Origin of the sequence: Streptomyces sp. NPDC059455 (assembly GCF_042750115.1) — a bacterium.
Classification (GTDB): Bacteria; Actinomycetota; Actinomycetes; order Streptomycetales; family Streptomycetaceae; genus Streptomyces; species Streptomyces endocoffeicus.
In genome coordinates this window covers 77,994-121,302 of record NZ_JBHYVB010000005.1, presented here as the reverse complement: position 1 = coordinate 121,302, position 43,309 = coordinate 77,994, and the positions used below count along the sequence as shown (strand labels likewise).

The following is a 43,309-nucleotide window of genomic DNA, read 5'->3' as shown; positions in this document are numbered from 1 at the left end:
GTCAAAACCCCCAAAAATATGGGCGCCAGCGTCAGTTGTTAAAAACACACACCCGCAAGCCCGCGCCCCGGCGTCGTACGACGGCCCCGAAGGCAGCGTCCCGCCGTCGACCGGCGGCAGGACGGCGGAGGGTGGTGAGCGGGCAGGCGGCGGTGAGCCGTCCGCCGATCCGTACGCCATCGGCCCCGACCAGCACGCCCGCCCGGACGACGAGGCGGCGCGCACCGACAAGGGGCTTCCCAAGCGACGACCGCGGAACGTGGCCCTCCGGGAGCCCGATCCACGGGAGCGGACGGGCTCGGTGAGCGCGGAGGAACTGCGGCGCCGGCTCGGTGGCTTCCAGCGCGGCGCCCGCGAGGGACACCGCGACGCCGCCGCCGAGCTCGCCGCGCGCGGCGAGCCCACGCGCGGCGAGCCCGCGCGAGGGCGCGGGGGACCAGCAGGACAAACGGGGGCGCAGAACGAGGGTGGCACGGTTGAGGAGGCACGCGGGTGAATGCGCCCAGTAGTACCTACGGGTTGAGTCGCGAGGCCCGTAATCTGCACTGGTTGCTGGCGAACCTGGTCGAGGAGGTGCCGGGCGTCCGTTCGGTCGTGGTCGTCTCGACCGACGGGCTGATGCTGCTCTCCTCCGACACACGGCATCACGCCGCGGCCGCGGCGGCCGATCCGTCGGTGCAGGACGGCCCCAAGGGCTCCAGCGCGGATCTGGCGACGATCGTCTCGGGGCTCGGCAGCCTCACGCTCGGCGCGGCGAAGCTGATGGACGCCGGTGGTGTCAAGCAGACGATGGTGGCGATGGACGAGGGCAGTCTGTTCGTCATGTCGATCAGCGACGGTTCGCTGCTGGGGGTGCACGCCACCCCCGACTGCGACATGACCGTCGTCGCCTATCACATGGCGCTGTTCGTGGGCCGGGCCGGACATGTGCTCACCCCCGAGCTCCGCAATGAACTACGCAGGTCGCTGGAGCACGCACAGTGACGACCGCCGGGTCCGACCGGCCCGCCCGTAAACCCGCTCGCGTACGTCCGTACTCACTCACCGGTGGCCGCACCCGCTCCGGCCATGTGCTGCTGGTGGAGACCTTCGTCGCGGCGCTGGAGTCTCCGGACGGACGGCTGGACCTGGCCCCCAGCGGGTTGAACTCCCGGATGCTGCCGGAGATCCGGGCGATCATCGAACTGTGCGCCAGGATGCGCTCCGTCGCGGAGGTCTCCGCGATGCTCAAGATCCCACTCGGTGTGGTGCGCGTCCTGCTCAGTGACCTGGCCGACCAGGGAAAGATCCGCGTCTACGGCACCGGGCGGGGCCCCGGCCAGCCGGACCGCGCGTTGCTCGAAAGGGTGCTCAGTGGACTTCGCAGGCTCTGAGACGATCACGGCGACCCCGCCGGCGACGTCGGAGATACCCGGGGCCGGGATACCCGGGGCCGAGGAGGTGCTCCAGAGGTGGCAGACGGACCGCTCCCGCGCGCCGATCGCCACCAAGATCGTGATAGCGGGAGGCTTCGGCGTCGGCAAGACGACCTTCGTCGGCGCGGTTTCGGAGATCACTCCGCTGCAGACCGAAGCGCTGATGACGCAGGCCAGCGAGAGTGTGGATGACCTCGAGGCGACGCCCGAGAAGCTGACCACCACCGTCGCGATGGACTTCGGCCGGATCACGCTGGAGAACGATCTGGTCCTGTATCTCTTCGGCACCCCCGGCCAGCAGCGCTTCTGGTTCATGTGGGACGACCTGATGCGCGGGGCCATCGGCGCGGTGGTGATGGTCGACACCCGGCGCCTGGACGAGAGCTTCCCTGCGCTGGACTACTTCGAGAGCCTCGGACTGCCGTATGTGGTGGCGGTCAACCACTTCGAGGGGACCCCGCTCTACCAGGCCGAGGACGTACGGGACGCGCTCTCCGTGGCGTCCTCCGTCCCCGTGGTGATGATGGACGCCCGGCGCCGGATCGCGGTCGTGGACGCGCTGCTGGAGCTGGTGAGGCACGCCGTTGACGTGTCACCCGAGTGACGTAACCTCTGCTCCGCCCGTGGGATGGAATGCTCCGTTCCTCTTTCCGGCCCGAGCGTGAGGGAGAGTCGACAGCCATGCGGACGATACTCATCGTGGGTGCCGGTCAGTCCGGCCTCCAACTCGCTCTCGGCCTCCAGTCCCAGGGCTACGAACTCACGCTGATGTCCAACCGGACGGCCGATGAGATCCGCGGCGGGCGGGTGATGTCCACCCAGTGCATGTTCCACACCGCGCTGGGACACGAGCGCGATCTGGGGCTCAACTTCTGGGAGGAGCGGGCGCCGCGGGTCGAGGGCCTCGGGGTCTCGGTCGCCGGGCCGTCGGCTCCCGGGGGCCATCCGCGGGTCGTCGACTGGGTCGGCCGGCTCGACGGCTATGCCCAGTCCGTCGACCAGCGGATCAAGATGGCCGGCTGGATGGAGACGTTCGAGCAGCGCGGCGGCCAGGTGGTCATCCACGGCGCCGCCGTCTCCGACCTGGACGTCCTCGTCAGGAAGTACGACCTGGTGCTGGTGGCCGCGGGCAAGGGCGAACTGGTCTCGCTCTTCGGCCGGGACGCCGCCCGCTCCCCGTACGACACCCCGCGGCGCGCCCTCGCGGTCGCCTATGTGCACGGTCTCGGCCCGCGCCCCGAACACCCCGACGTCGACGCGGTGCGCTGCAACCTCGTCCCCGGCGTCGGCGAGCTCTTCGTGATGCCCGCGCTCACCACCAGCGGCCGCGCCGACATCCTCTTCTGGGAGACCGTCCCGGGCGGTCCGGCCGACGCGTTCCAGGGCATCACCGACCCCTCGGAGCACCTGGAGCGCGTCCTGGAGCTGATGGAACACTTCACGCCCTGGGAGTACGCGCGCGCCACCAAGGTCGAGCTGACGGACGCGGGCGCCACGCTGTCCGGGCGGTACGCGCCGACCGTACGCCACCCGATCGGGCGGCTGCCGGGCGGCGGGCTGGTCCTGGGCGTGGCCGATGTCGTGGTGGCCAACGACCCGATCACCGGCCAGGGCTCCAACTCCGCGGCCAAATGCGCGGCGGCCTATCTGGAGAGCATCCTCGAGCGCGGCGACCGGCCGTTCGACGAGGAGTGGATGCGGACGACGTTCGACCGCTACTGGGAGAGCGCGCGGCACGTCACCAAGTGGACCAACGCGATGCTGGCCCCGCCGCCGGAGCACGTCGTGAACCTCCTCGGCGCGGGGTCCGCCTTCCCCGCCGTCGCCCACCGCATCGCCAACGGCTTCGACGACCCCTCCGACTTCGAGAACTTCTTCTACGAGCCGGAGAAGACGGCCGCCTATCTGGACGAGGTCAGGGAAGAGGCCGAGGCCGCTGAGGCCGCGGCCGCCGAAGCCGAAGCCGAAGCCGAGGCCGACGATGTGGCTGGGGCCGACGACGAGGCCGAGGTGGACGACCACGCGCCCGAGGCCGTCCGGTCCTTCCGCTGACACCGGCCGTAGCCGGAGCCGTCACCGCTTCTTGGCCACCGCGACCGGACCCGGGCGCACCACGCCCTGCAGCGGATTGGAGGCGAGCGGGGAGAGCTTCACCCGCTGGCCGGGGCGCGGCGCCTGGACCACCTGGCCGTTGCCCGCGTACATCGCCACATGGCTCGCCCCCTTGTAGTAGATCACCAGATCGCCGGGGCGCAGCTGGCTGAGCGGCACCCGGGGCAGCCGGCGCCACTGCTCCTGGCTGGTGCGCGGGATGGTCCGCCCGGCATACGCCCAGGCGGAGGAGGTCAGCCCCGAGCAGTCGAAGGAGTTCGGCCCCTCGGCGCCCCAGACGTACGGCTTGCCGATCTGGCTCAGCGCGTAGGCGAGCGCCCGCCGCCCGGCCTCCGCGGACGCCATTCCGGGGCGGCGGCCGGGGGACTGCTGGGGGCGGGGGTTGGGGCGGGGCGCGGTGACGGTGGCCACCGGGGAGGGGGCGCCCGCCCCCGGGGTGTCCCGGCCGCTTCCGGGGGCCGGGGCGGCGCCGGTGCCCGTGCCGCCGTCCGTGCCGCCGTTCGTGGTGGCGGGCGGGCCCGCGGCGCCGTTCGAGGTGCCGTTCGCGGGGCCGAGCGCGCCGGAGGCGAGCAGTTTGCGCTGGGCCTTCGCGGTCTCCTGGCGCTCGCGCTGCGCCACCTGGGCGATCTGCCGGGTGCTGAGCGTGGCCAGCAGCTTCTCGATGGAGCGGAGCTGCTTCTTCACCTTGTCTCGCTGTTTCTTCCGCTTCGCCGCCAGGGACAGCTGTTTGTCCAGCGCGGTCCGCGCCCGGGTGGCGATGGTGTCGGCGCGCCGCTCGCCCTTGGTCAGCCGCTGGATCAGGGCGGCCTCGCGGCCGGCCGCCCGGTCCAGCTCGCGCGCCTCGTCGGCGGCGTTCTCCGGATGCGGGGTGAGCAGGGTCAGCAGGAAACTGTAGGAGGAGAGCGCGCTGTGGCCCTGGTACTGCCGGCGGGCCAGCCGTCCGGCGTCGTCGTGGCTGACGGCGAGCTCCGTACGGGCGTGGACGAGCTGGGTCGTGAGCTCCCGGGTCCTGGTGCGCTGCTTGTGCAGCTTCTCCTCGGTCGCGTTGTACGCCTCCGTCGCCACCTCGGCCTTCCGGTACAGCGTCTTGAGCTGCGTCAGCAGCTCGGACACGGACCGGTCGGCGGGGCGGGCGGGGGCGGCCGACGCCTTGGCCGCCGGAACGGCGGGCACCAGCGCGGCGGCCGCGGTGATCGCCGCCGCGCAGACCGAGCCCACGATCCGTCCTGACACGTGATCACCTCCGGCTCCGAGACGCCTCTGTTCGGCGTCCAGCTCAGCAGGGATCGTGGCATGACGTTCGTATCTTCAGGAGAATTGTGGGCGAGTCGGACGAATACGGTCACCCGTCCGGCGGGCGGTCCGCCCGGCCCGACGGTCAGTTCGGCTTGGACCACGGCCACTTCGGCCCGCCACCCGGCTTCCCCTCCGGGTCGTACTCATAGGCCCAGCCCCGGACCAGGCCCAGCCGCTTGGAGGTGGCGGCGGGAACCCTGCGGTAGACATACACCGTCGGCGGCCCGCCCGCTTCGTCCTCCACCGGCACCTCGTAGGTCTTCGGCGGCTGGCCCGTGAGGCCGACCAGCACCGACAGCACCCGGCCGTCCAGCGGCCCGCCCACGAAGGGCGTCTCCTCGCTTCTCACGGCACGACCGTACGTCTCACGACGGCCGTTCGTCTCACGACGGCCGTTCGTCTCACGACGGCCGTTCGTCTCACGACGGCCGTTCGTCCTCACCGCGACCGTTCGTCTCACCGCGACCGTCTGTCTTGCCGCGACCGTACGTCCCACCGGCCGCGCTCGTCACAGGAGATGCGACGCCTCGCCCAGCGAGGGCACCACGCGGCGCGCCAGCCGTCCGACCGGCCCCTCGGCGGGCTCCATCCTGACCGCGGCCTTCATCACCCGGGCCGTCTGCGGATCGGTGGCCGCGGTGGCGGTCAGCATCGCCACGAACTGGTCCACCAGCCAGTCGCGCAGTTCCTCGAGCGACGGCCGCTTCTCCTCGTCCAGCCAGATCAACGAGGCCGCCTCGACGGCCGTGATCCAGGTGCGCACCATCATCCGCAGCCGCGCACCGGGCTCCTTGACCGCCAGATGGAGCAGGATCTCCTCGGCCGCGGCCCGCCGCACCTCGTCCACGATCGCGTTCGTGCGCGAGGTCTCGGCCACGCTGCCGCTCTGCAACAGCGCGCTGAACCCCGCGTCGTGCTCGTCCACAAAGCCCAGATAGCGGTCCAGCACCCGGCTCAGCCGGGCGCTGAGCGGACCGCTCCTGGGCTCCTCGAAGCACCGTTCCAGCTCATCGGCGGCGCTGCGCAGCGCCGCCTCGTACAACTGCTGCTTGCCGCCCGGGAAGTAGCGGTAGACCAGCGGACGGGAGGCCCCGGCGGCCGAGGCCACATCGTCCAGCGACACGTCCTCGGGCGCGCGGTGGGCGAAGAGGACGAGCGCGGCGGTGAGGAGTTCGGCGCGCCGCGCCTCGACGCTCAGCCTGCGATAGCTGCCCCGGCGCGCGGCCGGTGGGCTCGCGGTGTCCGGGGGCCGCGCGATGGCCGGTGGGCTCGCGGTGGCCGGGGGTTCCGCCGCCGGGCGCGCGGCGGCACTCGCCTCCGCCGGGGGTGTCGCCTCCGGGGGTGCCGGTGCGGTGCCGCTGCCTGTCGTCATGCCTGGCAGCGTAACCGCCCACCGTTAAGAAGCGGATGCCCCCTTCGGTCCGGCCCGAATGGGCCCTTGGGCCCGGCCGCCCAATGCCCCCTGGCCCCAGCCCCACGGGGTGTCCGCCGTGTGGCAGGGACTTCGCCCCTGGACCCGGGGGTCTGGGGCGGAGCCCCAGTTGAGGGAAGGGGCGGGGAGGGGAACAGCCCGCCGCGGGCGCCGCGATCCATCGGGCACCCCCTAGGCCAGCAGCCCCGAGCTCTTCCACAGTCGGCGGCCCACGCCCCGCATCACCCCGACGTCATCGAGGAATTCGGTGAGCTTGCGGGCGCCGTTGCGCATCACCTCGCGCCGATGGGCGCTGGCCCGCACTTGAGCGACGGCCGCGCGGCGGTCGAGTCCCACGTCCGTGTAGACCTTGGGGTTGATGAACGCCTGCGAGAAGATCCGGGAGAACTCCCCCGAACCGATCCGGGTCAGCTCCGCCTCCCAGCGCGGCGCCCGCAGCATCTGGCGGCGCAGTTCCTCGCGCGCGTACCGCACATGGCGGGCCTCCTCGACCACATGGATCCGGGTCACCCCGCGAATCAGCGGCTGAACGCGCTCGTCGGGGAAGGTCAGCCGCTGCATCCAGTCCAGGATCTCCTCGCCGAGGAGGGTCGCGGTGAACGAACCGGGCGTGGTGGAGAACGTCTTGAAGAACCGGCCCAGGTTGTGGTGGAGCGGGGCGACCGGATACGCCGGGGTGCCGCCCTTGGTGATCAGCCGCGCGAACATCTTGGAGTGGCGGCACTCATCGGCGATCTCGGTGAGCGCGTACCGCACATGAGCGCTGGTCGCGGGCTTGTCGTAGATGTGCCGGGTGAGCAGCTGGATCAGGATGATCTCGAACCATATGCCCAGGGAGGCGAGGGCCGCCGCCTCGTGCTGGGACAGCAGCAGCCGCTGCTCCTCCGACATCCGGCGCCACATGGGCGTGTCGTAGAGCGACACCAGCTCCGGTGGCCAGAACCACTTGCCGGGCTCGAACGGCGCGTCCCAGTCCAGTTCGGTGTCGGGGTCGAAGGAGTGCTTGGCGGAGGACTGGAGCAGCCGCTCCGCGACCCGTTCGCGGTCCTTGATCAGCCCGAGCGCGTCCCTGAGCGCGGGTGGTTCGGTCATGGTGGACATCGTCGAGGGCACCTCACTGATGGCTCGGACAGACTCCGGTGGGAACGGTTACCGGCGGATACCTCTTATGAGACTCTGTGTCAGCAAGGCCGTCAATCCCTTGGGGAGGTCTTATTGACCGCCGAGTAACGGACGTGTGAGCCTGCCGAGTACGCATCCGTTCACGGGGGAGCGAGGCGAAGGAGGCGTCGGTGGCGACGCAAGAGCTCTACGCGATGGATCCCGGAGACCCCCTCTGGCAGGTGCCCGCCGGCGGTGCCGCCCGATTCAGCTGGGAGTACGACGACCACCGGGCCCGGCTGCTCGCCCTCTACCAGAAGGGCAAGGACAAGCAGTGGGACGCGGTCAAGCGGATCGACTGGGGCCTGGACGTGGACCCGTACGATCCGCTGGGCACCCCCGATGAGTCGCTCGCCCTCTACGGCACCCGCCACTGGGACCGGATGACCGACCGGGACAAGGGCGAGCTGCGCCATCACGTCGCGGCCTGGCAGTTCAGCCAGTTCCTCCACGGCGAACAGGGCGCGATGGTGTGCGCGGCCCGGATCGTGGAGGCCGCGCCCGACCTCGACGCCAAGTTCTACTCCGCGACCCAGACCATGGACGAGGCGCGCCACGCCGAGCTGTACGGCCGTTTCCTGCACGACAAGCTCGGCACGGTCTACCCCATCAACACCGATCTGCGGACCCTCCTCGGCGACACCCTCCGCGACTCCCGCTGGGACATGGCCTACCTGGGCATGCAGGTGCTCATCGAGGGCCTCGCGCTCGCCGCGTTCGGCCTCATCCGCGACACCACCGACAAGCCGCTGCCCCAGCAGATCCTCGCCTACGTCATGCAGGACGAGGCCCGCCATGTCGCCTTCGGCCGGATGGCGCTGCGCGACTACTACCGGCAGCTGAGCGACGCGGAGCTGCGCGAACGCGAGGAATTCGTCATCGAGGGCTGCTACTTGATGCGCGACCGGCTGCGCGGTGTGGAGGTCCTGGAGAACTTCGGCATCCCGAAGGCCGAGGCCGAGGAGTACTGCGAGCAGTCGCAGTTCCTGCACATGTTCCGCAAGCTGCTCTTCAGCCGGATCGTGCCGTGTGTGAAGGACATCGGGCTGTGGGGCGAGCGGCTCCAGCGGGCGTATGTCGACATGGGCGTGCTGGAGCTGGGCGACAGCAACCTCGACCTGCTGATGCACCAGGACGAGGAGCTGGCCGAGCGGCTGGACCAGCAGCGCTTCGCGGCGGAGGAGTCGGCGCGCACGGGCGAGGTGGACGAGGCGATCGCGGAGGGGGCGGCCGAGGCGCAGGCGTGAGGGCACCGGGTGCGCAGGGTGCGCAGGAGGCACAGAGGGCGTGGAGGACAGGGGGAAATCACAGGTGACACCCCCTCAACCTCGCCCCCGCGCCCCGTCCTTGGTAGATTCATGATCACCGCCAGCGAAGAAGGCCGAGGTCATTGGGGTGACCTCGGTCCGGTGGCGTTCATATGCGTTCATATGAAGGAACGGCCGAAGGGTGCTCTCCACGGCGGTGGGGGGCACGCCTTTGTTCCGGCGTTCCGGAGGATGATGGTGGGGTGCGGATTCGAACGAGCACCAGTGAAGAACTCCCCGTTCTCCAGGACATAGAGCGCGCCGCCGGACTCTGCTTCCGGGACATCGGAATGGACGAAGTCGCCGATGACGAGCCCCTGAGCCTGGAAGAGCTGAGCCGCTACCAGCGCACCGGACGGGCCTGGGTCGCGGTGGACGACGCCGACCGGGCGATGGCGTACCTGATCACCGACCCCGTCGACGGAAACATCCATATCGAGCAGATCTCGGTCCACCCCGACAGCGCCCGCCGTGGCGTGGGACGGGCCCTGATCGACCACATCGCGGCGCGGGCCGCGGGCGACGGCGTCCCCGCGCTCACCCTGACCACCTTCGTCGACGTGGCCTGGAACGCCCCGTACTACGCCGCGCGATGCGGCTTCCGGGCCCTGACCGAGGCCGAGCTGACCCCCGGCCTGCGCGAGATCCGGCTCAGCGAGGCCGGTCATGGGCTGGACCGCTGGCCACGGGTGTGCATGCGCAGGGATGTGGGCTGAGCGGCCTCGCTGAAGTCCGGTGCGGTTCGGGTGCGCCCCGAAGGGGCGCGGGGCTGTGTCGATGTGCGGCTCCGCCGCGGCTGTGTCGATATGCGGCTCCGCCACGTGGGCGACCGGCCACGAAGCAGCCGCGGATGAACGACCGCACCTCGCGGCACCTCGCGCGGAGCGCTTAGCCGATACGCGGACATGGCACGGGGAGGACCCCGGAGGACCATGGCGGCCGGCAGGGGGACGGCCGCGAGGTGGCTGAGGCCGCCGCCTAAGCGCACAGCTCCTCCACCGCCCGCCCGAACGCCCGTAGCCGCGCGGTCTCGTCCGCCCGCCGCCACACCAGGCCGAGCATCGAGTCCGGCACCCCCTCGACCGCTACGAAGGTGATGTCCCGGCGGCGGTGGTACTCCGCCGTCGGGGCGCACAGCAGCATCCCGCCCAGGCCCGCCGCGACCGCCGCCAGCCCCTCCTGGAGCGTGTGCACCAGCGGCCCGCGCGGGATGGGCCGCCCGCCGGGGGTGACGGCGGGTGCCATGGCGTCGTGCCAGTAGCGCGGCGCGGGGGCGGACGGGCCGATCAGTGGGCAGTCGGCCAGCGCCTCGGCGTCCACCCGGCCGCGGCCCGCGAACGGATGGCGGGCCGGGACCACCACGGTCTGCGGCTGCTTGGAGAAGACCGGGCCGAGGACCAGATCGGGCTCGGTCACCGGCAGACAGACGATCGCGGCGTCCACCTCACCGGCCCGCACCGCGCCGAACGGATCGGCCAGCGGGATCTCCACGGTCGTCGGTTCACAGGCGGGATGGCGCTCCCGGAAGGCCGCGATGGCCGCGGTCACCTGTTCATCGGCGGCTCCCTGGAACCCGATCCGCAGCACGCCGTCCACCCCGCGCGCCGCTCCGCGGGCGCTCTCGAAGGCCCCGTACAGCGCCTCGTAGGCGGGCCGGAGCTCGGCCAGGAACCGCTCACCGAGCGGGGTCAGCCGCGCCCGGCGGCTGGTGCGCTCCAGTAATCGGGCGCCGATCCGGCGCTCCAGGTTCCGCAGCAGCTGGCTCACCCGGCTCTGCGAGACGTATAACCGCTCCGCCGCGCGGCCGAAATGGAGCTCCTCGCTCAGCACGAGGAAGCACTCCAGCTCGCGGATCTCCAACTCGGCCATGGCCTCCCACTGACGCTGACACCGTCACCGATCACCGACACCGATCACCGTCACCGATCGATGAGCCTCCACCGATTGATGAGGCTCGCTCATGGAAGGCTGAAAACTACGGCGTTGTTCCCGCAGGGGCACAGCTGTTCGCTAAAGACATGTCCAATAGCACGGAACTCAGCGCTCCGGCAGGCACATCCGGGTCACCTCCGGTGGTGCGCTCGCCGCTCAGAGCCCGGCTCGGGGCTTGGCTCGGGGCCTGGCTCGCCGTCGTCGCCGTCGCGGTCGGCACCTTCGCGGTGGTCACCACCGAGATGCTGCCGGTCGGCCTGCTCACCTCGATCGGCTCCGCGCTCCGGGTCTCGGACGGTACGGCGGGGCTGGCCATGACCGTGCCCGGCCTGGTCGCCGCGCTCGCCGCCCCGCTGCTCACCGTCACCGTCGGCCGCTACGACCGGCGGCTGGTGCTGTGCGGTCTGATGGGGCTGCTGGCCGTCGCCAATCTGCTCTCCGCGCTCGCGCCCGGCTTCGCCGTCCTGCTGTTCGCCCGGGTGCTGGTCGGGGTGAGCATCGGCGGGGTGTGGTCGATCGCGGGCGGGCTCGCGGTGCGGCTGGTGCCCGAGCGCTCCGCGGGCCACGCCACCACGCTGATCTTCAGCGGTATCGCGGTGGCCTCGGTGCTCGGGGTGCCGATCGGGACGCTCATCGGCGATCTGGTCCACTGGCGGGTCGCGTTCGCCGTCTTCGCCGTCCTCTCGCTGGCCGTTGCCGCCGCCATGGCCGTCACCCTGCCCCCGCTGCCCGCCACCGGCACCGTCCGGCTGCGCGAGGTGCCGGGCCTGTTCCGCAACGTCCGGCTGCGGACCGGCCTCATCACCACCCTGCTGCTGGTCACCGGCCACTTCGGCGCGTACACATACGTCCGCCCGGTGCTCGAGCATGTCGCCGGGGTCGGGACGGGGCTGATCAGCACCCTGCTGCTGGCGTACGGCGTGGCGGGCATCGCCGGGAACTTCCTGGCCGGCGCCACCGCCCACCGCGATCCGCGCCGCACCCTCGTGGTCATCTTCATCCTGCTGGCGGCGGCCGAGCTGCTGGTCCCGGTCGCCGGCGCCACGACGGCGGGGGCGGCCGTACTGCTGCTGGTGTGGGGGCTGGCGTACGGCGGGGTGTCGGTGACCTGCCAGACCTGGGTGCTGCACGCGGCACCGGACGCGCGGGAGGCGGCGTCGGCGCTGTACGTCGGCGTCTTCAACGTGGCGATATCGCTGGGCGCGCTGCTCGGCGGCCGGGCGGCGGACGGGATCGCGGTCCCCAGCGTCATGTGGTTCGGGGGCGCGCTGGTGGTCCTCGCCTTGGCGAACGTGGTGCTGTTCGGCAGACGGAGGTGAGGGGGCCGTCGCGGCTTCCGACGGGCGGGGCCGGAGGGACTACGGGGCCATGAGGCGCCGGGCCATGAGGGCCACGTCAGGCCAGGAGGGCCACGTCAGGCCATGTGGACCCGGCGATCAGGTGAGACCCTGAAACCAGGGGACTCGTCTGCGGGAGTGGGTCCACATGGCAGTGAGCATGCACGTGGTCTGGAGCAAGTGCGAGCCGGGACGCGTCATCTACGAGACGCATTCCATCGAGACGGTCACCGACGGCTCGGGCGTCCACGCGACCGTCGACAGCCATACGTACGAGATCTCCCTCCGCAGCCGGGCCCAGGCGGAGTCCATCGCGGACGAGGAGGGCTTCGAGCTGTACCGGAAGGGCGAGGCGTGGGAGAGCCTCCCCGAGGAGGAGGGGCTCTCCGAGGAGGGTTTTCCCGAGGGCCTTCCCGAGGAGAACGCATGAGTAAGGAGCAGCGCCCAGGACGCTGCTCCTTACCTGCAGCTGCCTACCTGCTGCTCCTTACCTGCCGCTGCTCACCTGCTGCTCCTTACGTCATGCTCTGCCGGGGCCCTCTCGCCGAGGGCCCGGACTCACTCCTCGCCGTCGTCACCGTGCCCCAGCAGGAAGTCCACATCCCGCCGCTCGGTGCCCGCCGCGCCGCCGACCGTGATCTGGCGGGTCGCCGGGGCGTAGCCGCTGGCCACCACCGTGTAGTGGTCGCCGGTGAGCGCCTCGAAGCCGAAGGACCCGTCCGCACCCGTGATGGCCTGGCCGACCACGTCCCCGGAGGCGTCCAGCAGCGAGACCCGCGCATCCCCGAGCGGCCGGCCGCCCCGGGCCCGTACGGTGCCCCGGACCCGGGCCGCGGGCGGCAGCTCGGCGTCCACGCGCACCGGCTCACCGGCGGTGAGCTCCACCTGGGTGGCGTACGGCCGGTGCCCGGCGGCGGCCACGGTCAGGGTGTACGTCCCCGGAGCCAGCTCCGGCAGCGCGAACTCGCCCTTCTCGTCGGCGGTCACCGACCCCGCGACCTCGCCCTCGGGCCCGGTGGCCGTGGCGGTCGCACCGGCCAGCGGCTCCCCGTCGACGGCCCGTACGGACCCGGTCAGCCCGCCCCCGCCGGACAGCCTCAGATCGCAGACGACCGGCAGATCCGAGACCAGCAGCGTGGCGGCCTGCGGCTGATGCCCGGCGGCCGAGCCGATGAGGACGACGCTCGCGGCGTCGGGCGCGGGCAGGTGGTACCGGCCGTCGCGGGCGGTGACCGTACGGCCGAGCTGACGGCCGCCCGTGTCGATGAGGGTGATGGCGGCGTCGGCGAGCGGGGTGTCGCCGGGGCCGAGGACACGGCCGTGAATGACGCTGCCGGTGAGGACGGGGAGGTCGTCGACGACCGTGGCGATAGAGGCGGCAGCGGCAGCCGGGACGCCCGCGGGAACGGAGTCAGCGACCGGAGCTGAATCAATCACAGGGGCTGACACAGGGGCTGAATCAGCCACCGGAGCCGAAGTGGCCAGGGGACCCGAGCCCGACACCCGCCCCCCGCGCCGCCGTCCGGGCAGGCAGAGGGCGATCAGCAGACCGCCGACCGAGGCGGCGCACGCCACCAGGAACGAGACCTTGAAGCCATCCTTGCTCGGCAGCGCCACTCCACCGAAGTCGATGGTCTGGTGCGCCAGGATGACGCCCACCACCGCGCTGGAGGTGGACATGCCGATCGACCGCATGAGGGTGTTGAGCCCGTTCGCCGCACCCGTCTCAGCGGCGGGGACGGCACTGACGATCAGGGTGGGCATCGCCGAGTACGCGATGCCGATACCGACGCCGAGCGCGGTGGAGAGCACCACGATCTGCCAGATGTGGTCGATCATGACGAGCCCGGCACCGTACGTCGCGCCGATGACGATCAGCCCGAGGACCAGCGAGACCTTCGGCCCGCTCGAGGCGTTGATCCGCGCGGACAGCGGGGAGACCAGCATCATCGCGACGCCCATGGGGGCGAAGTAGAGCCCCGCCATGACCATGGACTGGCCCAGGCCGTACCCGGTGGCCTCCGGCAGCTGCAGCAGCTGCGGAAGGATCAGCGACATCGCGTAGAACGAGAAGCCGACCATGATCGAGGTGAGGTTGGTCAGCAGTACCTGGCGCCGCGCCGTGGTCCGCAGATCGACCAGCGGCTCGGTGGTACGGAGCTCGAAGACGCCCCAGAGCAGCAGGATCACGACGGACGCGCCGAACAGCCCGAGCGTGGTGCCGCTCGTCCAGCCCCAGTCACCGCCCTTGGTGATGGGCAGCAGCAGACAGACGAGACCGGCCGTCAGCCCGAGCGCGCCGATGGCGTCGAAGCGGCTGGGGGTGCGGACGGAGGACTCCGGGACGACGGCGAGCACGAGGGCGATGGATATCGCGCCCAGCCCCGCGGCCCCGTAGAAGAGCGCATGCCAGTTGGTGTGCTGCGCCACGAACGCGGCGGCCGGCAGCCCCAGCGCGCCGCCGATGCCGAGCGACGAGCTCATCAGGGCCATCGCCGAGCCGAGCTTGTGCGGCGGAAGCTCGTCCCGCATGACGCTGATGCCGAGCGGAATGGCCCCCATGGCCCCGCCCTGGATGGCCCGGCCGATCACCATCACCACCAGGTCGGAGGTGACGGCGCAGGTCAGCGAGCCGATGACCATCAGCGCCAGCGAGACCATCAGCATCCGGCGCTTGCCGAACATGTCGCCGAGCCGCCCCATGACGGGCGTGGAGACGGCACCGGCGAGCAGGGTGGCGGTGACCACCCAGGACGCGTTGGAGCTGGTGGTGTGCAGCAGCTGGGGCAGCTCGGTTACCAGCGGAACGACCAGCGTCTGCATGACGGACACGGCGATGCCGCAGAACGCGAGCACCGCCACGAAGCCGCCGCCGACCTCCCGCGGGAGCGGCGTGCCGGACGGCGCGGCGCTCAGATGTTCCGCGACGCGAGGTGGGGCTGACTGGGGCATGCGAATGCCGCCTCCAAAGAAAGGTCAGGAGATTGATGGAAGCATGAGAGATGTGCATCCTACACAGGGTGTGTATCGTGCACACTTCCATTGAGGGGTGCGGGGGAGGCGAGGAGGAATCGTGCTGGATCGTCGGCTGGAGCGGCTGGAGCGGCTGGAGCGGCTGGAGCGCGAGCTGATGCTGGTGGCCAGGTGCTCAGTCCTGACCCCCCGCGAACGAAAGGGCCAGGCGACGGACCCCCAGGACCCCACCGCGCAGCCGGACACGGGCACAACCCCCGGCGCCGAATCGTGCATTCCCACCCGCCTGGACCGCTCCGGCTATCTGCTCCTCTCCCGCCTGGACGCCGAGGGCGCGATGACCATCGGCCAGCTGGCCGACGCGTTCCAGCTGGACGTCTCGACCGTCAACCGCCAGACCGGCGCCCTGCTCCGGGCCGGCCTCGTCGAACGCATCCCGGACCCGGAGGGCGGCCTGGCCCGCAAGCTCCGCGTCACCTCACGGGGCGCCGACCGCATGGCGGCGGAACGGACCTGCCGGCAGACCGACCTGTCCCGGCTCCTGGAATCGTGGCCCCCGGAGGACGTGGCCCGCTTCGAGGACGTCCTGACCCGCTTCAACCGCGAGGTGGAACGCCAGGAGGGCCGGGTCTGGCCACGGGAGACGGACGAGGCGGGCAGCGCTCCGGAATGAGGGCGCGGCGAAGAGCGTTGTGACGGACAAAGGCATGACGCTCGTCACACCCACCAAGGAGGCCAGGAAGAAATGTCCACCCCCGCTTCCCACCCGAAGACCACTGGCACGAGCGGCGGACACCGCGTGGACGTGGAGCGCGGCACGCAGCACGTCACGGTCACGATCGACGGCCGCGTCGTAGCGGAGTCGACCCGCCCCCTGCTCGTCCACGAGACCGGTCTCCCGGTCCGCTACTACCTCCCCCCGGAGGACGTGGACCTGACCCTCTTCGAGCCCACCGACACCCACACCATCTGCCCGTTCAAGGGCGAGGCGGCGTACTGGACCTACCGCGGCCCGGCGGGCGAGGGCGCGGAGCCGCGGCCGGACGTGGTGTGGGCGTACCCGCAGCCGATCGAGAAGGTGTCGGAGATCAAGGACCACCTGTCGTTCTACGACGAGGTGGCAAAGATCGACGTAGCAAAGTAAGAGAACAGGAACCGCCCAAACAAGAGCCCCACGAACCCCACGAGCCCCACGAACCCCACGAACCCCACGAACCCCACGAGCCCGACCCTGGCATCACCCAGTCAGGGGCCTTCCGGGAACCCCCCGGAGGGAACCCCTGACGCGTGCACATCCACGCGTACTCGTGGCTGGGCGAGAAGGAGCTGTTCGACCGGGAGGCCCTCCGCCGCCCGCCCGACCGCCCCCACCCGCCCGTCACGGCGGAGGACGAGGAGCGCTACCGCACGCTCCTGGAAACGTTCCGCCACTCGGAGCTCCCCCCACTGGAAACGTCCCTCTGGCTCCTGAAGTCCCCCACCCTCATCCGCGCCACCTTCGAAGAACCGAAGGACGCGGCGGCGTGGCTGGGCCGCGAACTGACCGAACACGCCCCCGGCTTCCTCTCCCGCCAGGAAGCCGACACGGCCCGCCAGGCCCGCCTGGTCACCACGGCCACGGACCGCCTCACCCACGGCACGGACGTCTCCTTCGGCTTCTACCTGGGCCGCACGTCGTTCCTCTCCCTGGCCCTGGTCACCTGCACCCCCAACCACTGGGTCCCGGATCTCCCCTGCCCCCTCACCCGGTGACCGAGACGTCCGACGCGGTCAGGGGGTCAGGCGAAGACGTCCGATTGGTATCGGAGCCACTGTTTGGGGTGTGTTGTGTGTACTGGGCTGGTAGATACGGTGTTTGGGGGCCTCTCGGTTGTGGATCGTCCCCATGTGTGCGCTCTTGCTCCTGTGGAGGTACTGCCCGTATGACACCCCGGCCTGTGACCGGTGCCGCACGTCCCCGCATCAGCGACCCCGGTCTGGGCCGGTTGAAGACGGTCCTCGGTGGCTGGCGTGGTTCGCTGCTCGACATGGGCGGACGAAACAGACTGCTGAACTTCCGCCACACGAGGACCGCGACCCTGGAAATCACCTCGCCCGATGCCGCTGCCGTGCTCCATGGTCTGGCGCGGGGCTGGGACTTCGCACTCATCGAGGAACGCGAGGACGACGGCGACGACGGGCGCGATGAGGCAGCTCAGGAGGCGCTGTTCTTACGGGGAAGTCGCGGAGCGATACCAATCGGCGGACTCATCACCCAGAAGACCCGGCAGACGGCGCTGGACGGGGCTCTCCGCCTTCTACGCAACAAGTCCGCCCAGATGTACAACGACTACGGTTTGTGGGTGCTGTGGCTTGGCGTGGGCATGCTCGACTGGCGGGAAGTGGGTGCGCAGGAGACAAGCTCGGCCCCGCTGCTGCTCGTCCCGGTGGAGCTGCGCCGCGATGGGCGGACCGGTCAGGCCCGACTGTATCCGGCGGAGGGCCAGGAGCCGGTCCACAATCCGGCCCTGGAAGTGAAGTGCGACCGGCTGGGCATCGACTGGTCACCGGTGACGGGCAAGGACGTCACCGAACTCGGCCCGGTACTCACCGCGGCGCGACACATCGCCGACGGGCAGGACGGCTGGTCGGTCGACGAGCGGGTAGTACTCGGCCTCTTCTCCTCGTACAAGGAGGCGATGTACCAGGACCTCCAGCAGAACGAGGACCGCATCCTCGCCCATCCTCTGGTACGTGCGGTCGGGCTCGGCCCCGATTCGGAACTTCCGCCGGACGCGATCGAGTTCGAGCCCCCTGAGCTCGACCATATCGACGAGATCCAGCTTCCGGAGCGGACCCCTCTGGTCCTCAACGCCGACGCGTCCCAGCGTCAGTGCGTCGCCGCGGCCCTCGGCGGGCGTTCCTTTGTGATGAACGGCCCGCCCGGAACGGGCAAGAGTCAGACCATCACCAACATGATCGCAGCACTGATGTACGAGGGCCGCACGGTGCTCTTCGTCAGTGAGAAAGCCGCCGCCCTCGACGTCGTACGCAACCGGCTGCGCGAAGTCGGGCTCGGGGACTTCGCCCTCTCCCTGCACAGTGGTGACACCGCCAAGAAGGCCGTGGCGATGGAACTCGCCCGTGTGCTCACCACCGAGGCGCGGGTCACTGGAGCCGCCGAGCACGAACTGGAGCGGGCACGTCGGCTGCGCGAGGAGCTGTCCCGCTATGCGGCGGCGATGAACCAGGTGCGTGAGCCGCTGGGGCGCACCTTGCACGACGTTCTGGGACGTGTGGTTCTCCTCGAACAGGACGACACTCCTCGGCTTCCCCTGAGCGCCGCCCACCGAGAGGCCGTCGGCGTCTTGAGCGCCGGGGCTCTGCAAGATGCCACCGCGGCCGCCCAAGCCATCAGCCGCGCCTGGCGGCCGGCGGTCGAAGGGGAGGCGTTCATCTGGCGCGGGCTGGTGGGTTCCACGGCGATGACGGCGGCGTCGGAGGCTGCCGAGGCGCTGACCGCGCTGCGTATAGCCGGTGAACGCAGGCCTTTCGCGGTGGCGATCGACGAACCTCATACCGTGCATGACCTCGAACGGACTGTGGAATCACTCCGTGCTGGGCTGCCGGACCGCGATCCGGCCCCGCCCAGCGCACTTCCCGAAGACGTCTCGGGCACGCTCGCTCAGCTCGCGGATCGCCTCGGGGCCCGTGAGCCGGTCACGCCCGAGGATGCGTTCACGCTGTTCGCGCTGACGGATCTGGCCTCTGCCGCCGAGCGACCGCCGTGCGCATGGTTCGGCACGGAAACGCGTCGCGAGGCCCATACGGCCGCAGAGGAACTGCACCGCGCGCTCGCTGTACTTGCCGAGGCGCGCGGTGGTGCCGACGACGTCTTCGGGGAGCAGATCCTCACGGCGGCAGAGCTTCCGGAACTCGTACGGCGTTTCGCGGAGCAGCATCGCGGCATCACGGGCCGGTTCTCCGCGCAGTACAAGGTCGACCGGGCGGCTGTCGCGGCGCTCACCCGGGATGGTGTCTGGCACAAGAGGCTCATCGGGCGCCTCGACCACGCTCTGGCCTGGCAGCGGGCCGCCGTCGAGGTGGCTCGCCTCGCCGACCGGCACGGCGGGCTCCTCGGCCGCTACACGCCCCGTACCGAAGCGGACCTCCCCGCCCTCGACCGGGCACTGGCCACCGCGGATCGAATCGCGGGTCTCTCCGGAGGTATCGAGCACCAGGACAAGATCGCCTCGTATCTCGCCGACGGCGGCTCCACCCCTGACCCGCTGCCGGGACTACTGGCCGGGAGCGCACGGGACTCCTTGACCGAATGGTGCGACGCCGTGGCGCACCGCGTCGCTCGCTGGTCGGACGCGGTCACCACACTTCTCGGTCTCTTTGATGACGCCCGGCGCGCGCACCTTTCCCCCGCGCTATTGGGCACCTTCGAGCAGGCCCAGCAGGTCGTGGACGCCCTCCTGGCGGACCCACAGGGCCCGGAGGAGTGGCAGGCGTACCGCGACGGACTGGCCGTGCTGGCCCGCCACCATGTCGATGAACTGGTGCCCCGTGCGGCGGAGCGCGGTATCCCCGCGGAACGGCTGTCCGACGTCGTAGAACATGCCCTGCTCAAGGCATGGGTGGACCGGCTCCTCGACACCGACGAGAGGCTCCGCACGACGCGCTCCGCTGACCTGGACGCGCGGGTCGCCGACTTTCAAGAAGCCGACCGCCGCCTTGTCGAGGCGGCCGGCGGCGCGGTCATCGAGGCATGCAATCGGCGCAGGCCCCGCAATTTCGGCAGCGGAGCGGGCCGGGTGATCATCCGGCAGGCGGAGCTGCAGCGTCGCCATATGCCCGTGCGGGAACTGCTCGGCCGCACCAGGGAGGTGGTCCGGACGATCAAGCCGTGCTTCATGATGAGCCCACTGACCGTCAGCCAGTTCCTGCCGCCCGACTACCACTTCGACGTCGTCATCTTCGACGAGGCGTCCCAGGTGCGCCCCGGCGACGCGGTCAACTGCATCTACCGGGGTGGTTCTCTCGTCGTCGCCGGCGATGAGAAGCAGCTTCCCCCGACGTCGTTCTTCGACGCGGCCGTCGAAGACGACAGTGATGAGTACGACGAGGACGTGCCCGACTCCTTCGAATCCCTGCTCGATGCCTGCAAGGCCGGAGCCCTGAACGTCCTTCCCCTGCGTTGGCACTACCGAAGCCGCCATGAGGATCTGATCACCTTCAGTAACCGGGAGTTCTACCAGAACTCGATGGTGACCTTCCCCGGCGCCACGGACGAGGGGAACGACGTGGGCGTCGGCTTTTTCCCGGCGGGCGGTACGTACGACCGGGGCGGACGACGGGACAACCGGATCGAAGCGGAAGCCGTGGCAGAGCGTGTCATCCACCACTTCGACACCCGCCCCGGCCGCACCCTCGGCGTCGTCGCCCTGTCCCAGGCCCAGGCATCCGCGATCGAAATGGCGGTCCAGCAGGCACTTCTGGCACGACCCGACCTCGACCACTGCTTTACCGAGGACCGTCTGCACGGCTTCTTCGTCAAGAACCTTGAATCGGTACAGGGCGACGAACGTGACGTCATGATCATGTCCATCGGATACGGCCCCGACGAGAACGGCAAACTCGCCCTCAACTTCGGCCCCATCAACAAGGACGGCGGCTGGCGCCGGCTCAACGTGGCCGTCACCCGCGCTCGCCACCGCATGGAGGTCGTCGCGTCCTTCCACGGCGGCAGCCTCGGCGACAGCCAGAACAAGAGTGTCCAGCACCTCAAGCGCTACCTCCAGTACGCCGAGAACGGCCCCGACGTCCTCGCCCAGGACGTGGTGCAAGCCGCCGACGCCGAGCCCGAGAGCCCCTTCGAGGAATCGGTGTTGAGGGTGCTGCGTGGCTGGGGGTACGAGGTCCAGCCGCAGGTCGGCGTCGCCGGATTCCGAATCGACATGGGCCTGCGCCACCCCGCCGCACCCGGCACGTACGCCCTGGGCATCGAGTGCGACGGGGCGATGTACCACTCCTCCAAGGTGGCCCGCGACCGCGACCGGCTGCGCGAAGAGGTCCTCCGAGGACTGGGCTGGAAACTCCACCGCATCTGGGGCACGGACTGGTATCGAGGGAGGGCCGCCGCCGAGGAGCGGCTGCGGAAGGCCGTCGAGCGGGCCGTGGCGATGGACCCGCTGACTGCCTCGGCCGACGAGCCGCCACCTCCCGCGCAGACCCACCCCGCTGTCCCGGCCCAGCAGAAGCCGAGCCCGGGCCCCGGTCCCACCGCCGTGGACCACGAGCGGGTCCCCGTCGACACAGAGCCCGACCGCCCCTGGAGCGCCCCGTACGCGGTGCGCGAGGTATATGTGACGCCGTCGGCCGAACTCCACAGCCCAGAGGCCCGGCCCGCGCTGCGCCGGATCCTGACCCAGGTCATCGAGGCGGAAGGCCCCATCCACGAAGAACTGCTGGTGCAGCGCGCCCGTGAAGCGTGGGGGGTGGCCCGAGCGGGCTCCAGGATCCGCGAGAACATCAGGCAGGTGGCGCGTGGCCTGGGCCGGGCGGGCAACGTCAGCGTGGAGGGCGACTTCCTTGACACGGCGGACCGACAGAGCCTCAAGGCCCGCCACCCGGCGCCCGGCACCGCCCCACGCCAGGTGGCCCACATCGCCCCGGCCGAACGACGGCTCGCCCTCCAAGGGCTGGCGGCCGAATGCCCCGGGATGTCGCGTGAGGAGCTGCTGCGCCAGGCCTGCGATTTCTTCGGCTGGCGACGCCTTGGCCAGGACATCCGTGCCGCACTGGAAGCGGACGTCGCCGAGCTGTACGCACAGGGCGTGCTCGTGGAAGCGGAGGGACGGATCACGGTGACGCAATGAGGCCGATCCGCAGCCCGGCGGGCTCCGGAAGCAGGTAAGACCATCTCAGCCCACCGGCTCCGTGGTCCTGGCCTCGGCCTGGACGAGTTCGCGCAATTTGGCACGTGTCTCGGCGTCCGTAGAGTAGATCACGGTACCCACCATTCCCCGGGTGAGCAGCACCTTGTAGGTGTTGCGGATCAGTCCCGCCACCACGTCGTCTGGGGTGGATTTCTTGAATACCGGGTCCTTGGATGCCGTACGGTCGACAACCCAGCGGCCATCGCGCCACACGAGGTCCGGTCCCAGGATGACGCCGCTCCAGTCGTACTCGAAGCCCTGCGCCGTATAGACACAGCCGACCTGGCCGAACCCGGCCGGGTCCGTCGCCCACAGCGCGGACGGAGGCGCTCCCGCCACCGCTCGCTCCCCGTAGACATTCCATGGCCGGGCCCAGGTCCCGATGGCGACATCCGCAGGGAGCGGCTGACCGGGTGCGATCTTCGTGGTCCACCTCCAGCAGTACCCGGCGGACATGCGGGCGCTGTACCCCTCGGCACGCCGGTCCTCGAGGAACTCCTCCATCTGTTCGGGCGTTTCCGCGACCGTGAGCTGCATTTTCGCGTCCGGCTCCCATGGAACCGGTCCGCCCTGCTTCAGGTCCAGCAACCGCAGCACCCACCGCAGGTAGGCGTCACTGCCCCCGCAGCGGAACTGGCTGTCGAGTGATACCACGGTGCATCGCAGGCCCTTTCGGGCCGCAGCCGCTTTGATCTCTCGCTCAGAGCCCATCTCACCAGGACGAACGATTTGGTGGTCGTCGAGCAGGAACACCGGCACGCGTGCGGCGTCGATCAGTTCGTCCACTTGCGGCTTGTCGGTGCGGTTCTCCGCCGGCGTATAGCGGTTGGCCGAGGTCAGGCGCATTCGATGTGCCTCATCGCAGATGAGGACGTCGAAGTCATTGCGTTCGGCGGTCATGAAGCTGTTGAAGTACTTGAAGAGGTCCTGCACTTCGCGCTTCCGGGCACCCGCCACCTTGCGCATGGTCTTGGTGAACGACGCGGATCCGGTGGCGTGTAGAGCCGACCTGCCCTGCCGGTACAGCTCTCCTAGCAGGGACAGCGCGATGACGCTCTTTCCACTGCCGGGGCCGCCGGTTACGACGATGACTTCCTTGCTGTCGGAGCGCTGCGCGTTCCGGACCGCCTTGAGTACCAGTTCATACGCCAGCTTCTGCTCACTCAGCAATTGGAACTGTTCCCGATCGCGCACCTCGGCCGCGGCCACCCTGATGAGCTGGGTCGATGGCTTGACCGCCGCGTTCCGGAGCGCGTCGGCGGCGAGAGCGCCGGATGCCGCCGCTAGGTGATCCCGGAGAAACTCGATGAACTCGCCACGCCTGTCGCCGGTGAAGAACCGCCCGCGGGGGCTCTGCCCGGCGTCATCCAGCCCACTGACACCGAACTCCGTTGCGTTATGCAGATACGCGGCCCCGACGATCCGATGCTCGTGTCCGTCGAGCGTCCCGTTGAACTGCGCAAGATAGTCGCAGTATCCCCGAACCTGCTCGATCGGGTTGAGCGCTGGCCTGGTGTGCATTCCGGCGACATGGCAGAGGTTGGGGGAGTCCTCGTCGGGATAGGCCTCGGTCCACTGCTTCAGTTCGACGACGACGTAGGAGGGTTCACCGGTTTTCGGGTGCACCCCGGCGAGTATCGCGTCAGCCCGCTTGCTGGTGAGCGGCAGCGTGTACTCGATCATCATCTCCACGTCATCCAGCCCAGCCTCCAGCAGCGCGCTCACCAGGGCGGGGATGGAGTGCTTCCACGAGCGGACCTCAGCCTCGGAGGGCTTGTGGCTGTGTGTGTGGACGAAGCGGTCGTTCAGGCGGAAGTACAGCGTCCCGGAGTGCATCTCGGCAGCAACCGAGGCAACGGATTCGCGGATCAGCAAGGAAGGCCCCCAGGCAGCACGCAGTGGCTGAAGCGGGTGGGGGCATGTCCTCTGATTCCCGCCCGGGCGGTGCCCGGGAGGAGCGGAAGCCCGGCGGGCCGCATGAATTTCGGTCTCAACTCTAGCTCTGCCATGCAGTGTTCTCAGTGCCACCGAATCCTGAGCGGCTCGTTCGATGGCGCGCCCGGTGGGGTCAGGAGAACGAGGGCATTAAATTGATCAGCGTTCTCCGTCGCTGGGGTCTGGGAGGATGCTTCGGAGGAACGCCTGGGTCGCAGGATGAGTGGAGTAGAGGCGTGTGCCTCGTGTTCCGCGTGTTGCGAGGACGCGGTACGTGTTCAGTGCGTAGCGCAGGTATTCGTCGGGACTCAGTCCCTTGAGCTCTGAGTCGTGGCTCTTTTCGGGCTGTGCCTGCCACCCATGGTCAGTCCAGATGATGTCCTCACCCAGAATGACTGCGCCGTAGTCGTATTCCATGCCCTGAGCGGTGTAGACGCATCCGACCTGTTGGTGTCCTCCGTCGTCCGTAGCCCAGAAGGCGCGTCCAGGGACCCCTTCCCCCGCGAGGACGCCGTCCGCCCGGGCGTTCCATGGCCGCTCCCATACGTGGTCTCCAGTGGCGTCTCGCCATGGAATTGAGACCTCTGGTAGCAGCGGAGGCACGGGACGGGACTGCCAGGACCAGCAGTAGCCTGCTGTGAGCCGGGCACTGTGTCCGTGGCGGAGGTGACCGCGGACCCACTGTTCGAGTTGGGCGGGATTTTCAGCCAAACCCACGTCGTAGTCGTTGCCGTACCAACGTGGCGGGTGTGCCCGAGGTGCGAGAAGGGCATCGATCCAGTCCAGATAGGTCCGGGAGCCACCACATCGGAACTGGGCGTCGAGCCCGACTTTAGTGAAACCGTAGCCGTAGTCGCTGGCCATTCGCCGCAGCTCGTCCACGGTGGTGCCCTCGCCAGGACGGACGATCTGGCCTTCATCGAGGAAGAGGACGAAGGCGGCGCAGCGTTCCATCAGCTGGGTGAACGGCTGCGGGTAGGGAAAGCGGGCGCTGCGTCGTCCGAGGTCCGTGCGAGCGCGGTGTGCCTCGTCGAGGAGGACGATGCTTGTGTCCTTTTTCAGTCCGCTGGGCTGGCCCCTGGTCCAGGTGGCGATCAGGCCCTTCGCAGAGTCTCCGACCGCGCGGTTGAGTTGCTGCGTGAGCGTCCCGGAGGGAGACAACAGGCGTGGGTTGGCGTCGGACGCGTGGCACAGATCGGCGAGGACCCGTGTCGCGATGGCCGTCTTTCCGGTGCCGGGGCCGCCCGTGACGACGACGACGTGTCCGCGACGGCCTGATTGGACGGTCTCGACGGCGTGAAGGATCTCTTGACGCGCCTTGTCCTGCTCCCCGAGGAGGCGGAACGTTTCACTGCCATGGATGACGTTGGCGAACCTGGTGAGTAGCTGCGGGGAAGGGCGGTGGCGAGCCTTCAGAAATTCATCGATCCGCTCCGGGGGCGCAGGGAGCAGATCTGTGCACCGGAGGCGTTCGGCCAGCACATCTGCATCAGCGTCCAAGGGGAGGTCATGGGCGCCCAGTACGGGATAGGCGGCGCTGGGGCCCGAGCCTCCGTGTTCACGCAGACCGCTTATCAGATCCGGGCTCGCTGCGTGGAGATAGGCGATGCCGCCGACATCCAGTTTTAGTTCGGTGGGCACCCAGTCGATGAGGTAGCGCACGTAACCGCCGACTTGGCGGGCCGGGTGCAGAACATCCCTGCCGCCGACCTTGAGCATCCCTCGACCCGCTTCGTGCGGCGAGGCGTATGTCCACTGCTTGAGCTCGACGACCATCGCGACCAGCTCCTCACTCTCGGAGCGGCGGCCGAGAAGCAGGGCGTCAATTCGCTGGCTGGTGCCCGGGAGCTCATACTCCAGCAAAAGGTGGAGGTCCCCCAACCCCGCTGTGGACAAGACCTGGAGCAGCGCAGGCCAGCTCTTCTCCCAGCTGCGTAGTTCGGCTTCGCCTGGGGAGCGTCCATGAGCGGTGGAGTAGCGGTGGGCGCACTCTCTGATGAAGTCAGGGTTGGCCACCCTTGCTGCGGCCTGTGCCACCGTTCCTCCGAAAATATGCATACCCATGATCTATACCAGCGCCCGTCGGAGCTGGACACTCAGCCCCTTTGATACCTCCGAGCCATGGGCGTACCGAGGATATGAGCCACTGGCTGGTTCGGCCTCTACCTGAGCGTGCATGGGCGAGTCACGCTGTCGGAAGTGGCCGAAATGTCGACTGGCTTGGTGCGCTGAGCGGCGCTTGGGGGTGGCCGGTGGCTTACGTACCGATACTCAAGGGCAAAGCAGGTGAGTTCATGGCCCTTGAGCACGCGACGCCTGAGGTCCGAGCTTGCATCCGCCCAGTGATGGAGATCGTCCCCGACCTGGACCTCAGGGACATCTTGGAGACGTTTTGCGACCACGCCATGGACGCTGTGCCGAATGGCGCGGTGCTCACTGTCGACTGTGGTGCCCTACCAGAGGTCCGGGTTCTCCAAGGTGACGTCGGCGGTCCGATGGCCCGAGTGAGCGAGTCGCTTGGTCTCAGGGGCGTGACCATGTGCCCGGTCGTCCGGTGCACCGACACCGACGACGTGATGGCCGAGGCGGCGAGCGCGGTGGCCGGACACCAGAGCGGGGCGTGTCTTCGCGTCGCGGCGGCCGCGGACTCAGGCGAACCCTTCCCGGACAAAGAGCGAATTCGCGGGCTGCTCCGCGAGCTCAAAGTCGAGCCCGAGGAGACCGACCTTCTGATAGATGCCGGCCCCGTACGGTCCATCGCCGGTCGGGACGGCGCCGTGGAGCGCGTTCTGGAAGCGTTGAGGTTGCTTTCCCCGTGGCGATGGCGAGAGAGGTGTGTCGCCGCAGGCGCGTTCCCCGCCAATCTCACTGGCTTCCCCCGCGGCCAGGCGACACCTGTGCCACGGCTGGATGCACAGCTGTGGCAGCAGGTGATCAACCGGTGGGATGGCGAGCCGCCGGATTTCGGGGACTTCGGGGTCACGCACCCGCACATGCCGAAGAGATCCAAGGGAACGCCAGATCCCAACATGCGCTACACGGTCAGAGGCGACTGGCAGGTCTTCGTCTACCCGAGGATCCGCTCCGGCAACGATGACTTCTTCACCCTGAGTCAAGACCTCGTAGCTTCCCCTTACTGGCCGTCCACTGGTGCACAGACCTCGTGGGGGGACGCCCGGCTCCTCGACTGCGCTCATCGACGACGGCCGAAAGCCGGAGGTGGTGCAGAGTGGCGAGCATGGGCGACCTCGCACCATCTTGCGGTGGTTTCAGCCCACTTGGAGGCCCTTGGGTGCCCATGACCGCTCCGCTATGTGAGGATGTCGGCCTCTCTGCCCGGCCAGGCGAGTTCGATCCCCGCTCGGTGACATATCCCGAGCCAACGGGTGTCAGTGGGTTCGTGCTCCACCCAGAGGACCGCCCGAACATTCGAGGTTCGAATTCGCAGCAGATCGTGGTAATCGAGAAGCTGACCCACACCGAGACGCATCTGTCGCGCCTCATTGGTTCTCGTCAGAGACTTGACCTCACATACGACGAGGTCATCGTCACCCTTGCGCCAGGCGAGGTCGAAGTCCGGATCAGCCGCGCCAGGCGAGAGGACCGTCATGCCCCGCTCCCTGGCAGCCGCCGCCAGATCGTTCTGAAGTCTCCGATGTGCCCTGAGGTTCCGCGTGGCGAGGCCTGCGTTCACTGGACCTGGGGTGGCGGCGGCCGACTCGACAGTATCGTCCGCGACTCGGTACTCACAGCCCACGGGCACGCTAGCCGGTTGCGAGGTGATGCCCACGGGTACGAGGTGGAACTGGATGACCTGGCGCATCGAGCTGCCGCCGGGCTCCGAGACGTCTGCGTAGTCGTACGGAGCCGAGGGATCCACAGCGAATTCCCCGACGTAGCGGACATCATCGCCGTCTCGGTCGAAGAGACGCAGCGCCAGTCCCTCGCGTGCATGGTCACGGATTGCCGCGTCGTTCGTGCTTGAGAAGTCTTGGTCACCGGTCCAGCCTTCACCGACGTAGCGGAAGGTCCCATCCTCCGCCCATCCGTTACGACAACCTTGCCCGTGATGGGTGTAGGGGCTGGTGAAGAGCAGAACGTTCCTGGACTCCGGGCATGTGCTGATCTCTCCGACCCGGCTGCCTCCGTAGAGATCGTGGAGGTCCCCGCGCCGGATCGTGTCACCGGGCCGCATCCCCCACTCGCCCGATCCTTCGGTACGGCGCTGGTCGAACGCTTCGCTGAAAGCTTCCCACTGATCATCGCTCAGACGGTGGGGGTTTCCGGCGAAGAGCGTCCGGAAAGGCGAGGTACCCACGAACCGTGGGTCCTCGGTGAACTCACTCCGAGGGACCGGCTCGTCGAGCCATTCATCCATGACGAGTGGGGCGTACCAGCGTTGCCCTGGGTCCTCCTGCCAGTACTCGTCCGGATGGGATGCCTGCTGTGTCGGGGGCCCGGTGATTCGACCGCGGCCGATGAGACCTCCCTTGGGCCCCGTAATCCACATGACGAACTGGTCGCCGTCTGCTAACTCCCTTCTGTAACGCGCCACGCTCCAGGCCTGGAGCTCATGGCCGTCACGGCGGAATGAGTCCAGATCGAACACGTCTCGGTTGCAGGTGAGGAGCCAGGCGTTCATATGTCACCCTCTGAGTCGGCCGACCTGTTGAGCAGGACTTGGAGGCTACGGCACGCCCCTGACACACATCCCCAGCCATCAGCCGGCTCCACAGCGATCGGCGTCCCGTCATGCATTCCACGTCGTGAACCTGACCGGTTCGCGGAGCGCTGCGGACGCTCCGTCGAGATCGGCCAGGCGGGCGGCCAGCGTCGCCTCGGCGAGGCGCGGTGGAAGTGCGACGCTGAACTTCAAGCCGATCAGGGCACGCGGGTCCACCGAGGGTAGGCACAGGTGCTCGGCACCCTCCGCAGCGGCATCCTTCCATTCCTGTGGGGTGATGTCCTCGCGCAACCGGACGTATGCGTCCGTGGGGCGCTGGAGGGGGTCGGCGACAGAGGTGAGCGTGGCGGCGAGGGTGGCATTGGCGCGGTATCCCGCCCATGTCCACCAGCGGACGTTCGTGTCCCGCCCGCCCCGCATGATTACGGTGCCGCCGGGGTGCACCAGATTGGCGCTCGCCTCGCGGGCCTGGGTGAGGGCGCCTTCGGCGCGCCGGGTGAGCGTGACCGGCGGTGTGGCGCCGAGTAGCACGTCCCGGGCCGCTCGCATCAGCTCGTACGAGGCGGCGCGGGCAAAGCCGACGCTGCTCCAGCGAGCCCTTCCGCCCCCGTCCACCGGCTCGACGAAACAGCGCCGCCGCGACCAGTCGATGTAGGTCACCTGCCAGCTGCGCCCGGCGAGCAGCAGCCGCCGCGGTCCCACGATCTTGTCGGTGAGCAACGCGGGGTCCGTGGTGCCGATCACGGTACGGCCGGACAGCACGGTGAACTCCGGTGCCGCGGTGAACACCGCCGTCAGATCCATGAAGTGCCGGAACCCGAAGCGCTGTTCCGCCTCGGGGCCGATGAACATCAGCCCGCCGTCCAGATTCAGGTACCCCTCGTCGATCAGGTGGCGCACGATGGGTTCCGCCGAGGCACCGAACGGGCCGAGCCCGCCCCACCAGCCTCGCCATAGCCGATCCCCGACCTGATGTTCTTGAAGACACAGGGCGAGGATCTGCTGGGCCGTGATGTGCCGGGGTTCCGGCGGCGCGACGACCGGTTCCACCCAGCCGCGGGACCAGAGCAGGAGAAGGGCGGCCGCCGACAGCAGCCCGGATTCGTCCACCGCCAGGAAGAGGCAGTTGCGCTTCGACCCGGGACGCCGTCCGGTGCGCCCCAGACGCTGGAGGAACGAGGCGACCGTGCCGGGTGCATCGATCTGGATGACCCGGTCCAGGTCACCGACGTCGATGCCGAGTTCCAGCGTGCTCGTGGACACGATCACACAGTCCCGGGCCTCCGCGAAGGCTTCCTCCGCCCGGCGTCGCTCGTCCGCGGACAGCGAGGCGTGCGACAGGAAAGTGGTCACGCCTTTCACCCGAAGCGCTTCGCCGAGCTTCTCCACGTCCCGGCGCGCCTCGCAGAACACCAGACGCTTCTCGCCCCGGTGCAGCGCCGCGATCACCGTTGCGGCGTTGGCCAGAGAACCGACGTAGTCGAGTTCGATCTCTCCGGGCGGAGGAAGCGCCGGAGCACTCTCCCGCAGGTGAGGAGCGACGACCCGCGCCGTGCGCTTGCCGGCTCCGGATCCTTGGAGCCAGGTCAGCAGCTCATCGGGGTTTCCCACGGTCGCGGAAAGGCCGACACGCTGGACCTGCCGGTCGGCCACCCGCTCCAGCCGCTCCAGTACGGCCAGCAGATGCCAGCCCCGGTCGTCCCCCGCGAAGGCGTGCACCTCGTCGACGACGATCGTGCGCAGTCCCGAGAAGAAGGCCCGGTGATCGACATTGGCACTGACCAGCATCGCTTCCAGCGATTCCGGAGTGGTCAGCAGCACGTCCGGCCGGTCGTGCAAGATGCGCTTGCGACGGGTCTGGGGTACGTCACCGTGCCAGAGGGCGGCGGTGCGCCCCAGCCAGGAGGTGTACGTCTCCAGCCGGGGCAGCAGGTTGTTCAGCAGCGCCTTGAGCGGACAGACGTACAGCACCGAGGTGCCGGACCAACCTTCCTCCGCCATGCGCGACAGCAGAGGGAAGCAGGCCGCCTCGGTCTTCCCGCCGGCGGTGGGGGCCAGCAGTACCGCGTCCGCCCCGTCCATCAGCGGCGCGATCGCCTCCTCCTGGAGCGGCCGCAGGCCCGACCAGCCCAGGGAGTTCACGATGTGGTGGACCAGGCCCCGGTGCAGTCGATCCAGCGGGTCGGGACCCGCGGGCACCTCTGTCACGGAAGGTCCAGAGCGATGTCATCGGCGCTCGTGGCCGCCGCCGCGTTGCGTTCGACCTCGCTCAGCTCCGTGGTGTTCACGGTCAGGGCGTAGTGCTCGCGCGGGTCGAAGTCCTCGAACTGGTCGATGCGGTCGAGGACATCGCCCACGAGCTTCTTCAGGAACAGCCGGGGAGCCACACCCACCTTGCCGCCCAGCGCTCCGCCCACGGCCTTGGCGAGATCGGCGATGTAGGTCTCGTCCGCGAGGGCCTTGATGCGGTCCGGGTTCGATGAGCCACTCGCGTACAGGTCACGGATCGTCAGCCCCAGGCCGATGAGCGAGTCGAGCGTGAAACCGGACAGCCGGAGCTGCACGGCGCGCGGGTTGTCGAAGCGGGGATCGGTGCTGAAGTCGGTGGCCAACCGCTGTGCGAGCGGCGCCAGCCGTTGCACGCCCTGCTGTCCGTCGTAGAACGCCGGTGTCCCGGTGATCATCAGGTAGAGCCCGGGGAAGCGCCCGGAGTGCACCTCGTCGATCAGCTGGCGCAGCGCGTTCAGCGCCTTGTCCCGTGCGTCTGAGCGGACGCGCTGGAGCGTTTCCACCTCGTCCAGGACGACGAAGAGCCCTGCGTGCCCGGAGTCGCGCAGCACGGTCAACAGGCCCTGCAGGAAACCGAGTGCGCCGAAGTGGTCCAGGTCGCCGCGCACTCCGGCCGCCTTGCGGGCCGCGGCGGCCACGTGCGGCTGTCCGCCCAGCCAGGCCATGACGGCGGACGCGGCGGCCTCGTCTCCCGCCGCGAGCGCGTTCCGGTATCCGCGCAACGCGATGGCGAACGACGGAGCGTGTCGGGAGACCTCGACGAGCCGGGCTGTCATCAGCCGCTCGACCGCGTCGGGCAGCGCCTCTTCCGAGGCTCCGTCGGCGAGTGCGTCTTCTTCCAGCGCGTAGGACCACGCGTCCACCACAGGCCGCAGCGCGCTGGGCGGAAACCCAGGTGTGGCCAACCGCTCGGTGAGCCGACGGTAGACGGTCTCCAGCTTGTGCAGCGGCGTCTCGTTCTCGGAGACCTGGATCTCGGCGACGGCGAATTTACGGCGCTTGGCGCGCTCGCCAAGCCACCGGGTGAAAAAGGTCTTGCCGGATCCGTACTCACCGCGGACCGCTTTGAAGACTGACGATCCTGACGCGGCAGCGTCGAGTTCCGCGTCGAGTGCGCTCTCGAATCGCTCCAGGCCGGTCGCGAGGAGGTCGAGCCCGCTTTCGGGGACGGCGCCGCGCCGAAGGGCGTCGATGACGTCACGGCGCCGCGCCGCGCTGACGGGTCCGGTTCGGCCGGGGCTGTCGGTACTCACCCCATCAGTCTCGCACTGAGCGAGGCCAATCTGACGGCCTGGCCATTGCACTTGACGCACGGATGGTCACTTGGTGCAATCGTATGTTCACCGTTCAGCTTCAATCGGGGAGACGACCCAGCGTGGCGCTCGACGGCCTCAATCTCGGCAACGTTCTCAAAGATGTCGCATCCGGAACCCTTCAGCTTCCTGATTTCCAACGCGAATGGAAATGGGATGACGAGCGCATCAGGGCTCTCATCGCGACGGTGACGCTCGACTATCCCCTCGGCGTCGTGATGGCGTTGCAGACCGGCGGTGTCTCCCAGTTCAAGCCCCGTACGCTCAACGGTGCGGAGTCCGCCGAGGGCACGACGCCCGAGTTACTGCTCCTGGACGGGCAGCAGCGCATGACCTCCCTGTTCCAGGCGCTCCACCGGGACCAGCCGGTTGAAACCGTCGACGCGAGGGGCAAGGAACTCAAGCGCTGGTACTACATCGACATCGCCAAGGCCATCGGAGCACCGGCGGACCGTGACGACGCGGTCGTTTCCGTGCCCGAGGACCGGATTCTCCGGTCCGACTTCGCCCGCAGGGTCGTCCGTGACCTGAGCACGGTCGAACAGGAGTGTGCGGAAGGCTTCTTTCCGCTCCACCTCGTGTTCGACACGCAGCGCGTGAACGAATGGCTCCAGGAGTTCGTGAAGGTCGATACGGCGAACTGGGGCATTTGGAGCGAGTTCCAGCAGCACGTGCTCAACCATGTGCAGCAGTTCCAGGTGCCGATGATCAAGCTGCCGGCCTCCACCACCATGGACGCCGTGTGCGCCGTGTTCGAACGGGTCAACACCGGTGGTGTGTCGCTCAATGTCTTCGAGCTGCTCACCGCCACCTACGCAGGCAACCAGGAGCACGTCGCGGAGCTCGGCGACTACTATCGGCTCCCGGTCGAGTGGGAACAGATCAAGAAGGATCTGACCTCGTCCTATCCGGTGTTCGGCCGCATGGAGGCCGGCGTTGAGGACGGTCTGAGCAGCAGCGACTTCCTGCAGGCCGTCGCGCTCGTCCGCACCTGGGAGGAGAAGCAGGCCGGTCAGCGCAGCTCGGTCTCCTGCAAGCGCCGTGACCTGCTGCGGCTGCCGCTCACGGACTTCCGGCGCCTCGCGCCACGCGTGGCGGAGGCGTTCAAGTGGGTGGGGGCGTTCCTGGAGCAGCAGTGCATCGTCCGCACCGGAGACCTCCCGTACCGCACCCAGCTCGTGCCACTGGCCGCCGTCCGGGCCGTCCTCGGAGAGGAGCTGGACACGCCGGGCTCGGACGAGCGGATCGCCCAGTGGTACTGGTGCGGTGTGCTCGGCGAGATGTACGGCGGATCGACCGAGAGCCGCTTCACTCGGGACGTGGAGCAGCTCATCGGCTGGATCCGCGGTGAGGAAGGGGTCATTCCCGACACGATCGCCGAAGCCGCCTTCCTGGACGACCGGCTGGACAGCCTCACCACGCGCAACAGCGCCGCCTACAAGGGCATCTACGCGCTGCTGGTCAAGCAGGGCGCGGTGGACTGGTACTTCACCGAGGCGCCTCTCACCGCGGGCCGGCTGATCGAGTACAACGTGGACGTCCGGCAAATCTTCCCCAAGGGATGGATCGCCAAGAACGCCTCGGCGCAATCGGCCAAGGCGAACTCCATCGTCAACAAGACGCCGCTGTCCTTCCGGGCAAGCCGAAGCCTCGTGGGCTCTCCCGCCGTATACCTCAAGTCGCTCACGCTGGAGTCCGGGATGCGGCCCGAGTGGTTTGACGATGTTCTCGCCACTCATCTCATCGATCCGTCCGCCCTGCACGAAGCGGACTTCGAGCGCTTCTATGAGAACCGCGCCCGGCAGCTGCTCGACCTGGTGAAGTCCGCCATGGGCAAGCGCACCGTCTTCCGTGACACCGCGGGCTGGTGAGCGCAGGGATGTCGCACACACCATCTGAGGAGCGGCTTCGCCAACTCCGGGGCAAGCTGATCCCGGTTGCCGAGCTTCTCGCGCTCTTCGGCACGCGGGTGCGGAACGACCAGTCCGTCTTGCTCATCACGCAGACGCTCAAGGACGCCGGGCTTTCGACCGTTCCCTATTTCGCCAACTGCAACGGCCGGGCCGATGTACACGTCGTGCCCCTCGAATCCGTGGCCGAGCCGGAGGAACAGGAGCCGGATGTTCAGGAGGGAGAGGGGGCGGGGGACGGGCTGACGCCCGGGTCGCTACCCCAGCACTCCTTCCGGATCGGGGATCTCCCGGCCGCACACAGCGGGGTCGACTGCGTGCCGTCCAACGCGTCGGTGACCCAGGCCACCTATCTCATGCGCACCAAGAACTACTCCCAGGTGCCCGTCATCGATGGCAGGGCGACCCTGCACGGAGTGGTCACCTGGAGTTCGGTCGCCAAGATGTATGAGACCAACGCAGCGACCACCCTGGCGAAGGCGCTGGTGGACGACCCGCCGATCGCGGATTCGCGTCAGGACTTCTTCTCCCTCCTGCCGATCATCAGCGAGTACGGCTACGTGCTCGTGCGCGACAGCGGCGGACAGTTCACCGGAATCGTCACCGGCGCCGATATTACGGAGCGCTTCGACGCCACGGCGTGGCCGTTCTTCGTCGTGGGCGAGATCGAGTTCCGGCTTCGCAAGTGCCTCGGCACGGCCCTGGATCCGGACAACATCCGCGCGGTGCAGCCGAACAACAAGAAGACCGGTCAGATCACCGATCTGATGTTCAACGGCTATGTGAAGCTGCTCGACGGCCACCAGCAGAACCCGGCGCTCTGCCCCCTTGCCGACCAGAACTGGCAGGCTCTGGGCTGGACGGGTGTGGACCGGGTCCAGTTCGTGCATCAGCTCGACCGGGTGCGCGCGATCCGCAACATGATCGCGCACTTCGACCCCGAGCCGCTGTCGAAGAGGCTCAGCGACGAGCTGCGCCAGTTCGTCGGGCTGCTGCGGCAGCTCACCTGACGTCGGCCGCCCTCTGTGGGACCCGTTACGTCAGCTCGAACTGGTCCCGCAGCAGACCCGTGTGCAGCCGCACCGTCCGGCCGTCCGGCAGCGTCTCCAGGACCTGCACTCCGTCGTGGTTCAGCAACTGCCGGAGTACGGCGGCGAAGCCGTCGGCTGCCCTGGAAGCGGGTAGCCCGATGCGCTGGGCCAGGGCGGTCACCGGAAGGGTGCCTCCCGCATCCAGCAGTGCCCGTACAGCCTTCTCGACCCGGGCCAGCTCCGGCGGGCGGGGCCGGCGGGCGAGAAGGTCCACCTGAGCCTCGAGGATCTCGGACGCCATCAGCCCGTCGACCAGCGCGTCATCAGGGGAGACCGGCTTGGCGGAGAGCAAGGCGTCATCCCCTTCCGAGGGAACCAGCGCCATGTCGAAGAGTGAGTCGTGGCTCTTGGCCAGCTCGGCGTCCGCCTTCGTCCGCTTGGACGGCTTCTTCGCCGGGGAGGGCGCCACGGCGGGCCGTGCCGGCGTCGGCTCGTCGGCTGCCGCGTCGAGCGGCCACCACGGCGGCTGCTGGCTGCCCAGCTCACGCCAGCCGCTCGGCGGCTCGGCGCCGAAGGGCAGGAAGGCCAGGACGGGGATGGCGACCTCGGCCAGGGAGGCGCCGCCGTGATAGCCGGCCTTGTGTGAGGTGTAGCGGGAGTCCGCGTCCCAGAGGGCGACGATCTCGCCGCCGGGCTCCGGCGCGACCACGCGCGGTCCCGAGAGCGCGATCTCCGTCTCGGCGAGCGGGCCCTTGCCGGAGCGGTGCCGGGCCGACTCCACCCGCTCGGGGTCGGCCTCGACCCGCGTCCCGTGCCGGTCGATGACATGGCCGTGGTCGCTGGTGAGGATCACGGCCCGGCCCTGGGTGGCGGCGAAGTGCAGCAGGTCCCGCAGCCGCCCTATGTCGCCGAGCCGCCAGGCGCCGTCGCCGAGCTTCTGCTCGGTGGCCAGCCGGTCGTCGACGGTGTTGAGCACCACGGCCACATGCGTCCGGTCGCCGACCAGCGCCTCGTGCAGCTCGGGGCCGAGGGGCGCACCGCTGGTGTCGCCGCGCAGGTCGTCCTTGTGGAAGACGGCGGCTTCCTCCTCGCCCCAGAAGCGGTGCTCCGGGAAGAGCCGCTTCTCGTCGGCCTGGGTGCCACTCATGAGACGTGCGGCGAACAGAGAAGTGCGCGACACAGCCGTGACGGTGGGCAGCGCGGCGGCCATCGCCCGGCGCACCGGGGTGCCCTTCGCCTTGGGCAGCGGGTCGTACTCCACCCAGTGCTCGCGCAGTTCCTCACCGAGCTGGGCGGCGATGGCCGCACTCATCCCGTCGAGCACCAGAAGCAGCACCCGGCGCTTCCCCGCCTTCACCACGGGGGCGACGACCTTCGGCAGGAAGGTCTCCACCGTCAGCATGTCCTCCGGGGGCCTGCCGCCCGCCGTCCAGGCCGCGAGGGACCGGGCGAAGTGGCGGTCGATGTCCCGTCGGCGGGCGCGTACGGAGGTGCCCAGGGCGTCGTAGGCCGACTTCAGCGTCGCATCGGGGTCCCCGCCGGACTCGATGTGGTCGAGCGCGAGGTCCACCCAGCCGGTTTCGGTGACGTGCCGTCCGATCCCGGCCCGCACGCTTTCGCCCTCCGCCTCACTGCCCGTCGCCGGTTCCGTCGCGAGCCACCGGGTGAGCCGCTGCGCCATGCGGGCCCGTTCGATACGGGGCCGGGCGTCGGGTTCGGGCGCGAGCCGGTGGTCGTCGAGCGCGGCCACCGCCTGCGCGATCCGCGCCTGCTCTCCGGCCGGCAGCGCTTCACCGACAGCGGTGAAGCGGGCCTCGAGCCCCGCGGCCAGCAGGGGGCTGGTACGGGTGGCCTGCTCCGCGCCGAACTGCCGCGCCAGCAGGGCCGCACGGTCGCGTACGGAACCGGAGAGGCGCCGCGCGGTCGCCGCCGATTCCTCGTTCGCCGACCGTCCCGTCAGCAGCAGTCCCGAGACGTACTCCTCGCAGGAGCGACCGAAGGCCGCCACCAGGGTGTCCAGGGCCTCGCCGTGGGCGGGCGGCTCCTCGCCGAACCAGCGCTCGGCCCGCCCCCGGGCCCGGTAGTTCTCCGCGTCCGCCGCCGCGTCGGCATGCGTCCACAGCGCGGCGCAGACCAGCCCGAAGGCGACGGCGTCCGGCCCGTGCTCGGCCTCGACCAGGGCGAGCAGTGCCCGTCCGGCCTGGCCCGCCTGGTCCGACGAGCCGAGGAACTCGCGGATACCGGCCCGCTCGGGCGCGCGCAGGGCCAGATAGCGGTCCGGGCCGCCGGATGCCAGTGACCACCGCAGCAGCGTGTGGATGTCGAGTGCGTCGCCGTTCGCGGACAGGGTGTGCCGCTGGTCGCGGTCCGGGTCGTACCGGCCGATGCCGAGCCTGCGGAGCGTGAGTTCACTCAGCGCCTTGTCCCGGGACAGCACCCCGCCCGGGAGCCGCGGCCAGCCGCCCGGCGGGGTGGCGTCCAGCAGCGCCTCGGCGGCCCAGGTCTCGTCGACCAGCCAGCGGTCGGCGCTGACCGCGCCGAAGGATTCCCGGACGACGTCCCACGAGTCCACCACGTTGACCCGGTGCCGGTGCACCTTGGCCAGCAGGTCGGGGCCGAGTTCGGCCTCTTCCCGGTCGGTGAGCACCACCAGCACGTCGGGGTCGGGCGCCCCCTGTGCCCGGTGCGCCAGCACCAGCTCGTACGCGGCGAGCGGCGAGGGCGCGGTGGCCACCGACGCGTGTCGGTGTTCGCCCCACGCCAGCTCGGCCGGGCCGTCCCAGCGCGGCGCGGCGCGCAGCAGCACGGCCCGGCGCTTGCCCGGGGTCAGGCCGGGCTGGGACGCCAGGTACTGGGCGATGGTCGCGGGGTTGAGCCGTGCCGCACTGGTGGTGGTCTCCGCGCTCGTGCTCGTCGTCGTGGTCGTCACCGCACCTGCCTCGTTCCGCTCATTCCACGACCCGCCAGCTGATCTCGATCGTCGCGTCGGGGTCGGCGGCCGCGAGTTCGTCCAGTTCGGCCCGGAGCTGAGCGATCACCTGGGACGCCTTGGCCCGTCCGCCGCCCGACCGGCGCGCCCCACGGGGGCCGGGGAGCGGGTGGTTGGTGGACACCGGCGGCCGGGCGGCGTCGTCGTTCAGGCTCACCGCGTCGGGCGTGGTGAGCTGGGAGGGCGGGGACACGGGGGCCGGGGTGACCGTGGGGGTGGCCGTGGGCGGCTGGGGCCGGGCTGCCGCCTGGCTGCGCTCGATGACCGAGACGATGGACTTCCGCGCGTCCCGCAAGGCGTCCTCGAGTCGCATCGTGCGCTGATCCGCGCGTGCCGCGCCGCGCAGCGCCTCCAGCACGGCCTCGCCCTGCGGCCCGTAGTTGGGCGCGAGCTTCAGCATGTCCCAGGCCGCGACGACCAGCGCGTCGGCGACGGTCTTGGCCTGCTTGATCGTGGCCCCGTAGCGGCCGGCGGACGCCTCGCCCAGGTCGAAGGTGGCAAACGTGGTGATGACCTGCTTGGCCGCCGCCGAACCTCCCGCCGTGCTCTCGGAGAGGTCGCGCAGCTCCTTGAGCAGGTCACGGGAGCGGCGGGCGAGGGTCAGCCTGCCCGTCGCAGACTCGTCGGCCCCGTCCAGGCCGAGCAGCTTCGCGTGCTTCTCCAGCTCCTCGACCAGCGTGTCCACCTGCGGCTTGTAGTCCCGGGCCTTGGCCGTGATCTGCCGGGCGAAGTGGCTGACCAGCCGGCCCCGGCGCAGCTTCGGGGGCTGCTCGCCGAAGATGTCCCAGAACCGGCGCCCTGCCTCCTCCCAGACCGCTTCGTCCGGCAATGGCTGGGAGCGCAGACCGTCCTGGGGCTTGATGGCCGACAGTTCGGGCGCGGGGTCGAGCAGCGACCCGGCGCGCACCCACACCCGGTCGTCCATCTCCGCGTACGAGGCGATGACCAGGTTGACGAGGAACGCGTCGAGGCCCATCGGCTCGGGCCGGTCGATCCACTCGGCCAACTTGACCACGCTCAGGTCGCCCGGACCGCCGTCGGTGCGGGCCTGCAGGTTGAAGTGGTCCACCCAGCGGCTGGAGGGCCGGAAGTAGACCTCTCCCTGCTGGCCGAGCCCGAGGGGCGCGGCGATCCGCCGCATCAGGGGCCGGTCCTTCGAGGGAACCTCGACCTGCCGCTCGGCGGATTCCGCCGCCGCCCGGATGTGCCCGAAGACGGTACGGGCCTGCGCGGGCGTGACCGCCGTGTGGGTGCCGTCGGGGTCGAGGTCGGGGTGCGCGGGGAACTGGTGCGCCAGCAGCTTCTTCGCGATGTGCCGGGCCCCCTCGGACAGCGACTGGCCGATGGAGACCTTGAGGTCGGGCACGTCACGCAGCGATGCGAAGTGGTCCTCGAAGGACACGTCGACATCGGACGCCTTCTTGTCCCCGCAGCCGTACGCCTGCTTGAAGGCCGCCGTCACCGTCTTGATCAGGGACTCCCGCTGCTCTTCGAGAAGCACCCTGGCCCGCGCCCGGTTGTCGGCGTTGAGGTGCTGGGCGTAGTGGGTGTCGAAGCGCCGCTGGTCGGCCAGCGCGTAGTCGATGACGACCAGCTTCTGGAAGTCCTTGTAGCGGGGGGCCGACAGGTAGGTGGGGATCCACCCCACGGTGCGGGTCCCGGTACCGGACTGCTCGCGCAGCGTGCGCAGCCGGTTGACCGCCTCGACGGCACCGTGCTCGCTCTCCTGGTAGGGCAGATCGACGACCAGCCGCCACAGCCCGTCCTGGCTCGGGGAGAACTCGTGGTCGGGAAGGTTCTCCGGGTCGTTGACATCGCCGATGACGACTTCCGCCGTGCGGTGCGAGCCGCGCCAGACGAGCTTCAGATCATCCGCGCTGCCCAGCCGCTCGTGCACCTCCAGCCCCAGTTCCTTGGCCAGGAGCCGCCTGGCCAGGGCCCGGCGATTGGAGCGGTTGTTGTTCACGTTCGCGTTGGCGATGACGGAGTCGACGTCCACCCCGGCCAGTTCGAGCCGGACACCGGGGTTGACCTTGGTGCCGGTCGCCTTGATCTCCACGAAGTGGGTGGCCCACTCGTCGACCTTCGCCTTGATCATCCCGACCTCCGCCCCGGGGATGGGGGAGAGAACCGAGCCGTGGTTGAGCGCGCCGAGGCGCCGGATGGTGAGGTCGCGGAGAGCGGGCACGCCGGGGGCCAGCGCGGACAGCAGCAGCGTGCACATCAGCCGGTTGTCGCCGACGAAGCCCCGGCAGCGTTCGAGGAGCTGCGGGTCGGTGATGGTCTCGCGGCGGTGCCGGTAGCGCTCGATGTCCTCCTCGGTGATCTCGTAATTCCCGAGGAGGTGCGGCCGCAGCTTGGTCCGGTAGAGCTTGTCCGCGACCTTGAACTCCACCTTCAGGCTGTCCACGAACGGCTTGTCGCCGCCGTCGGCGATGACGGGGTAGAGGTCGCCGAGCGGGATCAGGTTTTCCAGCGTCGCGTCGTCCCGGTGGTCGGCGAGGAGCTGGCCCATGAGCTTGAGGCCCGTGCGGGAGCGCTGGAGGGCGGAGGAGATGTGGACGAGGGTGTCCATGAAGGCGGGGGAGAAGGGGTACGTCAGCCGGAACGACTCCTCGTCGGCCCCCGTCGTGGCCTCGTCCGAGCCGAGCAGCACGTCCCAGACCTGCGGCCCGACGCGCTTGACCTTCGCGAAGGCGGCGTCCAGCTTGGCGGCGGCCTCCGCGTCCTTGGGTGTGAGGAGGCGCGCGTGGGCGATCTGGGGGAGGTTGCGGTCTTCGAGGGTGATCTTGTCGAAGCGGCCGGAGGCCAGGTTCAGGCTGTCCTGGATCGCGGTCTCGGCGGCGCCGGAGGTCTCCTCGCCGACCAGTTCGCGCAGGTCGCGCTGGCGGGCGATGAAGGAGACGATCGGGATGGCGCGGCGGGAGTCGGCGCCCTCCACGAAGTTGGTGATCTTGTCCGTCTCGCGGGAGACGAACTTCTGGTCGTGGATGCGGTTGGCGAGCCACAGGATCAGCTCGTCCAGGAAGAGGATCAGCCCGTCGTAGCCGAGCGACTTCGCGTGCTCGGCGATGACGGCGAGGCCGGCGTCGAGGGAGATGAACCCGTGCTCGTCCTCGGCCGCGTGCCGGGCGAAGCCGGGGAACCAGGTGACGCTGGCGTCGTGGACGAGCTTCGCGCGTAGCTCGGCGGGAGTGCTGGGGTTGACGAGGTTCAGGTTCACCTCGCCGCCGTCCAGCTCCTCGGCGGCGAGTGCGGTGTTGAGCAGCTCCGGCGTCCAGGTGAACGGATCCCCCCACTCGTCGTCGTCCTCGTCGTCGGCGGTGGCGCCCGGGGTGGGGGCGTCGGCGAGCCCGGCGATGAAGGCTTCGTCGCCGACGCGGTGGCGGTGGGAGCGGATGTCCTCGAAGAGCGAGTCGGTCCGGTACACCTGCGGGGTCGGGGCGTCCTTGTGCTGGGGCAGGGACTTGACGTGGCTGACGTAGCCGCCGAGGACGCGCTGCTCCAGGGACTTCGCGCCGAGCATGTGATACGGGACGAGGAGGAACCGCTTGCCGTCGGTGCCCAGCCACTCGTGCTTGGTCAGCACCGGGTCGAAGTCCCCGCGGCTGCGGACGGCCGGGTCGCCCCGGAGGAGGGCGTGGAGGACGGCCATGAAGTGGGACTTACCGGAACCGAACGAGCCGTGGAGATAGGCGGCCTTCGAGGTGTGCCCGTCGAGGGCCGCCTTGATGAGGCTGAGGGCCTCGTCGAAGTTCTCCAGGAGGCGTTCGGTGACGACGTAGTCCCGCAGCGCGCGGGCCGCGCCTTCCTCGGTGACGGCCTCGGCGAGCTTCAGCACGAAGTCGGAGGTGGAGATCGACGTCTTGATGTCGATGACGTCGCGGAGGAGAGGTGCCGTGCCGGTGGCGTTCGGGGCCATCTGTGTCTCGCTTCTCCTGGTTCCTGCGTCCCTGGGTGCGCGTGAGCGCGTGGGCCTGGACAGCAGGGTCTCCCCCCTGGCCCGGGGCGGCGACGGTTACGGATGGTCTCCGCGCGGCCCCGGTGTGTTGTCGTCAGTCGCACGTGCGACTGGGCCCGAGCACAGTCTCACGTGACAGTGTGCCCGTCCCCGATCGTAACGGCTTGCTTAGAGGGGGGAACCGGTGTGCCGGACGGGCGGGGGGAGTGGCCGGTAGGGGAGGGGGACTACAGGTTGTCGAAGTCTCCGGCGGCCATCCCGGCTTTGAACGCCTTCCACTCACCGGAGGTGAAGCAGAGGTGGGGGCTGGAGGGGTTCTTCGAGTCGCGGACGGCCACCCCGCCGTCGGGGAGGGCCGCCAGCTCGAAGCACTGGCCGTTGTTGGCGGTGAAACTGCTCTTCTGCCAGGGGAGCGTGGCGGGGTCGATCGAGTAGAGGTCTATCTTCTCCATCAGTCAGCTTCCCTTGTTCCTGGTGTGAGCGATGATGTCGCGACTCTCCTCCGGAGATAGGGCCGCATCGGTGAGGCTCCGGAAGAGTCGGTGCAGGCGGCGCAGGTCTCGCGGGTCGTCCATAGTCAAGCTACCAGCGACGGACTCGCCGAAGGCCACGTCGGGAACGTCCTCGTCCGAGAACTGCAGAATCATGAACGCCGAGATCTGAGCGGCTTGTTCACCCTTCTCGTAAGGGACGATGCGGAGATCAATGCTCGGGTGCGTCGAGATCTCCAACAGGTGCTCCAACTGCTCCCGATGCGTGCGCTCGCCTCCTACTTGGAAGTCGAGTGCGGCCTGCGCGATCACGTAGTGGCACTCAAGAGGGGAATCCGCCTCGTGCAAGCAGTGCCGTTGGCGCAGGCTGCGGACCTCGACAAGTGCCTCGATCTGGTCTGGCCCCAGCGAGGCGAAGCCCACGCCCGTGACTGCCTGTGCGTACGCCTCGGTCTGCAACAGGCCCGGCAGGATCCCGATTTGGTACTCGTGGACGGTCGAGGCGGCGGCCTCGAATCCGAGGAAGCGTTCATACTGCGCACTGATGACCTCGCTGTATCGAGACCACCATGGTTGCTGCCGTTCCCGCGCGGCAGCGTGCAGCTCGGCGAGTTCGTCGCGCTGGTCCCGGGGCACCTCGTAGAGATCCATGAGCTGAGCGAAGTGCTCCTGGGAGCACACGCGCTTCCCGTTCTCGATGCGGCTGATCAAAGAGACGTGGCCGCCGCGCGCCGGGGGCGCCCGCGCCATCGGGGATCGCGGGGTGGCGTGGCGCACGCGACGGAACCGGCGGCCCCCCCTGTCGCGAGTCGAAAACC

The 43,309-nt window shown here is 69.4% G+C and carries 31 protein-coding genes and 1 pseudogene; 16 read left to right on the top strand and 16 right to left on the bottom strand.

The annotated features are described in order from the left end of the window. The 5 genes and pseudogenes from ACFXB5_RS03335 to ACFXB5_RS03315 form a co-directional block, all read left to right on the top strand. Positions 1–496, top strand: a pseudogene (locus ACFXB5_RS03335) (histidine kinase); the annotation flags it as partial. Next, a complete protein-coding gene (locus tag ACFXB5_RS03330) occupies positions 493–984 on the top strand; it encodes a roadblock/LC7 domain-containing protein (protein WP_121824831.1) in 492 nt (163 codons plus the stop codon). The pseudogene ACFXB5_RS03335 and the gene ACFXB5_RS03330, both read left to right, overlap by 4 nt. Then, positions 981–1,373: a DUF742 domain-containing protein gene (locus ACFXB5_RS03325; RefSeq protein ID WP_385201876.1), complete on the top strand. Its 393-nt coding sequence runs from the start codon at positions 981–983 to the stop codon at positions 1,371–1,373. The genes ACFXB5_RS03330 and ACFXB5_RS03325 overlap by 4 nt, the downstream gene beginning before the upstream one ends. A 34-nt stretch (positions 1,374–1,407) precedes the next feature. Next, a complete protein-coding gene (locus ACFXB5_RS03320) occupies positions 1,408–2,019 on the top strand; it encodes an ATP/GTP-binding protein (RefSeq protein ID WP_385201883.1) in 612 nt (203 codons plus the stop codon). Between the two features lie 77 nt (positions 2,020–2,096). Further along, positions 2,097–3,467 carry a styrene monooxygenase/indole monooxygenase family protein gene (locus ACFXB5_RS03315; protein WP_385201874.1) on the top strand — a complete coding sequence of 457 codons (1,371 nt, stop codon included), beginning with the start codon at positions 2,097–2,099 and terminating at the stop codon, positions 3,465–3,467. Between the two features lie 21 nt (positions 3,468–3,488). On the opposite strand, the gene ACFXB5_RS03310 is transcribed toward ACFXB5_RS03315, so the two are convergent. The 4 genes from ACFXB5_RS03310 to ACFXB5_RS03295 form a co-directional block, all read right to left on the bottom strand. Beyond that, positions 3,489–4,760: an NlpC/P60 family protein gene (locus tag ACFXB5_RS03310; protein ID WP_385201872.1), complete on the bottom strand. Its 1,272-nt coding sequence runs from the start codon at positions 4,758–4,760 to the stop codon at positions 3,489–3,491. Between the two features lie 145 nt (positions 4,761–4,905). Then, positions 4,906–5,172, bottom strand: a complete 267-nt coding sequence (locus tag ACFXB5_RS03305; protein ID WP_138913838.1) for a hypothetical protein — start codon at positions 5,170–5,172, stop codon at positions 4,906–4,908. 159 nt (positions 5,173–5,331) lie between these two features. After that, positions 5,332–6,195: a TetR/AcrR family transcriptional regulator gene (locus ACFXB5_RS03300; RefSeq protein WP_385201870.1), complete on the bottom strand. Its 864-nt coding sequence runs from the start codon at positions 6,193–6,195 to the stop codon at positions 5,332–5,334. A gap of 231 nt (positions 6,196–6,426) precedes the next feature. Beyond that, complete coding sequence (locus ACFXB5_RS03295) at positions 6,427–7,356, bottom strand: diiron oxygenase (protein ID WP_037951122.1); 930 nt, start codon at positions 7,354–7,356, stop codon at positions 6,427–6,429. Positions 7,357–7,547: 191 nt separating this feature from the next. On the opposite strand from ACFXB5_RS03295, the gene ACFXB5_RS03290 reads away from it, so the two are divergent. Beyond that, complete coding sequence (locus ACFXB5_RS03290) at positions 7,548–8,663, top strand: ferritin-like domain-containing protein (RefSeq protein ID WP_385201868.1); 1,116 nt, start codon at positions 7,548–7,550, stop codon at positions 8,661–8,663. A gap of 263 nt (positions 8,664–8,926) precedes the next feature. Then, positions 8,927–9,439 carry a GNAT family N-acetyltransferase gene (locus tag ACFXB5_RS03285; protein WP_385201867.1) on the top strand — a complete coding sequence of 171 codons (513 nt, stop codon included), beginning with the start codon at positions 8,927–8,929 and terminating at the stop codon, positions 9,437–9,439. 262 nt (positions 9,440–9,701) lie between these two features. Here the strand turns inward: ACFXB5_RS03285 and ACFXB5_RS03280 are convergent, their stop codons facing one another. Continuing rightward, positions 9,702–10,592: a LysR family transcriptional regulator gene (locus ACFXB5_RS03280; protein ID WP_385201865.1), complete on the bottom strand. Its 891-nt coding sequence runs from the start codon at positions 10,590–10,592 to the stop codon at positions 9,702–9,704. 149 nt (positions 10,593–10,741) lie between these two features. Here ACFXB5_RS03280 and ACFXB5_RS03275 point away from each other — a divergent pair, with 149 nt between their 5' ends. Both ACFXB5_RS03275 and ACFXB5_RS03270 read left to right on the top strand, forming a co-directional pair. Next, positions 10,742–11,974, top strand: coding sequence for an MFS transporter (locus tag ACFXB5_RS03275; RefSeq protein WP_385201863.1), 1,233 nt, complete (start codon positions 10,742–10,744; stop codon positions 11,972–11,974). A 166-nt stretch (positions 11,975–12,140) separates the two neighbouring features. After that, positions 12,141–12,422: a hypothetical protein gene (locus ACFXB5_RS03270; protein ID WP_385201861.1), complete on the top strand. Its 282-nt coding sequence runs from the start codon at positions 12,141–12,143 to the stop codon at positions 12,420–12,422. 128 nt (positions 12,423–12,550) lie between these two features. Here the strand turns inward: ACFXB5_RS03270 and ACFXB5_RS03265 are convergent, their stop codons facing one another. Beyond that, the gene (locus ACFXB5_RS03265; RefSeq protein WP_385201859.1) at positions 12,551–14,944 is read right to left on the bottom strand and encodes an MFS transporter; all 2,394 of its coding nucleotides are present in this window, start codon (positions 14,942–14,944) and stop codon (positions 12,551–12,553) included. A 178-nt stretch (positions 14,945–15,122) separates the two neighbouring features. On the opposite strand from ACFXB5_RS03265, the gene ACFXB5_RS03260 reads away from it, so the two are divergent. The 4 genes from ACFXB5_RS03260 (at position 15,123) to ACFXB5_RS03245 (ending at position 21,828) form a co-directional block, all read left to right on the top strand. After that, positions 15,123–15,638 (top strand): MarR family winged helix-turn-helix transcriptional regulator, encoded by a 516-nt coding sequence (locus ACFXB5_RS03260; RefSeq protein WP_385201881.1) that lies wholly within the window; start codon positions 15,123–15,125, stop codon positions 15,636–15,638. 72 nt (positions 15,639–15,710) lie between these two features. Then, a complete protein-coding gene (locus ACFXB5_RS03255; protein WP_164428149.1) occupies positions 15,711–16,109 on the top strand; it encodes a DUF427 domain-containing protein in 399 nt (132 codons plus the stop codon). 143 nt (positions 16,110–16,252) lie between these two features. Then, entirely contained in the window at positions 16,253–16,717 is a 465-nt protein-coding gene (locus ACFXB5_RS03250) for a hypothetical protein (RefSeq protein WP_385201857.1), read from the top strand. 170 nt (positions 16,718–16,887) lie between these two features. Continuing rightward, positions 16,888–21,828: a DUF3320 domain-containing protein gene (locus tag ACFXB5_RS03245; RefSeq protein ID WP_385201856.1), complete on the top strand. Its 4,941-nt coding sequence runs from the start codon at positions 16,888–16,890 to the stop codon at positions 21,826–21,828. A 45-nt stretch (positions 21,829–21,873) separates the two neighbouring features. On the opposite strand, the gene ACFXB5_RS03240 is transcribed toward ACFXB5_RS03245, so the two are convergent. The 3 genes from ACFXB5_RS03240 to ACFXB5_RS03230 form a co-directional block, all read right to left on the bottom strand. Beyond that, a complete protein-coding gene (locus tag ACFXB5_RS03240; RefSeq protein ID WP_385201855.1) occupies positions 21,874–23,763 on the bottom strand; it encodes a DNA/RNA helicase domain-containing protein in 1,890 nt (629 codons plus the stop codon). 219 nt (positions 23,764–23,982) lie between these two features. Continuing rightward, positions 23,983–25,542, bottom strand: coding sequence for a DNA/RNA helicase domain-containing protein (locus tag ACFXB5_RS03235; RefSeq protein WP_385201879.1), 1,560 nt, complete (start codon positions 25,540–25,542; stop codon positions 23,983–23,985). 130 nt (positions 25,543–25,672) lie between these two features. Further along, a complete protein-coding gene (locus tag ACFXB5_RS03230) occupies positions 25,673–25,813 on the bottom strand; it encodes a hypothetical protein (RefSeq protein ID WP_351379758.1) in 141 nt (46 codons plus the stop codon). Between the two features lie 262 nt (positions 25,814–26,075). On the opposite strand from ACFXB5_RS03230, the gene ACFXB5_RS03225 reads away from it, so the two are divergent. Next, positions 26,076–27,125 (top strand): hypothetical protein, encoded by a 1,050-nt coding sequence (locus tag ACFXB5_RS03225; protein WP_385201853.1) that lies wholly within the window; start codon positions 26,076–26,078, stop codon positions 27,123–27,125. An 8-nt stretch (positions 27,126–27,133) separates the two neighbouring features. Here ACFXB5_RS03225 and ACFXB5_RS03220 read toward each other — a convergent pair whose 3' ends face one another. The 3 genes from ACFXB5_RS03220 to brxD all read right to left on the bottom strand — a co-directional run bounded on the left by ACFXB5_RS03220 (position 27,134) and on the right by brxD (position 32,049). Further along, on the bottom strand, positions 27,134–28,465 hold the full coding sequence (locus tag ACFXB5_RS03220) for an EVE domain-containing protein (protein ID WP_385201851.1): 1,332 nt from the start codon (positions 28,463–28,465) through the stop codon (positions 27,134–27,136). 108 nt (positions 28,466–28,573) lie between these two features. Continuing rightward, a complete protein-coding gene (locus ACFXB5_RS03215; RefSeq protein ID WP_385201850.1) occupies positions 28,574–30,715 on the bottom strand; it encodes a DEAD/DEAH box helicase in 2,142 nt (713 codons plus the stop codon). Beyond that, on the bottom strand, positions 30,712–32,049 hold the full coding sequence (brxD, locus tag ACFXB5_RS03210; RefSeq protein ID WP_385201849.1) for a BREX system ATP-binding protein BrxD: 1,338 nt from the start codon (positions 32,047–32,049) through the stop codon (positions 30,712–30,714). Before brxD ends, ACFXB5_RS03215 begins: the two co-directional genes overlap by 4 nt. 83 nt (positions 32,050–32,132) lie before the next feature. Here brxD and ACFXB5_RS03205 point away from each other — a divergent pair, with 83 nt between their 5' ends. Both ACFXB5_RS03205 and ACFXB5_RS03200 read left to right on the top strand, forming a co-directional pair. Then, the gene (locus ACFXB5_RS03205; RefSeq protein WP_385201847.1) at positions 32,133–33,980 is read left to right on the top strand and encodes a DUF262 domain-containing protein; all 1,848 of its coding nucleotides are present in this window, start codon (positions 32,133–32,135) and stop codon (positions 33,978–33,980) included. An 8-nt stretch (positions 33,981–33,988) separates the two neighbouring features. Further along, a complete protein-coding gene (locus ACFXB5_RS03200; RefSeq protein WP_385201846.1) occupies positions 33,989–35,029 on the top strand; it encodes a CBS domain-containing protein in 1,041 nt (346 codons plus the stop codon). A gap of 25 nt (positions 35,030–35,054) precedes the next feature. Here ACFXB5_RS03200 and pglZ read toward each other — a convergent pair whose 3' ends face one another. The 4 genes from pglZ to ACFXB5_RS03180 form a co-directional block, all read right to left on the bottom strand. Further along, entirely contained in the window at positions 35,055–37,979 is a 2,925-nt protein-coding gene (gene pglZ / locus ACFXB5_RS03195; protein WP_385201844.1) for a BREX-2 system phosphatase PglZ, read from the bottom strand. Positions 37,980–37,998: 19 nt separating this feature from the next. After that, positions 37,999–41,961, bottom strand: coding sequence for a phage resistance protein (locus ACFXB5_RS03190; protein ID WP_385201842.1), 3,963 nt, complete (start codon positions 41,959–41,961; stop codon positions 37,999–38,001). Positions 41,962–42,227: 266 nt separating this feature from the next. After that, a complete protein-coding gene (locus tag ACFXB5_RS03185) occupies positions 42,228–42,452 on the bottom strand; it encodes a DUF397 domain-containing protein (protein ID WP_385201840.1) in 225 nt (74 codons plus the stop codon). 3 nt (positions 42,453–42,455) lie between these two features. Next, positions 42,456–43,309: DUF5753 domain-containing protein (locus ACFXB5_RS03180; RefSeq protein WP_385201838.1), on the bottom strand; the 854-nt coding region annotated here is incomplete at its 5' end.

Coding starts and splice junctions, on each gene's coding strand:
- ACFXB5_RS03315 (WP_385201874.1), top strand. CDS start 2,097: ATGCGGACGATACTCATCGTGGGTGCCGGTCAGTCCGGCCTCCAACTC.
- ACFXB5_RS03300 (WP_385201870.1), bottom strand. CDS start 6,195: ATGACGACAGGCAGCGGCACCGCACCGGCACCCCCGGAGGCGACACCC.
- ACFXB5_RS03295 (WP_037951122.1), bottom strand. CDS start 7,356: ATGTCCACCATGACCGAACCACCCGCGCTCAGGGACGCGCTCGGGCTG.
- ACFXB5_RS03280 (WP_385201865.1), bottom strand. CDS start 10,592: ATGGCCGAGTTGGAGATCCGCGAGCTGGAGTGCTTCCTCGTGCTGAGC.
- ACFXB5_RS03275 (WP_385201863.1), top strand. CDS start 10,742: ATGTCCAATAGCACGGAACTCAGCGCTCCGGCAGGCACATCCGGGTCA.
- ACFXB5_RS03270 (WP_385201861.1), top strand. CDS start 12,141: ATGGCAGTGAGCATGCACGTGGTCTGGAGCAAGTGCGAGCCGGGACGC.
- ACFXB5_RS03265 (WP_385201859.1), bottom strand. CDS start 14,944: ATGCCCCAGTCAGCCCCACCTCGCGTCGCGGAACATCTGAGCGCCGCG.
- ACFXB5_RS03260 (WP_385201881.1), top strand. CDS start 15,123: ATGCTGGTGGCCAGGTGCTCAGTCCTGACCCCCCGCGAACGAAAGGGC.
- ACFXB5_RS03255 (WP_164428149.1), top strand. CDS start 15,711: ATGTCCACCCCCGCTTCCCACCCGAAGACCACTGGCACGAGCGGCGGA.
- ACFXB5_RS03245 (WP_385201856.1), top strand. CDS start 16,888: ATGACACCCCGGCCTGTGACCGGTGCCGCACGTCCCCGCATCAGCGAC.
- ACFXB5_RS03235 (WP_385201879.1), bottom strand. CDS start 25,542: ATGCTCAAGGTCGGCGGCAGGGATGTTCTGCACCCGGCCCGCCAAGTC.
- ACFXB5_RS03220 (WP_385201851.1), bottom strand. CDS start 28,465: ATGAACGCCTGGCTCCTCACCTGCAACCGAGACGTGTTCGATCTGGAC.
- ACFXB5_RS03205 (WP_385201847.1), top strand. CDS start 32,133: ATGTTCACCGTTCAGCTTCAATCGGGGAGACGACCCAGCGTGGCGCTC.
- ACFXB5_RS03200 (WP_385201846.1), top strand. CDS start 33,989: ATGTCGCACACACCATCTGAGGAGCGGCTTCGCCAACTCCGGGGCAAG.
- ACFXB5_RS03190 (WP_385201842.1), bottom strand. CDS start 41,961: ATGGCCCCGAACGCCACCGGCACGGCACCTCTCCTCCGCGACGTCATC.
- ACFXB5_RS03185 (WP_385201840.1), bottom strand. CDS start 42,452: ATGGAGAAGATAGACCTCTACTCGATCGACCCCGCCACGCTCCCCTGG.